Raw genomic sequence first — 42339 nt, 5'->3', positions numbered from 1 at the left:
CCGCACTCCGCTAATTTACGCCGCGACCTGTGCCAAATGTTCTGACGACGGACAGCTCCTTGCTTACGCCCGTGATCGAGGAGCCTGGTTCATGGCTCGCCACGATCGCCCAGACCGGCCTACTTGGGAGGCCAATCGACCACCTGACCATATCATACGAATCTAGCCAAACAATCGCCGGGCGCGAGCTGTCAGGGAGCTCAATTTCGATCTGCCCGCCAGCGACATCATTCTCATACGTACCGAAATAGTAGATATCGTAGTTCGAAAGATCCAACTCCGACATTTGACTGGTAATGTCTGCACGAGATCGAACAGGAAACGGCTCGTCCAAGGTAACCGCAAAGTTGGTCGTGTGCCACCTGTTGATATAATCCACTTCAATCAAGTGGAACCCTGCCGAGAACCGATAGTCGATGCTTTTGCTTTCGCTCCCCTCGTAAATCAGCATACCATTGATAAACAGACGGGCGGAGGCTCTCGAGAGGGATAGATTTATCCTTCGTAGCGTGTCCTTTTCGAATTTCACCCTCCCAACCCAGTACGCGCCTAGGCGATTCGAATCGATACCCTGTAGTTCGTCGTAACTGTACGACAGAGCAGCGAAATCGACTTGGCGTTCAATTGGCTTGAATGATGGATCGGTCCGATCAAAATAGAACGCCCTGAAACCGGAGTCGAAGACGGTCCCTGCTGGATTGAGCCGTCCGCTCCAACTACTCCCCGGTGAAAAGGGCGCGACGTGCGTCGCCGGCAGCGCTGTGTGTTTTTGATTCCAAATCGGAGGCTCCGGTTTCGGAGCCATGTCCGTCGCTCCCTCGCCGTCGGCCAGCGCGATTATTGTGAGGCAGACTGCTGCCAGCGCTAGAAGGAGGAAGCGATACATTAAACCAAGCCCTGATAATCAAGCCTGATTCTACTTGGGACAACCTACTACTTGCTTAATTGCCTACTTCCGAATGGCAGAACACCACCCATTCCCGGTCATAAGGCGGGCCCGCTCCGAGATCCCGAAAGTTGCCCTTTTGCCTTTGCGTGCCTGAGGCGGCGGAGCCCGCTTTCACGCTGCCTTGGCACGGCAAGGGCGATGTTGCCGGGCGACACCCGTTCTTTCCTCTTGGCCAATCAAGGCCATGGAGAAAGAAGATGACCTACTCACACCTCGACCCAGCCATGCAAAATCGGGTTTCGTGGAATGCCGGCAAGACCGTCGGCACCAAACGGCCGCTCACCCAGAAGCAGATTTGGGCGATCCGGTTCTTCCTTGATCGCGAGGAACGGCTCCGAGACCGCGCTCTGTTCGACCTAGCGATCGACAGCAAGCTGCGGGGCTGCGATCTTGTGAAGCTCAAGATCGGCGACCTCGTGGCCGGATCGGAGGTCCGCGACCGCGCAATGATCATTCAGCGGAAGACCGGCCGACCAGTGCAATTCGAAATCACCGCAGACGCCCGCTCGAGCCTGGCGACATGGCTTCTGCGACGTGGCGGCACCATCGATGATTTTGTGTTCCCAAGCAGGATCCATTCCGGTCAACCGATGAGCACGCGGCAGTATGCCCGGCTCGTCGATGAATGGGTCACCGCAGTCGGGTTGCGGCGTGAAGACTACGGCACGCATTCCATGCGGCGAACCAAGGCGGCCATGATCTACCGGACAACGGGGAATCTACGTGCGGTCCAGATTCTTCTGGGACATTCCAAGATCGAGAACACGGTCCGCTATCTCGGTGTCGACGTGGAGGATGCACTTGTCCTCGCTGAGCGTATCGAAATCTGACCAACGTGGCGGCCGTCGGGCAAGCTCCGATGGCCGCTTTTGTCGATGTCCGACGCTCCTCAAATCGGCAACAAGTGGGTGATGGGGTGGACGCCCCCCGACGGCATCGATGTGCCATAGTGGAGGTGTTGATCACCACTAGAAGGAGGCGTCCATGGCAGATGTTAGCACGATTGGTCTCGATATTGCGAAGGCTGTTTTTCATGCCCACGGCGCGGATGCGCGGGGGCAGATGGTGTTCAGCCGTCGGCTGACCCGGGCGAAGCTGCTGGAGTTCTTTGCCGCACAGCCGCGGTGTGTTGTTGCGCTCGAGGCTTGCGGGGGAGCGCATCACTGGGCGCGCGAGATCGCGTCGCTCGGCCATGAGGTGAAGCTGATCCCGCCAGCTTACGTGAAGCCGTTCGTGAAGCGGAACAAGAACGATGCGGTCGATGCCGAGGCGATCTGCGAAGCAGCCCAGCGCCCAAGCATGCGCTATGCCGCGATCAAGACCGAGGAGCAGCAGGCGGCGGGCATGGTGTTCCGCACCCGCGATCTGCTGGTGCGCCAGCGCACGCAGCTGATCAATGCGATCAGGGGGCATCTGACCGAGTTCGGATGGGTAGCGCCTAAGGGCCCCTCGCATGTGAGCGTGCTCGCAAGCCTGCTCGAGGAAGGCGAGGAGATCGGCGCATCGCTGCCTGAAGCGGCACGATCGATGTTCCTGGTGATGACCGGGCAGCTCGAGCAACTGAACGAGCAGGTCGCGTTGCTCGACAAGGAGATCGCAAGGCGTGCCCGCGAGGATGAAGCAGCCCGGCGGCTGATGACAATCCCCGGCATCGGGCCGATCACCGCAACCGCGCTGCTGGCGCTGGCCCCGCCCGTAGAAGGCTTTGCGAGGGGCCGCGACTTTGCAGCTTGGCTCGGGCTCACACCAAGGCAGCACTCGACCGGCGGCAAGGAGCGGCTCGGGGCGATCTCGAAGATGGGCGAGCGCACGCTGCGAAGGTTGTTGATCATCGGCAGCAGCGCCGTCGTTCTGCAAGCCAGCAGGCGTGGTGCTCCGCGCGGCTCTTGGTTCGAGCAGATGCTGGCCAGAAAGCCCCGCATGCTGGTCACGGTCGCACTGGCGAACAAGACCGCACGGATCATCTGGGCGGTCCTGATGAAGGGTGAGGATTACAGGGCTCCGGTCGCGGCAGCAGCGTAAGCTGAGGCGGACCAGAGGTCGTCGGTAGAGGTAAGAGACCGAAGGAGGGTATGGCACCACAGTCGGCGAGACGGGACCGGATAACCAGTGAAATCCACAGTGCCTCAGAACACGCCTGGGTGATGTGGATCCGGTTCGCGAACTCCCATACGGGCCAGCGGCACTACGCCCGCGCAAACAGGCCGGACAGATGGCAGCATCCGACTACCGCCAAGACCCGATTTTACTCTTGCATCTTCTGGGGCGTCCACAGATGGATTTCGGAACGGCAGGTATCAGGTTCACCGCTGGATTTGTAACTCCGCTGATCCGCCGGACGCTTACGTGATCTGAAGCTGAAACAGCTCCTCGACCGACACTTCGAGAGCATCGGCAAACTTAAGCGCAATGACGACTGAAGGAGCGAAAACGCCGTTCTCCACGGTGTTCACGGTCTTCCGGCTCACACCCATACGCGCGGCCAATTCCATCTGGGTCAGGTTGGCGGATTCGCGATGGAGTTTAATGGTGTTTGCCAATTCCTCAACCATTGGAAGAAAGCTCTCCCATTCCGAGCGCCACAAAGGCGGTGCCTAAGCCCATGCTGGCTACAATATGGGCAGCTCGCTGTGCAGGGAGCGGATCGAAAGGACTGACAGCCACCACGAGGAAGCAAGTGATGATGGCAACGACAAAACCAATTCTTACTGCTCTGTCGCGATTGGCCCTTGTCGGTTCATCATTCGCGAGCGCCCGGGCCTTTCGGGGCAGGAACCAACCTCCGCCCGAGAGGAGAAGCAGCAGCATCATGACGGCGAAGAACAGCCACGCGGCGACTTGAAACAGCGCTCCCGATGACGTCGAGCCCCAGTCCCATACGAACACCACACCCTGCTGGAGCGTCAATATGAAGGCGCCGATGAAGGGCGCGGCGAGCGCTCTGGTTTTGCCAAACTGCTCAGCTGTTTCAAAATCGTCGACCATTACATCGCTCCTGTAACCTAGGGGTTACAAGTAACCTTTAGGTGACAGAAGTCAAGAAGCACGCGCAATGTGCGATGTGGGAAGGGCGTGTCTTATTCCCTCAGCTTGGCTCGGCTTCAAACGCCCGCGCAGAATTTGCGCTACGACCGCTGTGGGGTCGGTTGCTGAAGGGCGGAAATTTTTCAGAAGCGTGGCAAAGCCGCAAGACAGCTTTCAGGATCGAGCATTGGCCCCGCTCATGGCCGGTCGTGGGTGGAATTCGGAATGGCAGCTTTGCATCCGCCAAATCCTGGGGAAGCGTATCGGAAACCGGGGGCAAGGATTTGCGGCCCTGTAGGCCTGCCTCGGTTGCATCGGGGCAGGCCGCAAGATCGCCAAAGGCGGCAAGGCAATCCTCTACCGCACTAAAGGCTTGCCATCACTCCATGCTGCATTGCACACAAGCGCCATGCGGATTGCGATTGTCGATGAAAGCGCCCCCCGGGCCTCGATTATCGAGGAAGGGCTGTCCGCGCTCGAGGGATGCGAGATCTTCACCCTCACCTCGCGCACCGGGCTGGTCGCACGCATCGCTGAGATCGCACCCGATGTCATCTTCATGGATCTCGGGAACCCCTCTCGCGATGTGCTTGAGGAATACTTCGCCGTCAGCCGTGCGCTCGATCATCCGATCGCCATGTTCGTCGATCGCAGCGATGACGACCAGATTGCCGCTTCGATCGACGCAGGCGTATCGACCTATGTGGTGGACGGGCTGTCGGCCCACCGGATCGCGCCCCTGCTCAAGATGACGATCCAGCGGTTTCATGCCTTCGCGCGGCTTCAGCATGAATTGGCCGAAGCGCAAGGCAAGCTCGCCGAGCGCGATACGATCGACAAGGCGAAGCGCATCCTGATGAAAACCAGGAACATCGGTGAGCCGGCGGCCTATGCCGAACTGCGCAAGAAGGCGATGTCGACCAACCGGCGCATCATCGACATCGCTGAAGCCGTCGTGACCGCGCATGAGCTGATGGGAGACGGGCAATGACCGAGCGGCTGACAATCGGGTTTCTGCCGCTGATCGATGCGTGCCTACCGATCCTGGCGCAGGAACATGGCTTTGCCGCAGAAGAGGGCCTTGAGCTGAGCTTCGTGCGCGATGTTTCGTGGGCGACGGTGTTGGACCGGCTGCTCTACGGGCACAGCGATGCGGCGCACATGCTGGCTCCTTTGGCGATCGCCACGACGCTGGGCCGCGGCCGGCCGGCGCAAAGCATTGCCGCGCCGTTTGTGCTGGGGCTCAATGGCAATGCCATTACGGTCTCGAACCGGCTTGCGCAGGAACTTGGGTGCGATGGCACGCTGTCCGATCCCACCGAACTTGGTGGGCGGCTGAGGGCGCTTGCGGCCCGGCGGCGCGATGCGGGGGAGCGGCTGCGCTTCGGGGTCGTCCATCGCTATTCCAGCCACAATTACATGCTGCGGTATTGGCTGGCCGGATGCGGCATCCGGCCCGATGTCGATATCGAGATCGTCACCGTCGCCCCGCCCTTCAGCGCCGACGCGCTGGCGGCGGGCGAGATCGATGGGTCGTGCGTGGGCGAGCCGTGGAATTCGATCGCAGTGGACAAGGGCGTGGGGCAAATCGTGCTCGCCACGGCGCAAATCTGGCGGCGCGGGGTGGAGAAGGTGCTGGCGCTGCGGACCGAGCGGCTGGAGGAAATCCGCCCGTCGGTCGAAGGGCTGATCCGCGCCATGCACCGGGCGGGCGAGCATTTTGTCGATCCGGCCAACTGGGAAACCAATGCCGCGATCCTCGCCCGGCCAGAATATTGCGATGCCTCCGCCACGCTGCTGCTTCGCGCGATCTCCGATCGGCTTGTGCTTAAGCAGGGCGAGGCGGCGCGGCACTATCCCGATTTCATGTTCCAGCACCGGGAAGCAGCGAATTTCCCATGGGTCAGCCAATCGGAATGGCTCTACAGCCAGCTGGTGCGCTGGGACGGGCTGGAATATGATGCCGGGCAGGCGAACGCCGCCGCGCGGGTGTTCCGCCCGGATGTTTATCGCAGCGCTCTGCGCGACATGCCGGGACAATTGCCGACGTCGAGCTCGAAGGTCGAAGGGAGCCTGTCGCAGGCGCTCGAAGCCCACACCCACGCGGGCACGATGCTTATGGAAAACAACACCTTTTTCGACGGCATCAGTTTCGATCCCGACCGCCTCCCGGAATATATTGCATCGCAAAAATGATGCTGCGGCGCAAAAGGGGGTTTGCGATTTCCATCAACTTGGGTTATTCGATTCGTACGCGAGACACGGCTCCGACGTAGGAATCGTACTCTCCCTCGCGTGATGCGAAAAATTTGTGGCAACGACGCCGCCCGTTTTGTCCCTGTCCGGGGATGCGACGAGGCGGCTTTTTTGCGTTCGATTTCGGGGCGAAAGGACCAATGACAATGACACCCACCCGGCACATCAAGGGGCACTTCTCATTCGACCGGCGCGGGCTGATCGCTGCGGTCCTAGCCAGTGTGGCGCTCGCCGGATGCGGGGCATCGGCGGATGGTTCGGGCGAGAATGTCGTGGCCGCAACGGTCGATGGCGCAATCGAGAAGCCCAACCTCAAGCTCGGCTTCATCAAGCTCACCGACATGGCGCCGCTCGCCATCGCCAAGGAGAAAGGCTTCTTTGCCGAGGAAGGCCTCAACGTCACGCTTGAGCCGCAGGCGAACTGGAAGGTGCTGCTCGATGGGGTGATCGCGGGACAGTTGGACGGGGCGCACATGCTCGCCGGGCAGCCGATTGCCGCGACCATTGGTTACGGGACCAAGGCCGATCTGATCGCGCCGCTCAGCCTCGATCTCAACGGCAATGCCATCACGGTGTCGAACAAGGTCTGGGGCATGATCGAACCGGGCCTGCCCAAGGATGCGGGCGGCAAGCCCACCCACCCGATCCCGGCCAGCGTGCTCAAGCCGGTCGTCGCCAAGTTTAAGGCCGAGGGCAAGCCCTTCAACATGGGCATGGTCTTCCCGGTCAGCACCCACAATTACGAAATCCGCTACTGGCTCGCCGCCGGGGGCCTCAACCCCGGCTACTACACCGAAGGTGATGTGCAGGGCGTGGTCGGGGCGGACGTCAAGCTGTCGGTCACCCCGCCGCCGCAGATGCCAGCAACCCTCGAAGCGGGCACGATCGAGGGTTACAGCGTGGGCGAGCCGTGGAACCAGGCGGCGGTCGCCAAGAAGATCGGCGTGCCGATTATCACCGATAACGAAATCTGGAACAACAACCCGGAGAAGGTGCTGGGTCTGCGCAAGGACTTTGCCGAAAAGAACCCCGCGACCACTGCTGCGCTGTTGCGCGCGATCATCAAGGCGCAAGCTTGGCTTGATGCTGACGGGGGCAAGAACCGCAAGGAAGCGGTCGAAATCCTCAGCCGCCCGAACTACGTGGGCGCCGATGCAGCGGTGATCGCGGCATCGATGACCGGGGTATTCACCTTCGCGCCGGGCGATACCCGCGAAGCCAAGGGCTTCAACATCTTCTTCGACAAGTATGCGGGCTACCCGTTCTATTCGGACGCGGTCTGGTATCTCACTCAGATGCGCCGCTGGGGGCAGATCGCCAGCGACAAGGACGACCAGTGGTATTTCGATACCGCCAAGGCGGTCTATCGCCCTGACCTTTACCTTGCCGCTGCCAAGAAACTGGTGGCCGATGGCAAGATCCCTGCGGACAGCGTCCCCGAAACCAACGGCTTTCGCGGCGAACAGGGCGGCTTCATTGATGGCGTCACCTTCGATGGCTCCAAGCCCAATGCCTATCTCGCCAAGTTCCCGATCGGCCTGAAGCAGGGCCAGAAGGTCACCGCAGCCGGTGTCACCGGCGGCTGATTTTGCCCGACATCCTTCCCTCTCGAGGATCCCCATCATGGCCACCGCATATGCACAACCCCTGTCCGATGCCTCAGAACCCGCGGACAAGACCGGCGCGGCATCAATGACCGCTCCGACCGATGACGAAGCTGCCGGAATGCCTGCGGAAAAGGCACCCGCTGGCAACCCGCTTGCGGCCAAGGTCAAGGAGCAGGCACTTGCCCTGCTGTGGCCGGTGATCGGGATTCTGGCGTTCCTCGGCGCATGGGCGCTGCTCGCTCCGCAGGTCGATACCTCGCTCGGCACGCTTCCCGGGCCGTTCGAGGTCGCCAAGGCAGGCGCGGGCCTCTACGGCGAATATGCCGCAGCCAACGATGCCGAAGCGGCCTTCTATGCCCAGCAGGAAGCCAGCAATGCCGCAGCAAGAGCATCGGGCAATGTCGCGGCGATCAGCGATTTCGAATATTCGGGATCGCCGACCTTCCTCGACCAGATCCTGACCTCGCTGAAGACCGTTGCCCTTGGCTTTGCGCTGGCAACGCTGCTGGCGGTGCCGATCGGGTTGATGGCGGGGCTGAGCAAGCGGTTCAACGCGGCGATCAACCCGCTGGTGCAGATCATGAAACCGGTCAGCCCGCTCGCCTGGCTGCCGATTGTCACGATGGTGATTTCGGCGATGATCACCAGCGCCGATCCGCTGCTGCCCAAGGCGTTTGTGATCTCGGCGCTGGTGGTGATGCTGTGTTCGCTGTGGCCGACACTGATCAACACGGCGGTCGGCACCAGTTCGATCGACAAGGACCTGCTCAATGTCGGCAAGGTGCTGCGGCTGGGCTGGTTCGACAAGCTGACCAAGCTCGTTCTGCCGGCATCGCTGCCCTATATCTTCACCGGTATGCGCCTGTCGCTGGGCGTGGGCTGGATGGTGCTGATCGCGGCGGAAATGCTCGCGCAGAACCCGGGCCTTGGCAAGTTCGTGTGGGACGAGTTCCAGAACGGTTCTTCGCAGAGCCTCGCGCGGATCATGTTCGCGGTGATCGTGATCGGGCTGATCGGCTTCCTGCTCGACCGGGTGATGATGGCGCTGCAAGGCCTCGTCTCCAAGAACCGCACGGTCTGAGGAGGCGGGCATGAGCGACACTCCATTCCTTTCCCTGCGCGGCCTTACCAAGTCCTATGTCGGCAAGACCGGCGGCGTCACCGAGGTGCTGGGCGGCATCGACCTTGATGTGGCCGAGGGCGAGTTCGTGGCGATCCTCGGCTTTTCCGGGGCAGGCAAAACCACGCTGATCAGCGCGCTCGCCGGGCTGGTGGAGCCGGACGGCGGCACCATGACCTTGCGGGGCAAGCCGATTGACGGGCCTGACCGGGAACGGGGCCTCGTCTTCCAGTCCTATTCGCTGTTCCCTTGGCTTACGGTCGAAGGCAACGTGACACTCGCGGTCGATGCGGTCCACAAGACCCGCAGCAAGGCCGAACGCCGCGCGCTGGTGCGCCAGAAGGTCGAGCTGGTCGGGCTCGGCCACGCAATGGACCGCAAGCCCGCGCAGCTTTCGGGCGGGATGCGTCAACGGGTCGCGGTGGCGCGCGCACTGGCGATGGAGCCCGAAATCCTGCTGCTGGACGAGCCGCTCTCGGCGCTCGACGCGCTCACCCGCGCAAAACTGCAGGACGAGATCGAGCGTATTCGCAAGGAGGAGGGCCGCACCATCCTGCTTGTCACCAATGATGTGGACGAGGCCTTGTTGCTGGCAGACAGGGTGGCGGTGCTGACTCCGGCACCGGCCGCGCGGATCGGTCAGATCTGGCAAGTCGATGTGGCGCGCCCGCGCGACCGCGAAGGGGTCAACGCCGATGCCACCTACCAGCGGCTGCGCAAGGAGATCGTCGACTATCTCGGCGCGCTGAATGAGCAGAGCGGCAGCGTGGGCGAAAGCACGGTTGCCCTGCCCAATGTCACCCCGCTCGACCTTGCGCCCCCGCCGCAGGCCTATCGCGATGCGGCCCGCAGTGCGGTCGACAAGCGCTATCTGGAGTTTTTCCGGCTCGACAAGGTCTACCCCACCCCCAAGGGCCCGCTGAAGGTGGTCGAGGATTTCAACCTGCTGATGGACCGGGGCGAGTTCATCTCGCTGATCGGCCATTCGGGCTGCGGCAAATCGACTGTGCTGTCGATGGCGGCAGGCCTCAATGCGATCAGCGGCGGCGGGATCGTGCTCGACAACCGCGAGATCACCGCCGCAGGGCCCGACAAGGCGGTGGTGTTCCAGGCCCCCAGCCTGATGCCCTGGCTGACCGCGCGCGAGAATGTCGCGCTGGGGGTGGAGCGGGTTTACCCCCACGCCGCCAAGGCCGAGCGGGCCGACATCATCGATTACTATCTCGACCGGGTCGGCCTTGGCGATGCCACGGACAAGATGGCCGCCGAAATGTCGAACGGGATGCGCCAGCGGGTTGGCATCGCGCGCGCCTTCGCGCTTTCACCGCGGCTGCTGCTGCTTGATGAGCCCTTCGGGATGCTCGACAGCCTTACGCGCTGGGATTTGCAGGACGTGCTGGTCGAAACCTGGAACCGCACCAAGGTGACCGCGATCATGGTGACCCATGACGTGGACGAGGCGATTCTGCTGGCTGACCGGGTGGTGATGATGACCAACGGGCCGCGCGCCACGATCGGCAAGATCCTGACGGTCGACCTGCCTCGCCCGCGCAATCGCAAGGAGCTGCTCGAACACCCGCAGTTCTACCAATACCGGCAGGAGGTGCTGCAATTCCTTGCCGAATATGACCACGGCCCGGCGACCAAAGCTGCCTGACCGGGCCCACCGCTTCCACGTGGTGAGTTGCGGCAATGGCGCCGCGCTCTGTCAGCCACGCCTCTCCGGCGGCCCGCATGGGTCACCACTGTTCGGGCAACGATGCTCGGCTTCCCGTTAGCACGATGCGACCGCTCAACGGCGGCGCAAAGGGGGTCTTGATGCGTTCGAAATTTCTCGCCTGTGCCGCTGTCCTTGCCGTCACTTCCACGCCCGCGCTGGCCGGGCCACTTGCCCCGCAGAAGATCGGCGAGGATGTTACTCTGGACCCGATTGTCGATGCGCGGCTGCGGCTGGAAACCAATGACCAGTCGAACTTCCCGGACACCGCCACCTCGATCACGGTCCACACCCGCCTGGGGGCGGAGCTGAAGGCAAAAGGCTTCTCGCTGATTGCCGAGGGCGAGTTCACCCGCGCACTGGAGGATGATTTCAACGACACCATCCCCGGCAACGGGGTGGAGCCCTTCCCCGTCATCGCCGATCCCGACACGACCGAGCTCAACCGGCTCAGCATCGGCTATGCCGCCAAGGATTTCTCCGCCACCGTGGGCCGCCAGCGGATCATCCACGAGAACGCGCGCTTCATCGGCAACGTCATCTGGCGGCAGAACGAGCAGACCTTCGATGCAGTGCGCGCGATCGGCAAGCTCGGCCCGGTCGAGATCGACCAGACCTATGCCATCAGCCAGCGCACGATCTTCGGATCGAAGAGCCCGAACCAGGAATTCGAAGGCGATTTCCTGTTAACCAAGGTCGCCGCCGTGTTCGATCCGGTGCGCATCGTCGCCTTCCGCTACGAGTATGATTACGACACCCGCCTTGCCTTTTCGAGCCAGACCTATGGCGCGACCGTCACCGCGACGATCCCGGCCGGCAAGGCCAAGATCGGCCTGAAGGGCGGCTACGCCAACGAGCGCGATACCGGGCGTAACCCGGTCAATTTCAGCGCGGATTACTTCCTCGCCGAAGGCAGCGTGGCCTACGCGGGCTTCACCTTGCGCGCCCAGTATGAAGAGCTGGGCAGCGATGGCGGGCGCGCCGCGTTCCAGACCCCGCTCGCCACGGCCCACGCCTTCCAAGGCTATGCCGACCTGTTCCTCATCACCCCGGCGGGTGGCGTGCGCGACAGCAACGTCCGCCTTTCGAAGAAGTTCGCGATCAAGGGCTTGCCCAGCGGCTTGACCGTAGAGGCGACCTATCACGAATTCGACAGCGACTTCGGCGGGCTGGATTACGGCACCGAAGTCGACGGTGTGGTGAGCTTCAAGATCGGCGATGTCGGCCTGCTGGCGAAATACGGCAACTACCAGACCCAAGGCTTCGGCCCCGACACCACCCGCTTCACCCTCCAGGCCGAAGTCAGCTTCTGAGCCCGGCGCTCTGCCCCGCATCAACGGAGAACCCAAGTGAACCTGCAAACCAGCATCCCGGCACCCCGCCACGCTGACGCCAAGGAACGGCTTGTCGTGATCGGCAACGGCATGGCCGGGTGCCGCGCGGTGGAGGAAATCCTCGCGCTCGAACCGGACCGCTGGGCGATCACGATCTTCGGGGCAGAGCCAAGGGTCAATTACAATCGCATCATGCTCTCCCCCGTGCTGGCGGGAGAGAAGAGCTTCGATGAGATCGTGATCAACACCGCCGAATGGTATGCCGACAATGGCATCACTCTCGTCAGCGGCGATCCGGTGGTGCATATTGATCGCGCCGCACAGCAGGTGGTCTCGCGCGGCGGGCGGATCGAAAGCTATGATCGGCTGCTGATCGCCACGGGGTCTGATCCGTTTGTGATCCCGGTGCCGGGCAAGGATCTGCCCGGCGTCGTCACCTTCCGCGATCTTGACGATGTCGAGACGATGCTCGCCGCGGCCGAGACCAGCAGCAGGGCGGTGGTGATCGGCGGCGGATTGCTCGGGCTCGAAGCGGCGCACGGTCTCAGCTTGCGCGGCATGGCAGTGACGGTCGTTCACCTGATGCCCACCCTGATGGAACGCCAGCTCGACGAGGCGGCGGGCTATCTCCTCAAGTCCGAGCTGGAAGGCCGGGGGATGACGATCCTGACCGGTGCGGACACCGCCGAAATCATCGAACAGGACGGGCGCGTGGGCGGCGTCCGATTGAAGGACGGCACCGAAATCCCCGCCGATCTGGTGGTCATGGCGGTCGGCATCCGGCCCAACGGCACTCTCGCCAAGGCCAGCGGGCTGGCGGTCGAGCGCGGGATCATCGTCGATGACGACATGGTCACCAGCGATCCGGCGATCCTTGCCGTGGGCGAATGCGTGCAGCATCGCGGGGCGTGCTACGGCCTTGTCGCGCCGATCTGGGAGATGTGCCGCGCGCTCGCCGCAGGGCTGGCCGCCAGCCCCAAGGGCTATGAAGGCTCGGTCACCTCGACCAAGCTCAAGGTCTCGGGCGTCGATGTCTTCTCCGCCGGCGACTTCAGCGGTGGCGAGGGATGCGAGGACATTGTCCTGCGCGATGCAGCGCGTGGGATTTACAAGCGCGTGGTGGTGAAGGACGACCGCGTCGTCGGCGCGGTGCTGTATGGCGATACGCAGGACGGCAACTGGTATTTCGATCTGCTCCGGCAGCAGCAGGACGTCTCCGACATCCGCGAGGCGCTGATCTTCGGGCAGGCCTTCGCCGCCGGGGGCGCGCTCGCGGACCCTAACGCCGCCGTTGCAGCACTTTCGGACGACGCAGAAATCTGCGGCTGCAACGGCGTGTCCAAGGGCAAGGTGGTCGCCTGCATCACCGGCGGCGCGGCGAGCCTCGATGCGGTGCGCGCCGGGTGCAAGGCGTCAGCCAGCTGCGGATCGTGCACGGACCTCGTCGAACGCCTGCTCGCGCTGACGCTGGGCGACGGGGTCGAGGAAAGCGCCAAGACGCTGTGCGGCTGCACCAGCTTCGGCCACGATGACGTGCGCCCCGCGATCGTGGAGCGCGGATTCCGGTCGATCCCGCAGGTCATGCAGGAACTCCACTGGTCGACCCCGGATGGCTGCTCCAAGTGCCGCCCAGCGCTCAATTACTACCTGCTGTGCGCGTGGCCCGGCGAATATGTCGACGATCAGAAAAGCCGCTTCGTCAACGAGCGGATGCACGCCAACATCCAGAAGGATGGCACCTATTCGGTCGTCCCGCGCATGTGGGGCGGGATCACCAATCCGCGCGAGCTGCGCGCGATTGCCGACGTGGTCGAGAAATACGACGCGCGCATGGTCAAGGTCACGGGCGGCCAGCGGCTCGACATTTTCGGGATCAAAAAGGAAGATCTGCCCGCCGTCTGGGCTGACCTGAACGCCGCCGGGATGGTCTCGGGCCACGCCTATGGCAAGAGCCTGCGCACGGTGAAGACCTGCGTCGGCAGCGAATGGTGCCGGTTCGGCACGCAGGATTCGACCGGGCTCGGGGTCAAGCTCGAACAGATGAGCTGGGGCAGCTGGATGCCGCACAAGTTCAAGATGGCAGTGAGCGGCTGCCCGAGGAATTGCGCCGAGGCGACGATCAAGGATTTCGGCGTGGTCTGCGTCGACAGCGGCTATGAACTCCACATCGGCGGCAATGGCGGGATCAAGGTGCGCGCCACCGATCTGCTCACCCGGGTCGCGACGGAGGAAGAAGCGCTCGAACACTGTGCCGCCTTCGTCCAGCTTTACCGCGAGGATGCCTGGTATCTGGAACGCACCGCGCCGTGGTTGGAGCGCAAGGGTCTCGAATGGATCAAGGCGCAGCTTTACGATGATCCGGGGGCAGTGAAGGCGCTCGCTGCGCGGTTCCACTATTCGCAGCAGTTCATGCAGGACGACCCCTGGGCGCAGCGCGCGGCTGGCGACAGGGCGGACCTGCACAGCCATGTCGGGCGGATCACCGCCGGGCCGCCCGCTGACGGCATCCTTAAGGCGATGGAGCCGGCGAAATGAGCGCGGACTGGGTGAGCGTGTGCGCGGTTGGTGCGATTGAGCCGGGCATGGCGGGAACCGTGCCGGTCGAGGGCGCGGAGGAAATCGCGATCTTCCACACCATCGGCGGGGCGTTCTATGCGCTGGTCAACAAGTGCCCGCACAAGGGCGGCCCGCTGTCGCAAGGCATCGTCCACGGCGACAGCGTCTCGTGCCCGCTGCACAACTGGCGCATTTCGCTGCAATCGGGCGAGGCATTGGGCGGGGACAAAGGCTGCACGCCGACCATCCCGCTCAAGGTCGAAGACGGGATGATCTGGCTCGACCGGGCGGCGATCATGGCGCGGGCCGGGGCCTGAGGGGCAAGGCGGTGGCTCCGATCAAGACCACCTGTGCCTATTGCGGCGTCGGCTGCGGGATCGCGGCCGAGGTGACCGGCCCGCGCGCCGTTACCATCCGGGGCGATACCGACCACCCCGCCAATCGCGGTGCTCTATGTTCCAAGGGCACGCATCTGGGCGAGACAGTCGCGCTGGAGGGGCGGCTGCTCCACCCAATGATCGGCAACCAGCGCGTCAGCTGGGACCATGCCACTGCCGAAGTCGCAGCGCGCCTCAAGGCCTGCATTGCCGAACATGGGCCGGACAGCGTTGCCTTCTATGTCTCGGGCCAGCTTTTGACCGAGGATTACTACGTCGCCAACAAGCTGATGAAGGGCTTCATCGGTTCGGGGAATATCGACACCAATTCGCGCCTTTGCATGGCGAGCGCGGTGGCCGCGCACAGCCGCGCCTTCGGCGAGGATGTGGTGCCCTGCACCTATGACGATCTCGATGCTGCCGATCTGATCCTGCTGGTGGGCTCCAACACCGCATGGTGCCACCCGGTCATCTGGCAGCGGATCGAGCGCGCGCGTGAGGCGCATGGCACCCGGTTGGTGGTGATCGACCCGCGCCGCACCGAAACCGCCGAGCGCGCCGATCTCCACATCCCGATCGCCCCCGATGGCGATGTCGCGCTGTTCGATGCGCTGCTCGCCAGCCTTGCGGTTGATCGCGCTGGCGTGGAGGCGCGCTGCGAGGTGCCCGATGGCTTCTGGGACAACCGCTCGGCCGAGCACGGGATCGACCCGCAGCTGATTGCCGATCTGCTGGCGATGGTCGCTGCCTCTGATCGCATGATCACCCTGTTCAGCCAGGGCGCGAACCAATCGCGCAGCGGGACTGACAAGGGCAATGCGATCATCAACCTCCACCTTGCCACCGGGCACATCAACCGGCCCGGCGCGGGGCCGTTCAGCATCACCGGCCAGCCCAATGCCATGGGCGGGCGCGAGGTCGGGGGGCTGGCCAATATGCTCGCCTGCCATCTGGGCTTTTCGGATGAGGAGCGCGCGGCGGTCAGCGCTTTCTGGCAGACTGACCGGCTCGCCAAGGGGCCCGGCCTCAAGGCGGTTGATCTGTTCGAGGCCGTGCACCGGGGCGAGGTCAAATTCATCTGGATCATGGCCACCAACCCGGCGGTGTCCATGCCCGATGCGGGCCGGGTTCGCGAGGCGCTTGCCGGTTGCGAGACGGTGGTGGTCTCCGATGTGCTGGAGGATACCGACACCGCGCGCTTCGCGCATATCCGCCTGCCCGCGCTGGGCTGGGGGGAGAAGGATGGCACCGTCACCAATTCGGAACGCGTGATCAGCCGCCAGCGCGCATTGTTCGAAGCGCCGGGTGAAGCGCGCGCCGACTGGCGGATCATCGCCGATGTCGCCGCTGCGATGGGCCACGGCGCGGCCTTCGATTACCCGAACGCAGCCAGCGTGTTCCGCGAATATGCCGCCATGACCGCCCTCGCCGCCGCGCGCGGGCGCAAGCTTGATCTGAGCGCGCAGGCCGATCTCTCTGACGCCGCCTATGAGGCCATGCAGCCCTTGCGCTGGGGCGGCGCGCATCCCCTGGCCGATGGCTACCCGACGCCCACCGGCAAGCCCCGGCTGATCGCCCTCACCCCGCCCGCGCCGCGCGTGCCTGATGCCGCCTTTCCTCTCCGCCTCAACACCGGGCGGTATCGCGATCAGTGGCACACCATGACCCGCACCGGACTCAGCGCGAAGCTCGCCCATCACCGGCGTGAGCCGCTGGTCGAAATCAACCCTGCCGATGCCGCCGCTGCCGGGATTGCCGAGGGCGATCTGTGCAAGGTCACGACCCCGGCGGGCACCAGCCTCTACCGTGCCACGTTGAGCGCAGGGCAGGGGCGCGGCGGGCTGTTTGTGCCGATGCACTGGACCGACCTGACCGCCGCACCGCACACCGGACGCACCGGCAGGCTCGCCAGCGCCGACACTGATCCGCTCTCGGGCCAGCCCGGCTTCAAGGATACACCGGCTCGCATCGCGCGCGCTGACCTCGCCTGGCGCGGCTTCCTGGTGGAGCGCGCGCCGCTTGCCACCCCCGATTGCGACTACTGGGTGCGCTCGCGGGTGGAGCATGGCTGGCTCTATGAACTCGGCGGCATCGAAGAGGCTGACCCTGATGCCCTCCTCCCCCAAGGCACCCGCAGCGAAGTGGCCTACGCCGCCAAGGGCATGCGGCGCTTTGCCGTGTGCGATGATGCCGGGATGCTCACCGCCGCGCTGTTCATCACCCGCAAGGGAGCGCTGCCGCCGCGCGAATGGATCGCCGCCCAGCTCGGCGCGCCGGTGGCAGACCCTGTTGCCATGCTTGCCGGTCGCCCGCGTGAGGCGGGGCCGGATCGCGGCGCCATCATCTGCGTGTGTCACGATGTCGGTGAAGGCGAAATCACCGCCGCCATGGCGGGCGGCGCTGCGACCGTCGCTTGCATCGGCAATGCCACTCGTGCGGGCACCAATTGCGGATCATGCCGCCCGCACATCGCGCGGATGATCGCGGACGCGCAGCTTGATCTGAAGGAGGCCGCAGAATGACGATGCACGCCGATTTTCCGGCAGGATCGGTCTGGCTGGTGGGTGCAGGGCCGGGCGATCCAGAGCTTTTGACCCGCAAGGCCGAACGTCTGATCAGGGCCGCTGACATCGTCTTCCACGATGCCTTGGTGAGCGAGGCGGTGCTGGCACTGGTGCCGCCCGATGTCGAACGCATCAGCGTCGGCAAGCGGGCGGGCAGGCATTCGGCCCCGCAGCCGCTGATCTGCGCTTCTGTCGTGAAGGCCGCCCTGTCAGGTCAGCGAGTCGTCCGGTTGAAGGGGGGCGATCCGTCAATCTTCGGCCGCGCGACCGAGGAGATCGAAGCCTGCCGCGATGCCGGCGTCACAGTTCAGGTTTGTGCCGGTGTCACCACCGCCAGTGCAGCGGCCGCTTCGCTGGTAGCCTCGCTAACCTTGCGCGGGCTCGCCCGGCGGCTGGTGTTCGTCACTGCCCACACCCAGCGCGGCGCGGTGCCCGATCTCGATTGGCAGGCGCTCGCCGATCCCGAAGCGACACTGGCGGTCTATATGGGCAAGGATGCCGCCCCGCATATCGCCAGGGGCTTGCGCGATGCGGGCCTTGCCGCCGACACACCCGTCATCCTGATCGAGAACGTCAGCCTGCCTCATGAGCGACAGTTTGCCACCGACCTCGCCATGTTGCCACTGGCGGCCCGCACCGTTCTCGGCGATGGCCCGGCGATGATCCTGATCGGCAAGGCCATGCAAGCCGTGCACCCGGTCGCCCAAGGCAAGGAATCTGGTTCTACGCTGGCCGCCAAGGTACAGGACATGTTGCAAGTGCATGGGTCGGTGGGTGGGCAGGATCTCTGAAGTCGGTGTCTGCATTCTTGCCGGAGGAGCCTCGCGCAGGTTCGGGGCCAACAAGGCTTTCGCCGATCTGCACGGCAAGCCGTTGCTGGAACATGTCATCGACCGGATCCGCGCTCAGACGACCGGGCCGATGATCATCAACGCCAACGATCTTGATCAGTACGCGCGATTTGGTCTGAAGGTCATCGCCGACGATCAATGGCCCGAAGCAGGTCCGCTCGCCGGAGTGTATGCGGCGATGTCTTGGGCGAGAGATGTCGGGCTTGATCAGGTCGTCACGGTGGCCGTCGATCAGCCGCATCTGCCAATGGACTTCGTCGCCACTCTTTTGCGAACCGGCGCCCCGGCCATTGCCGCGTCCCTTGGGCGGCCGCACCCTGTCAACGCCTTGTGGCCCGCCAATGATCTTGGCGCGCTTCATGACTATTTGGCCTCGGGAAAACGTTCGGTGTTCGGTTGGGCCGAAAGCTGCCAAGCACGGGTCGCAGAATTTCAGGCATCGCCGGATGCGATTGACCCATTTCTGAATGTGAACACCCCCGATGACCTTCGCGCTGCCGAGCAGGCTTCTGTCGCGCACAGAACCGCAATCGGACCGCCATAAGCTGAGACATGCCCCAACATCCGAGCGCTTTAGTGACCGATATGGGGTCGATTGCAGAATGGCAACTTCTAGCGAGAATCCCGTTAGATCTGCCTGTCCGGTATGGGAAGATCTACGATCATCTGGACCGGCTGCAAGACCCCCGTCGCGGTGAGAACCTCTCGCCCCTCGCCATCAGTCTCAAGCGTCGTAATCCATAAAGGCGATCGCGCTTGCTACCGGCGGATGTCCCGCAGCATCTGCGCGGTGGCGTTGCTGGCGGGGGCCAGTTCGCGCCCGTAACGCAGTGCTGTCGCGGTGGATGTCCAGCGCAAAGCCTGTGCAACCGGCCCGGCATCGGCGCCGCTGGCGAACAGGTCCTGCGTGAGGCCCACCCGGAGGCTGTGGGTGCTCAATTGTGCAATGGCCGCCTCAAGCGCATTTCCATAGAGCTCGACCAGGCCCAGATCAGCGGCGCGGAACGCGGTTCGCTTGAGGATAAGCCGCACCGCTGCCGCGGTGATAGCCTGCTCGCCGACGACATAAGCGATCTGTGCCGCTTCGGCCTTGCGCCCATAGAGGCGCTCCTCGGTGAGTTGTGCATTGGGGCTGAGGGTGCCGATCGCGACCGGCTTCAGGGCCCCGCGCGCCTTGCGGCGCTGGACACCTACGCGCCGGAACACCGCGCCCGACCGGATATCGGCAACTTTGAGCCAGGTTGCGATGCGCCGCATGCTTTCCGCAGAAATCCAGGCGTGTGCGCCTTGTCCGGTCTGATCGGTCTTAGATGTGGGGATGAACAGAGTGCCGGCACCGCTGCCATCTTCCGCCTGCTTGATATGCTCGACCGTTACCCGGACCAGTTCGGCAACGCGCAGGCCAGTGTCGTAGCCGAGCGATAGCAGCGCTGCGTCACGCAGACCCGGCGGATCCGTGTCGCAGGCGGCCAGCAGAGCAGTGAGAGTGAAGGCGGCCCGGCCAGTGTGCCCCCCCTTTCCTGCTGCCTCATCCTCGCCACGCAGCGCCAGCGCGGCTTCGATGCCCAGGCCAAATCGCAGAGCCCCCGCCTGCCGCTGGCGTGTACCCTGACGGCGCCGATAGCCTGCCATGGTGTCGCGCACCACAGGCTCGCGCACCGGTGAGGCCACACCGAGGAAGCCATGGATCACCGATAAGCTGGTAAGTCGCCGGGCTGCTGTGGCGGGCTTGATGCCCAGCGCCTCGAGGTGCTCGCAATAGGCGACCACCATGGACGCGCTAGCCGGCAAGCCGGGCCCCGCTTGGCTGCGGCAGAAGGAGGCAAAGCAGGCAAGGTCATTGGCCAGCGCTTTGACCGTGTTTGCGCTGCGCGCCTCGAGCGCTTTGCGATAGCTCAGGGTATCGATGCCATGCCGAGGGGCGGTGAGCGCTGAAAGGAGCTCGGTAAGCTGGCCGATGCGGTCGATTGCGCGGCCGGCCTGGCGCTGCGGCAAGGCAGCCTTTCCCGGGGAGATGATGGTGACCGCCGCTGGCGTATCGAGCGAGGCCATTTGGTTGGCGAAAGGGAGGTTTTGTCGGCTCACGTGACGAACATAGCCGCAAAAATGGCAATGTCACTATCGATACTATGCAATTATCGATAGTTGATCTTCAGCCAGACCACCACGTGTTGTAACACTATTTGCATTTCAGTATACATCGGCCGTGCGCTTCGACGACCCGATCCTGGAAAAGTTCGCCGCTGGATATTATTCGGCAGGTTACGAACGTGCAGCCCTGGCGCTCGGCCGCCTCGCCGGCATGCTTACCCTCGCCCCTGCCCCGGTTCTTTCGCAGTTCGCCCATCGCCTCGTTGACGTGATGGTTCGCCATGCGCTGCGCAGCGAACACCACGCCTTCACCCCGACGCGCTATGCGCAGTGGCGCGCAGGCCTCGACACACTCGCGCTTGAAGCGCCAATGGGAGCGCGCTCACCGCGCATGCTGGCGCAAGCGATCCTCATGGCGCTCGCGGACAATCCCCTCGCGCCGATCGCTGCCGCCGCACGCGCTGCACAGGCGGCGCTGCGCGCGGCTCCTGACGGCGTTTCGGACGATGAGCGCGCCGCGACCGAAGCCACCGTTGCGGCGGGCCGGGCGCTGGCATCGAGCGTATGCGCCAGACACCCGAGCGATCTTGCACGGCTTGCGGTCGCGGCGGCGAATGATCCGCACTTTGCTCCGCGCGAGCGGCTGCGAACCCGCCTCGAGCTTGGTGCCTTCGCCCGGGTCGTTGAACGCACGGCCGAACCCAGCCCCATCTGGGCAATTGATCTCGCCTTGGGCGGAGCCTTGACCGATGATCTTGGGGCCTTACGGTTCCTGCCCTTACCCGGCGCCTTACCGCTCGCCGCGTTGCGAAGGGACCTTGAGCCCGAAGAACGTCACGAAGCGCTTGCCAGCGCGATCGAAACGGCAGCGCAGGCGCTTACGAAGCTGCTCGACGAAACCTTGGTGCAGCTTCGTACGCTCGAGGACCACCTCCCTAAGCTGCGCAGCACTTCGCGGGTTCCAGAACTGGCGGCGCTGCTGCTGGCAGTAGGGCCGCTCAGTTCGCGCCAGATCGAGCGCGTTCTTGGCGCCTCGAGGCTCGGGGCGCGTGACATGCTGGGCAAGCTCGCCAAGGCCAAGCTTTTGTCGAAAGAGCGCATTAATGGCACGTATCTTCACAGCATCGCGCTCGATGCCCCCTGTCCTACGGTGCCCCAAACTCAGGCAAGCCCGTCGCCATTCAGCCAAGAGGCGCTCGATGAATTCGATGCAGCCATGGCCGCTGCTGACGCGGTGCTTGCCCGCTCGGGACGAACTGGGCCGTCCGATAGCGATGCGGAGTGACGCGCCTCCCGGCGCCGCGAGACATGCCCGAAAGCCTGAAGCAGGTTCCAGATATCAGACGTCCATGCGCCTCGGCGCACAGCGGTTCTTGGTGCCCGGGGTGCAGATTGGCGCGGCGGCAAGCGCCGCCAGTCGAGAGCGCCTTGCCCTTTCTCGCGCAGTTCCCCGCGCGTGAGCGCAACAAATTGCTCAAAGCACCGCGCAGGCCGATCTATCCGCCCATGCGCGTGCATGAGGAGCCCGATCCGGTCAGAAGCCAAATGGTACTGATTGTCCGCAAATCGTGCGAAATAGTCCGGCGCAGGGAGGCTCTGGCGACCGCCCCTGCGTTCAGGCATCAGGTGATTGATAAGGCGCTGATTGTTCGAAGTCATCATTTTGAGAAGGCGGATCCCGTGCTGCTTCACGCGCGTTCGATCGGCTGCGTCCTGCAAGACCGCGACGATTTCATCATGGGTCCGCGGCCGGCCGAGAGTGGCGCTGTCGCACAAAGCCAGGCTGTGCCTGTTGCACCGCCAGCTGGCGCGCAGCTCCCAGTCTCGTTTCACAACCATCGGGCCTGCGTGACGAGGCTCCTCCATCCAACATTCCGGGCACCCGTATCGCCGTGAACTTGGCGGCAACAAGTAGGCCGGGTTCACATCGACGAAGGTCGCCGCGATCTCATCGGAGGATACGTCGATCGCATATGCGAGCTCGTTGATCATCCGCTCGAATGGATCTTTGAGGCCAATCGGGACCGCTCGAACGCCAAGCGTCAGATCCAGGCGTGCCAGTGCCGTGTTGCATCCCAGATGCCTGAGCATGGCCGGCCAGGTCAGCTCGTGACGAGCGCATAACCGCCGGGCCCACGACCCGAAGCTTTCCTCCTCTGCCGGCTGCACAAGAAAGGCCAGGCGCTCGCGATCGTCTCTTGCCATGCCTCAGACCGCGAAGTTGCGAAGCAGGCGCTGCGCGGCACGCTCGAGATCCCGAAATTCCACTCGCGCGCGTCCCTCATTGGCTGCAACCTTCGAACCGAAATGCAACAACCGCTTGAATTCTCCTGTGATCCCTCCGCTGTGGCGGTACAGAAATTCCGCATAACGGGGTTCTGCGAAGCGCTCTGGTTCAGCGAGGCGCATGCCTGTGGCCAGCTCGCGAATTATGCGCTGCGAAGACGCGCCGGGCTCCCATGGATTAAGCCGGACAATGATGGAGCGCTGCGCCAGCTCTTCATCCTCGCTGAACACGTCGGCAGCCCTGTCGAGTCCGGCGAGCACCATGGGCGTCGTCCCCTCGCTCATCAGGAAGCGCATCGCGTTCAAGGTGTCGTTGCGCGCGCGTCCACTCGCCGTCAGCGTGGCATGGATGTTATCGATCGCGACCATGCGCGTTCCTTGCTCGCGCAGCAAATCGACAACCTTGAAGTCAGCGGTGCGGTGGATCGCATTGGTAATCGGCCAGCCCTGCTTCCACAGCAGAGCGAGGTTGATCTTGATCGACGTCGGGTTGGAGGGGATCACGACCCGCAGCATCGGGATATGCCGTGCGTCAGCAGCAAGTTTAGCGCGATCGCCCGAGAACTCATGGCTGATGCGCCGCTGTGCCTCGCGCAAGATCGAGGTTTTGCCCATCCCGGATCTCCCGACCAGAATAATGCAGGTTGGCCGTTCTTCTGGACCGTCACGAGCAATATCAACAATCGTCTCAACGGCTTGCCGCGCCTCATCGAATCCAATCCAGAACGGCGATGGCGGTAGCAAGCTCATTCGTCCACAACTTCCCAGCCAGATGGACCAAGCACGCCGGGATCAACCCACTCGATGACCTGACCTGTTGGGGCAGGCGTTGTGGCACTGCCATGCCCCCTACCCTCGCCTTCGATCCGCTTCAGTCCATTACGCACCTGCCGTGTACGCTTCGCTGCTTGGAGGACCTCCTGCCGGCCCCGATGGACCAGTCGTGCAGTCTCTGCCTGGATCCCGTCGTTCTGAAAATAGTCCTCCAGCTGCCGTCGCTGTTTTCGCGCCGCCTCCCACTCTTGCTCGCTTACGTTCGGATAGCTGAAGGTCGCATTGAGAGGGATGAAATCGCCGTCCCACTCGAGATAAACGACGTTGAGATCGCGCTCATCGATGCGGACAACGACCTTGAGGCCAATCTTATCGTTGAGAAAAGATGCGAAATATTTGCGGCGGCGGATTACGACGCCGAAGGAATGAACCTGCACGTCCAAACCCGGGAGAAACTGCCTCATTAACCGTTCGGGGTTCAGGGTAGTTTGAAGGGCATGCGGTCGCCCTTCCAATGCAAGCGCCCAAGCATGAGCAGGAGACAAGCCGTCGAGACCTGCGTGCGGTCGGTTATGATATGCAGCGATCTGGAAAATGAGCCACCGCTCGAATTCTGGCAACGTCATGACAGCCGCGTCGCGGGGGTCGTAGCCATCGCGCTGGCTGACGTTCGAACCGGTTGCACCCGGTATCAGCTTCATTTTACCGACGAAAGTGCCAATCAGACGCTCGATATGACCTCCTAAATGAGAAGGGCCGAGCGGCCTCACATCGGGGTCGATCCCATTGGCAATGCAAGCGGACCGGAAGGCTTGCGATCGGTGCGGCTTGGCATAATCACAGTGGAGCCGAGCGAAAATGCCGTGCATCGGATAGCAAATCTCGAGTCCCATTTCCGCGAGCAACGGTTCCTTGGGCAAGATAGCATTCACAACAGCGCGCCCGCAGCGGTAGATTGATGGATCATCAAACGAGACGTAAAATCCGATGATGCAGCGGGTGAACACGTCAATCAGGAAAGTCAGCCAGGGTCGATCAAGCGGAGCTCGCAACTGCCGGTCTACCAGCATTAAATCGGCCCGCGTGCTGTCCATCTGCACAAGATCGAGGACCCCCTTGCTGTCGTAGTGATACGGGTGCGGCTCGGCTGCGCTGCGTGACTTGGACCCCTTGCTCGCCCTTGCTTTTCGCGTTTCAGTGATCTCACTGATCAGCCGCTCGATAACCCGCTCGGAAGGAACGCTTTCTTCCGGGAAACAGTAGTCCCCGTTGTCCGCGATAAGAAGATTACGCACCTGATACGCGACCAGCGCCTTGGCTGGCGGCGTCTTTGTGAGATAGAGTTCTTCGATAAGGCCGTCGATGGCCTCAGCGACATCCGGGCGTATCCGGTGAGTTCCCATTTTCGGACCAGGACGCGCCGGCGCCAAAGCTTCTGGAACAGGGTTCTCGCGAAAAATAGGTACCAAGCGGCTGACCTGACGGCTGCTGAGCCCCAATTCGTCGCTCACCTTGCGGATTGCCTCAACAGACACGGCACCCTCAAGCGGAATGTGTCTGCGAAAGCTTGCACAACGAAGGCGACCGATGCGCAGCGCCTCCATTGACGCCGATCTCTGCTGCACTGGCTTGCGATCGATCATGCCGCGACCCTTTGTGCGCGACATTATTTTTGGCGGGAGCTTAAACGAACCCCACCGGACTCGACAGAGTCTATGACGCTGCTGCGCACTTTACCTGACTGTATTGATTACCACAATCACGTTTTGTCATGAACTTTGTCGGTTCACAGCGGCTCGACGCTCTGCTCCCCAGCAGGGATCCCGACGGCACGCTGATCGAGTGGCTTGAGGAACTGCGAACCGAGGAATTCGACTTTTTCGAAGGCGGCAGCGAAATGGTCCAGGTCGGCGGGTTCGCAATCACGCGTTCGGCGCCGCGTGGCGCGGCCTGGGCTGCCTCATTGGCTGCGGCCATCAGGCCCCACCTTTTTGGGTTGGGCTCGGCCCCGCTGGCGCTTGCAGGCATCATGCCGCGGGCCTTGTTCCGCGAATTCCACGAAGAACCCCTGCCCGCCCTTCTCCGTTCAGCGCTTCAGACGGCCACTGACAATGCCGCGGCCGATTTGCGGGTGATGCGAGAGGCTGTCACTTTGGCCGACAAGCAGCTGGCCGGTCGGCTGTATGCCTCCTCAACCGCTCCGCAGGCGTGGCGCATGATCGTCAGCCTTGGTCCCCTTACCAGAGCGGAGCTTGCCAGATGCCTAGGCGTGACAAAGCGAACCGCTTCGCAATCGGTGTCCTCATTGCAGGAGGCAGGCATGGTGCGCTTGCGCGAGACCGATAGTGCTATTGTACCGGCCAATGCTGATCTAGTACCGCGCGAATAGCCTCTTCGGCTTCCTGCCGCGTCGCACCACCCTTGTTCAGCAAGGTAATGCGGACACCCTTGCGATCAGCACCCTCAATCCGAAGTACAGGCTGGCCAACCGCATTCGCGACGGTCTCGGCCTTTCCTGACTTCTTGGGGGTTCCTGACTTCTTGGGGGGATCAGCCGCGAGTGAAAGCGCCTTGATCACCTCGAGGACTGATGGCGAATGGTTCGTCCGTTCCCGTTCTGCGGCAAGCCGCGCTGCCTCCCGGAAGGCCCTCTCCTTCCGATCTTCTGGCTTCATGAGCGCCTTGAGTGCGATCGCATTGCGAATTCCGAGCTCATGCGGATTAGCAAAGGCTCTGGTCAACTCCTCGGGCAGGCGGGCCAGATCGAGATAGCGTGTGAGCCAGCTTTCGGACACTTTGAGCCGTTCGGCCATCGTCTTCTGACGACCCTCGTAGTAGGCCGACAATGCCCGGAGATAGTCCTTCGCGCGCTCGAAATCGGTTAGGTCGTCCCGTGCGCGGTTCTCGAGATCTGCGAGCCTGAAAGCCTCCTCATCGCCAATCTCGCGCACGTCGACGAGGAACTTGAAGTCTGGGTAGTTGTGCGTCCGCAGCCAGCTGACCGACCAGTGTCGCCTCGCCCCGCAGATGACCTCGAAATCATAGCCATCTTCGCCCGACAGGCGACGGACAATAGCCGGGATCTCTTGCCGCCCTTGGGCCTTGATGCTCTCGATCAAGTCTGCGCAGCGTTCCTCATTGAGGAGCGCGTAGTCGCGATTGTGGCCAGCCCACATCCGGCACCTTGCTGGATCAACGAGCTCATGCGTGCGCGAGACAATCGCACCGGAAGCGAGATCGGCCAAACGGTTTGATCGCCCGGTAAGCACATTCGACGCGATGCTCGATCGACGCGGCGCGGCGGAATCCTCGGTCAGATCGATCCCGGCTGCCAAGTCGGCGGCAAAACCGCTGTTCTTCCTACTCATGCAAGCCTCCCATTAGCAGAATTGCACGCGTGCAATTTTCCCAGCGGCTCATACCAAGGCCTCCTGCCGGAGGCGCTTTTGATGGCTTGGCCACATCGATCGAATGTCGACTTCGATTTCTGAGTTCACGCCATCAAGATAATTAAGGCAGCGATTGCGTACCGCCGAGCTCGTAGCAGGCCCGTCGAGTTCATAAACTGTCATTAGCCGCGCAGTCGCATTGTCGATCTCGGCAGAGTCCTTGAGCGGCGTTCGAACCATGGCGTGGCCAAACAGCGTCCGCATCAACTGCAGAAGCTCCTTCTGCATCGACTTGTTCTCATCGACCTTTGAGGCAACGAAGCGCAGAAACGTTAGTTCTGGGGCAAGACCTCGGTCGGCCAGCTGCTCAATCGTCTCATCAAGCATTGAGAGGAATGCCGCAGTCGACGAGAAGTCCATCACGGTCGGAGGAACCGGAACCACCAACGCATTCGCAGCTCGCAACACGGACAAAGAGATAGCCCCGAGGGCGGGCGGTGGGTCCATGACGATGACATCGAACCGATCCGAGATGCTCTCAATCCCTTCCTTGAGGCGGTCAAGTAAGGCTCCGTTCCCCTGCGCCATTCTGGCGGCCAGTTCGTACTCGGAATTAAACAGGCGAAGATTGGCAGGGATCAGCTCAAGGCCGTCGAAATGGGTCTTGCGGAGGGCGTAGTCGAGCGATGACCGCTCACCCTCACGAAGGAATGGGTAGAGGGTATCGTCCTCTGTCAGATCGAGATCTGGCACATAGCCAAACAGCGTCGTCGCAGAGGCCTGGCTGTCGCAGTCGATCAATGCAACACGATAGCCCTTGATCGCGAGATATTGCGCCAGGTGAACAGACAGCGTCGATTTGCCGACGCCGCCTTTGAAATTCTGAACCGCAACCACGCAACACGGATCGGTCGGAGCACGATACGGCCTGGTGCCGAACACGCCGCGCATGTCGTTAAGCTGGGCAAGAGTGTACCTCTCGCGTCGATTGCTATCTGTCCTCGCCGGCTCGGGCAGCCTTCCATCTTTCTCGGCGTCACGGATAGCCGCCGGCGTCCGCCCGACGAGCTCTGCCGCCTTCCCGATCGTAAAGGTAGGCTCGCGGCGCGCATCTGCCCGAGCGCTTCGTGCGGAGTCGCGCAGCTTTTCGAGCACCGACGATGTTCGACTGGCGAGCGTTGCAACCGAGACTAAACGCTCGGCTTCTTCGATCTGAAGTCCGTTAGACACATGCCGTCCTTTCGCAATTGAGGGTATGCTACACCCACTTGCGCTTTTCGGTCAAGAAATTCGGAAATTTCGAAAGTCGGGCCGCATTGTCGCGCCGATTCTAGAGCCGGATCAGGCAATCCTGACTCGGTGGGGGCATGGCGAATTGCACGCGTGCAATTCTTGAGCGTCAGGGCCGCCCGCGCCGGTTTACCCAGCCCTCACAAAAGCCCTTCCAAGCAGCGATGAGCTTGGCGCCACGAAGCTTCTCCAACCGATTGCCCATGTGTTCGCGAAAGCCGCTCGCGATAAGATCGACATCCCATCCACCGCCATGCTTTCGGGCGACTTCAAGCAAATCGGCGTGCCCGAAGCGGATCGAGCCAGACGACGGGAAGGTGGACTCTGACTGCTTGATCGCAGGCGCCGCGCTGGGCGGTGCTGCTATTGCCCCCTGCCCCGCAGTTACTGTTTCGACCGAACCTGTCCGCCTCGCTTGGCGCCCCGCCGAGTGCCGGTCGAGCTCGTCTACGGTTTCGAGAACCTCGGGCGCACCTTTGGGTTCAAACCGAAACTCGAGTTCAGTGACCGTTCGTCCCTGCCGGATCTCGCGCCATTCGACACGGAAGTGAGCGAGCTGGTCAATTTCAGACTTCGCCTTTTCAAGCACCTTGCGCCGAAGCTGAGCGAAGTCCGTGTAGACATCAGGCGGGATGCCAAGCGCTGCACGCAGTGCCTGCATATCTCCTCGCCAGGTTGCTTGGCGGCGATGGAGGCGAAGGGCTCCAAGCTCGTAAAGTTTGAGCGCATAATTCGAGCGGAAACCCAAGACCGCTTGCCGGTTAAGCACGGCATAGGTCTCAGAAGCCTGGATCAGCTTACGCGCATCGGGCGTGAACTCCCATTCGATCCAGCCCGTCTCTCCGCCATCCTCGTCGGTTTCCTCTTTAGACCGAGAGATCAGGGAGAACAGGAGAGTCGCCTTCTTTCCGCGCCACGATTTATCATCCACAGCAAACAGGGTGCGATGGAGCTCCTGAAGCATGTCGCTGATCCGCTCGTTACCCTTGTGGCCTCGGCGTATATCGGCTTTGCGAATGCGATGAGGACGATCTTCCCATGCGTCTCCACCTGCGGTCAGGATCATGAGCGCCAACAGCCGCGATGCCGTCAGACTAAGCGACTCACCTTTGACGAATTTGATCTCAATGATGTTGCCCGGTTTGGCGAACTCGTCGCCACCCTTTGCCTTCAATGCAGCAGCAACGCGCATCGCACGTCCGGGGGAACCTTCTTCAGGCTTCTCCTCGGAAGCTTCTACTATTGGGCCGTCATCAGTTTCCATGCCATAGTGCGATCAGAGCTTGATTCTTTGAAGGATTGATTGCTGCCTGACCTGACCTCTTGCGTCAAGTCAGGTCAGGTCAGGAATCAATGTGCAGCCCCCAAGAGGTCAGGATTGAAGGGCAAGGGAGGGGTTACGGAATCGTCGGAATTCCTGCGAGTCGGCAAGCGTCATGAACGAACGCAAGCTAGGGTTCAGTTTTTACAAAACCAGGCAGGAGAAAACGCTCGAAAGGCCCGCTACATCTACTGGAACAGGCTCTCCCCCCATTTGGTCAGGAATGCCCCAGAAGGTCAGGGGAAAGCCCCCGCTCGGTCAGGATGTAGCCCCCAGAAGGTCAGCCTAACACCCCCATCGGGTCAGGAAAAACGGCATAGTCCTCTGAATTCAGGCCATAAATCGGACCTGAATCTGAATCTCTAGAATCAGAAATCCTTCCGCTGCAAGCAGCGGCGTTTTTATGATGATGTTTTTGAAGGTGATCGGCCAGCAACCCCCTCCCATCGGATCAGTGAATCACTGACGCAGCTGTGATTCATATTCCCGGTTGGACCATTGGTCCGTGTCTCTGCCACCAGGCTACTATGGAAACACCAACCAGTCAGTCGTGGCATTGGCAAGCCGTCGACAATTCGCGCAACGTCGCGCGAGAATACCACCTCTGGATCCAAACCGACTTGTTCGGGTGGACAACTGTTGAACGCCGCTGGGGGCGGATAGGCTCAAAAGGGCAGGGCCTCATTCTTAGCTTCGAGGCGACGGCACAAGCCGAAGCGACCGCTCAGCTGATCCGTCAAAGACGAGCAAGCGCATTCAAGCGAATTGGAGTTCGCTACAGCCAACTTCGATGACTGCAGGCCCTATGGGGACGATTGAAAGCACCCGGCGCTCCTCAAGTGCACGGCAGGAAGGGGAGGGGGAAAGCTTTAGGGACGCTTATGACCCTATCAGCACTCCGACCAACTCAAGACACGATCAACCTTGTCACAGCTCTGCGCGGCACATGGCACGGCTCCTACGCTATGTGCCGATGCCCTGCTCATGACGACAGGACGCCCTCATTATCGATCCGCCAAGGATTATCAGGGGTCCTCGTGCATTGCTTTGCCGGCTGCAATCCAAGGGACATCATACGTGCCCTGCGGAATACAGATCGAGTTCGAGGCGTAGAACCCCGCCCAACGCAAAGTCTGCATTCCAGTCAACTCGCTCAGCGTCTGTGGAGTGATGCGGTCGGCGTTTATGGTACGCTGGGAGAACGCTACCTCATTGGGAGATGTCTACCCCTCGATCTGCCTGACGTGCGCTTCCACCCGAAGTGCCCTCTCGGCCGAAAGCCAAACACTGCATTTCATCAAGCATTGCTCGTCGCTGTGCGAGACGGTGGTCACCTTGTCGCCGTCCAGCGCATCATTCTCGACCCGAGAACGAACCAGCATCAGGGTAAATTCTTGCTCGGGCGCTGCGGGCAAGGGGCATGGCAACCGACGCCGAGTGGACGAGTTCTGGCAGTAGCGGAGGGCTTCGAAGATGCTGCTGCCTTCACCCGTCTGTCTGGCGTAACCTGTTGGGCGGCGATGGGCGCTTCCCGACTGCCAAACCTTAAGCTGCCGCTGGAACTCGACACATTGATCATAGCCGAGGACAACAATTCGCCAGGGCGAAGGGCAGCACACCGAGCGACGATGGCTTACGCTAGACCTGGCCTTCAGATCATTCGAAGTGCTCCGGGCAATGGCGATGATTGGGCCGCAAACAACGAGTTATTTCACCGATGGGATCCCTACTCCGAAGATTGATGAGGACTAATTTTTCCTGGTTATCCTTTTGGCACCAGATGACGGTTCCCGTGGTGCGAACTCCAATCGATCCTCGCGAAAATAGCATAAATGCCTGTTTTACTTCCCAATAGGCCCGCCTTGCGCCATCTTGCGCAGGTTCAGGGAGGTCGAAGAAAGAAATGCGAGTTCATTCGTTATCGGTGACAAACTTTCGCGGCATCAAGTCCGCCACCATCTGTCTGCCTGCGCATGCAGTGCTTATCGGTGACAACAACACTGGCAAGTCTTCGGTTCTAGAGGCCATCGATCTGGTACTTGGCCCCGATCGACTCTCCCGTCGACCACCGGTCGACGAGCACGACTTCTTCGAGGGTCGTTATCTCGCTCCCGCTACCGCCGTGGCAGAGGCTGACCACGATGGGCAGCCTCCCGTCGAGGCCGCAGGCAACCCATTGGCGGACTCAGTGCCGCCGCGCATCGAGATCGAAGTGACGATCACGGACCTATCGGAGGAACAGCTGGCTCGTTTCGGCGGTAGAATCGAGTGGCTCAACACGGCTGATGGAACCCTGTTCGTTGAGGCGAACCCCGCCGGCATAGATGCAGCCGCCGTCGTCGCAGCGCTACGCGTCACCTTTATCGGCCAATATGACCCGGACGACGACGATTTCACTGGTGCCACTTACTTCACCCGCAGCTTGACGGAAGACGATACTCCGACTCCGTTCCGCAAGACTGACAAGCAGCATTGCGGCTTCTTGTTTCTCCGCTCGCTTAGGACCGGATCCCGCGCCCTCAGCCTTGAGCATGGCAGCCTGCTCGACATCATCCTCCGCTTAAAGGAAATCCGCCCCCGGCTTTGGGAAGGCACACTGGATGCGCTTTCCACACTGGACGTGGCTGGTGACCCCCAGATGGGCATCAGCGGAGTCCTTGAGAGCGTGAACGCCTCGCTTAAGAAATACGTGCCTCGAGAATGGGGTGCAAAGCCGCACCTTCGCGTTTCCAGCCTGACACGCGAGCATCTCCGCAAAGTGATAACGGCCTTCATCGCCACCGGCAGTGGCGACCATGCCGCCCCCTTTTACCGGCAGGGTACCGGCACAATCAACATGCTCGTCCTCGCGCTTCTTTCTCAAATCGCCGAGGACAAGCAGAATGTGATCTTCGCCATGGAAGAGGTCGAAACTGCTATTCCTCCCTATGCGCAGAAGCGCATCGTCCATGAGCTACGCAAGCTCTCCGCCCAATCGATAATCACCTCTCATTCGCCCTACGTCCTTGAAGAATTTGGTCTAGACGAGACCGTCATCCTTTCCCGGAGCAGCCAAGGCATACTCAGCCAAGCTTCTATCGCCCTTCCTGAAAGCGTGAAGCACAAGCGCTACCGACAAGACTTCCGCACCAAATTCTGCGAAGGGCTGCTGGCGCGCCGGGTGCTCATTGCGGAAGGCGATACCGAAGCCGCGGCGCTTCCGGTCGTCGCGCGTCGGCTCTCTGATCTCAATCCGGCGACCTACAGCTCAATCGAAGGCTTGGGAATCACCGTCATTAACGCGAAGACCGAGACTCAGATCGCCGATCTCGGTAGGCTCTATGCGGGGTTGGGCAAGCGGGTGTTTGCGCTGTGTGATTTGCAGACCGCGGAGGCGCAGCAAGCCATCGAGGCCGAGGTCGAACAGCTGTTCATGCATCCCGAAAAAGGCATTGAGGACCTTGTCCTCAAGAACACCACCTTGGAGGCCATGAACCGCTTCTCGCAGTCGCTGGCTTGGCCGCCGCATCTGGCAGCCAAGCATGCGGGCGCCGACGTGAACATGATCGATGCGCTGATGGACTATTTCCAGTGGTCCAAGGGTAATTGGGGCATCGCCGACTTCCTGGCCCAGTGCTCAGAAGCCGAGATACCGTTGTGGTTTCGGCAAACCTGCGCGCGGTTGCGCCAGCTGTGCGATCCGCCTCCACCTCCGCCTGTTGCAGATCCTGCACCTGGCGGAGGTGGCGACGACTTCGACGCGCTTTTCAGGTAACAGCGGTAATCATGGTCGACCTGACGCCGAAGCAGCAGATCGTGCTCGCGACCGCCGGCCACCAGCTGGTTACCGGTGGCCCCGGTTCCGGCAAGACGACCGTCTCGATCCTGAAGGCAGCGAAAATCGCCCGCGAAATGCTCAAGCCAGGGCAGCGTGTCCTCTTTCTCAGCTTCGCGCGTGCGACGGTCTCCCGTGTCCTCGAAGCCATCGACGAAGAAAAAGACGTCTCGTCCGACGAGCGGAGCCGGATCGAGGTTGACACCTATCACAGCTTCTTCTGGCGGCTTCTCAAGACGCACGGCTATCTGGTCGGCCTGCCGCGTAGGATCTCGATCCTCACACCGCCAGGTGAAGCGATCGCCCTAGCTGCGATCCGCCGGGAATATGGCCCCGACAAGAAGCTCGACGAAGCCCAGCTGGCCGAAAAGAGAGCGCGCGAGAAGGCTGAGCGCGACCGACTTGCGTTTGCAGAGGGGAAAGTCTGCTTCGATCTGTTCGCTGATCTCGTGGCACGGCTGCTCGAGGGTTCCGCCAAACTGCGAGCAATGACTGCTATAGCTTGGCCCTGCATCATCTTCGATGAATTCCAGGATACGAGCGCGGATCAGTGGCGTGTCGTGAAGGCGCTTGGCGACCGTTGCACCTTGATTGCGCTGGCCGACCCGGAGCAACGCATTTTCGAATTCATTGGCGCCGATCCGGCCCGCCTTGATCATTTCAAGGCTGCGTTCGCTCCGACCTTCACCGAGCTCGGCTCGGACAATCACCGCAGCAAGGGCACGGACATACTACTCTTCGGCAACGAGCTGCTGACCGCCAAATTCAGCAAGGCCGAATACTCTGGCATCAGCTTTTGCTTGTTTCCGTCCAACCGGAACCAGGCCTATGCCGCGCTGGTCACGCAGGTCCTTCAGGCGCGAGCCCGGCTGATCGCCACCGGACGGCGCGACTGGTCGCTCGCAATCCTCGTTCCAACCAAGCGGAAGATGCGGCTCGTTTCCGATATCCTGCGCGATCCGTTCGGTAACGTTCCGACTATCTCACATGCCGCCTCGATCGATATGGAAGGACCGATCCTGGGAGCCGAAGTCATTGCGCAACTGATGCAGCAAGAGCGTGCTTCGGATGACCTCGACCAGTTGGTGCATTTGATATGCCAATATCTTCGCGGCCGTGGGGGATCCGACCCAGGCAAGGGAGATCTGGGCGATGCGGTCAAGCTGGAGAGCGCGCTGGCGAAATGGAACGAGCGGATCGCCGGGGGACAGGCGCCGCACGCGAACAGTGTCATCCATCCTATCGCTGCCGTCCTTTCCGCAACCCGGCAGGTCGTTATGGTCGGCGATCCAGACAAGGACTGGATCGCCATCCGCGCCACGCTCGCTGATGGAGCGTGTACCCGGTTGCGGGCTATTGCGAACGACGCCCGCAACGTGCGTCTGCTCGAACGCGGCAATCTGATGCGCAATACGCTGGAACAGAACTGGCGAGAGCGGGGTCGCTATTCCGATGCGCTTGACATCACTCGATTGGCGTTTGTTCAGGATCACTTCGCCACAGCTCAGCGCCCCGAGACGGGCGTCATTGTGATGAACATGCATAAGGCGAAGGGGAAGCAGTTTGACGAAGTGATCGTGTTCGAAGGCTGGCCACTCAGGGTGGGTAAGGAGATTAAGGCGAACCCGGATCGGATCGTTCGCGAAAACAAGCTAGAAGGCGACCTATCCCAGGCACGTCAGAATTTTCGCGTGAGCGTGACTAGGGCTAAATCGCGCACCACGGTCATGACGCCAAAGGACGACGTCTGCGTCCTTCTGAAATCTGACTGAAAGATGGACCCAGTAAGTTAGCGGCAAACTAGAGAAAGCAATGAAATATTGCTGGTGGCCAACCCGGAGACGAGTGAGCTGCCTCTTGGTGTCTTCAAAGACTTGGGAAAACGGACCCCAAAGCCTTCCTTAGCCAAATGTTCGGGCCACGGATTCCAAGCCCTCTGATACTTTTGCCATTGAGACCCGGACCCCAGTATCCCGAGCGTGCGACGGCCAATCGGCGAGTGATGCACGAACATCGTCGATCACTGCGAACACGCGCTTGGGAGAGATACCGTGGGTCTTCGCGAGTTTCTCTATATGTTGGCGGGTAATGGTGCGCCCTTCGCCCAGAACAGCCATGTAATGCTCGCCGCCGGGGCCATTCGAGAACGTCAGGTCGAAGGCCGGCGCAAGCCGCCAATCTCCCCGAGCGTCCATCAGGTAAGCATGTTGGCGAACATGATCGTCGCGGTTTCGCGCGAGCACGTTGAAGACCATGCGGCGGAAGGCTTGCTCGACGTCCGCCATGCTGTGGGTGATCGCCAATGTCGCCTTCAGGAACCCGTCGTAGTCGACACTCGGCATATGCGGCGAGGCCTCAAGCACTCCGCCCAGACTGACCATATGAAGCCTTTTTCCGGGCACGGGCCGGTCGAAACGCCTTGTCGCGAAATGGCCTGGCCCCTTCGCAGAGGAGATCAATCGCGTTTCAGCCATTTCAATTCCCGCAGCGCGGGCCATCCGGGCGTAGGCCTCCTCCAGCGGCCCGATATCTGCGGGGTCGTTGGTCGCTGCAAACTTGACGATCCATTCCTCACCGGCGCTCCTGGTTCCCGCTGCAGCCAACTCGTCTCCTGCGGACAGCGTGCCGCCCGCGTCGATCGCCACATGAACTTTCGGCCGCGCGCCGCCCGAGCCGCCGCCCAGGCGAGTGAGCAGCGCCTCCAGCTCTGTCTCCTCGCCGAGCAGAACGTGGCGGGATTCATCGGCCAAAGCATCGAGGTCGATAGTACTTGAAGTTTCACCATCAAGCGTTTCAGGCTGGAATACGAGCGCGCCCCGACCTTTCGTGCCAACAAGGGCGAGCCGGTCGACTGCGTTTAGGTCTTCGAACCGGTGACCCATTTTCTGAAGCCGCCGCTTCAACAAGAGCATGCCCCAGGCATCGGGCAGACAGTCCGACAGGAAACCGTGGAGGCCTTCAAAGGTCCGGCTGCGGGCAGGGTGCAGGCCCGGTTCAGCCGGATAGTGCAGCGGAGAAATTGGCATCCCTTCCGCTATGATCTCTGCAGACCATTCGAGCTGCGCAAGGCCCCTGGCCATTGCCAGCCTGCCGACCGAAAGCGGCGCGGCAGTCTCATCGGTCAGCAATCCAACCACCAAGGGCGTTCCCGGAGCCAGCTTCATGGCCTTGCACCGCTAGCACGCTTGCGCTGCGGCTTTGCTGCTTGGCGCTGCTGCGCGAGCAGCTCATCCATGCTGGTTGCCGGAACTTGCGGAAACAGCGCGACAATGCCTTCATCGCAGCGCAGTGCGATGGCGGCGCGCACAAGATCTTCGATCGAAGCCCTGCCTTCGGCCTCCATCCTTCGCCACGTCCTGTGAGACACGCCAGCTTTGGCAGCTGCCGCTTGCTGGGTAAGGTCGAGGGCCAGGCGGCGTACCTTGATCCGCTTGCCGAGGCCCGTCAGCTGATCCGGGAGGGTGAGATACATAGGCCATATATGGCCTTTATCCGCAAAAACGTCAACTTATAGGCCTTATTTGGCCGATGAACTCTCCCTAGTGCAATGCTGCGGGCCAAAACAGGCATTCCAAGAGTGGCGCTGCTCAACGCCTCTGGCGCAATTCCAAGCTCCGCGCTGCCGAACCGGAAGGGGAGGGGGAGGCTGTGGTGCGCATCAGCATCAGGAGCAGCGCATGACCGATCTTTTCACCCCGTTCGACTCCCGCCTTGATCAGGTCATCGACGAAGTCGCGCTCGAGATCGCCGGTGGATCGCTTACGAAGATGACGCTCTTCGACGCAATGAAGCGCCTCCATGGAGGAAGCTCGGCTGAGGGCCGCTGGGCACAGCGCGATGCGTATGACCTCCTCGAAGCAGGGGTGACCCGTCACCTCCTAAGATTACCCCGTCCGGTGCGCCTGGACGACATCACCGCTTTGAGTCTTCTGGTTGAGCAGCTGCCAACCCATACGGTCAGGAGCGAAGACCAGATTCGGTTTCAACAGTTCTCCACGCCTGCCGATCTTGCGGCACTTGCGACTGTCCTTGCGCAGCCCCGGCCAGACGACATCGTGCTGGAGCCGAGTGCGGGACATGGTGCGCTCGTGGCCAGCCTGCCGACAGTAAGGCAGCTGCACCTCAATGAGCTTGATCCCAAACGCCGTGAGAAACTCGCTCTGCTGTTCAAACATGCCAAGCTTACCGGGATCGACGGTGCGATGCTGGCTTCCGCGCTGGATCCTTCGCTGCGCCCCAGCCTGATTCTCATGAACCCCCCGTTCTCCCGTTCGGAGGGAAGGGGCGTCGATCAATTCGCTGCTGTCCGCCATCTGCGCGCCGCGCTCGGTCGATTGGCTCCTGGCGGCAGACTTGTCGCTATCATGCCGGACTGGTTCACCACCAGCGCTAGGCTCTCGAAAATCTATGACCAGACATTCGAGAACTGCACGGTGCAAACAGCTTGCCGCCTTGCCAGGTGCTACCACAAGCAGGGGACCAGCGTGCCGGTTCGCCTCTACGTGATCGACAAGGTTCCCGGAAACATCCGTCCTGCGATCCTCGCTAGATCGAATGTCGCCGAGATTGCCGCGGCGGTTGCAGTGGTAAAGCGGGCAGTCGGTCCTTGCGAGGCTTCACCAATTTACGCACGGCAGCAGACCAAGCCCGGCACGCTTTTCAAGGCGATGCGCACAAGTGCAAAGCCGCCTGCGGCTAAGCCGCGCGTAATCGAAGCGCCATCGATATCGCCGCTTGTTTTTCGCAGCCTGGCAACGCCGCGCCCTCTGGGCGAGCAGGCCGGTGTCTATCTGCCTTACCGCCCGAGCCGGATCGACATCGATGGTGCAAAGGCGCACCCGACCCCGCTGGTGGAAAGTGTGGCCATGGGCTCCATACCAGCGCCGGTGCCGGAGTATTGCCCCAGCCTGCAGGGCCGCATCCTCAAAGAAAGCCTGCTTTCGGAAGCGCAGCTCGAGACGGTGATCTATGCCGGCAATGCCTGGCAGCAGTATCTGCCGGGCCTGTTCGTCCCGGCTGACGAAGGTGTCGCTCTCACTCTGGCCGAAGACGGACACAGCTACCGCAAGGGCTACTTCCTCGGTGATGGCACTGGCGCGGGCAAAGGCCGACAGATTGCCGCCTGCATTCTAGACAACTGGCTAGCCGGACGCCGCAAGGCGATCTGGGTATCCAAGAACGAGAGCCTGCTCGAAGATGCGCGCCGGGATTGGAGCGCGATCGGCGGGATGACTGCCGACATTCAACCGCTCTCCAGCTGGAAAATCGATCAGCCAGTGCCGTTCCGCGAGGGGATCCTCTTCGTCACGTACCCGACGCTGCGCAGTCAGAGGCAGGATGCGACCCGTCTGAAGCAATTGCTGGACTGGGCCGGGGCGGATTTCGAAGGTGTCATCGCCTTTGATGAGAGCCACGAAATGGGCGGGGTGGCAGGAGGCGAGGGCGCCCGCGGGAGCAAATCAGGTTCCCAGCAGGGCATCGCCGGCGTCATGCTCCAGAACCATCTGCCCAAGGCCCGCGTGCTCTATGCCTCGGCGACCGGGGCCTCTGAAGTCAACAATCTCGCCTATGCGGTTCGGCTCGGCCTTTGGGGACCAGGAACGGCGTTTGCCAACCGCGAGGATTTCATCAGCCAGATCAGGGCAGGTGGCATCGCTGCGATGGAGCTGGTGTCGCGCGACCTTAAGGCCCTTGGGCTTTACCAGGCACGGGCGCTGAGCTTTGCCGGGGTCGAGTACGAAATCCTCAAGCACGGCCTGACGGCCCAGCAGATCGCTGTCTACGACACCTATGCGGATGCTTGGGCGATTATTCACCAGAACATGGAGGAGTCGCTCGCGCTGACCGGTGTGGTCGACGAGATCGACGGCACCACGCTGAACGGCGGCGCGAAGGCCGCAGCCCGCAGCCGCTTCGAAAGCACCAAGCAGCGCTTCTTCAACCAGCTGCTGCTTTCGATGAAGCTCCCGACTCTGATCAGCGCCATCAATAAGCACCTGGACCAGGATGACGTGGTCGTGGTTCAGCTGGTCTCGACCGCCGAAAGCATCCTCGACCGAAGGCTCGACAGCCTTTCACCCGAAGAGCGGGCCGAACTCGACCTTGATCTCAGCCCGCTTGATGCGGTCATCGAATACCTCGAGCGAGCTTTTCCCACCCAGCAGATGACGTTCTACACCGACGACACCGGTGCTACCCGTTCGACGCCGATGTTCGACGAGGACGGCCGCCCCGTGCACAACCAGGCTGCGATCGCCCGGCGCGCCGAGCTGATCGAGCATCTTTGCGCGATGCCGCCAATCAAGCCAGCCCTCGACGGGATCATCGAACACTACGGGACGGATAAGGTCGCAGAAGTCACCGGGCGCACAAAGCGCCTCATTTCTCAGGCCGATGGTAGCCAGCGCCTCGAAACTCGCTCCCCCCGCACGAACCAGTCGGAAACCGACCAGTTCATGGATGGCCGCAAACCCATTCTCGTCTTCAGCGATGCAGGCGGAACGGGGCGTTCCTACCATGCCAGCCTTGACGCACCCTGCCAGAAGCGCCGGGTGCATTTCCTTCTAGAGCCGGGCTGGCGCGCTGACCGGGCCATCCAGGGCCTCGGCCGCACCCACCGCACTCATCAGGCGAACACCCCCCTATTCAGGCCGGTCACGACCAACTGCAAAGGTGAGCTGCGCTTCACCAGCACGATCGCGCGGCGCCTCGACAGCCTTGGGGCATTGACGCGTGGCCAGCGCCAAACCGGCGGCCAGAATCTGTTCGATCCGGCGGACAATCTCGAAAGCCCTTATGCCAAGGCGGCGCTCACCAGCTGGTTCGGCCTCCTCGCAGAGGGAACGCTGAAGAGCGTGACCTTGTCCGACTTCGAGCAACGCAGCGGATTGACGATCGTCTCCCAGGATGGCGTGCTCGAAGAAGACCTTCCCCCGATCCAGCGGTGGCTCAACCGCATTCTTGCCCTGCCGATCGGCATGCAGAACGCAATTTTCGATGAGTTTCTCGGGCTCCTCGAAGCCCGGGTTTCCGCGGCGCGTGAGGCCGGTTCTCTCGATGTGGGCGTCGAAACGATCCAGGTCGAAAGTGCCGACGTCATCGAAGATATTGTGCTGCGGACGGATGCACGGACCGGGGCGACCTCGCACCTCCTCCAGCTGGCGCTCAGGACGCGTACCCGGCCAATCACGCTGGAAAGGGTGAAGCAGCGCCTCGAGCTGTCGGACGGGTGCATGCTGATGCACAATACCAAGAGCGGCAGGGCGGCGCTGGCTGAGCCGTCCCGGCATTTCATGACCGATCGGGGCGAACTGATCCGCCGCGTCATTCTCCACCGACCGCTGCGCCGCGAATACCATCAGCGAGGCGACAAAGCGCGTGTCGCGATGCTCCTTCATCGGCGCATTGGGGAGCAGCATCAGGCACATCGCAGGGGTCACCACCAGCGCGACCAGCAACGATGCGGCAATCGCCAGCACATAGGCAATCGCCAATGGCCGGAAGAATGTCCCCGCCACCCCGCCGAGGAAGAAGATCGGCAAGAATACCAGCATCACGATCAGCGAGGCGAAGACCACCGCCGTGCGCACTTCGAGCGAAGCCGACAGAACTACGGCAAAGGCCGAGCGCGGTTTGCCCGCCTCGCGGTTCAGGCGAAGACGGCGGGCGATGTTCTCGACATCGATGATAGCATCGTCGACCACCTCGCCGAGCGCGATCACCAGTCCGGCGATCACCATTGTGTTGATCGTCGCCCCGCTCCACAGCAGCACGAGCCCGGCTGCGAGCAGCGACAGCGGGATCGCCACAAGGCTGATCGTCGCCTGCCGCCAGTCACGGGTAAAGGCGAACAGCACAATTGCGACCAGCACGCAGCCGATCATCAGCGCACGGGTCAGATTGTCGATCGACTTCTCGATGAAGGTTGCCGGGCGGAAGATCGTGGTATCGATCTTCACATCCTTGAGGCCCGGGCGCAGCTCTGCGACCGCCGCCTCGACATCGCGGGTCAGCTGGAGCGTATTGCCGGTCGGCTGCTTCTCGACGATCAGCATGAGGCCGGGGCCATCGTCGATGATCGCATTGCCGATGGGAGCGGCAAAGCCATCGGTCACCCGCGCGACATCGCCGACCCGAACTGGCGCATCGCCTGCAATCTTGATAACCGTGTTGGCGAGATCCTCGGAGGTTTGGATGGCGCTGGCCTGTTGCACCGGCAGCCGCTGGTTGGGCGTATCGACAAAGCCGCCGCCGCCGACCAGCACGGCATCCCCGGTTGCTGCGCGCAGCTCGGCGAGCGTCACGCCCGAGGCTTGCAGCCGGTCGGGGTCGGCAAGAACCTGAAGCTGGCGATCACGATAGCCCCACACCGCGACGTTGGCGACGCCCGGCACCGACATAAGCTTGGGCCGGATCGTCCAGCGCACCAGCTCAGACAGCTGCATCTGATCGAGCTTCTTGGAGGAGATGCCTATCTTCATGGCCCGGCTCGTGGACGATAGCGGCGGCAGCATAACAGGCGGGCGAGCAGCGGCAGGCAGTCGCGCCTGCACCTGTGCCACGCGCTCCTGCACCAGTTGGCGGGCGCGGATCACATCGGTGCCGCGCTCGAACAGGATCGTCACCGACGACAGCCCCAGCACCGACTTCGACCGCAGGGTTGCCAGATCAGGCACGCCATTGACCGCGGTTTCGATCGGCACCGTGATCAGACTTTCGACCTCCTCGGTCGACAGGCCCGGCGCCTCGGTCTGGATCTCGACAATGGGCGGAGCGAACTCCGGGAAAACATCAAGCGGCACATCGGCCGACGCGCGCAGGCCGAGCACCACCAGCAGCGCCGCCATGGCGAGCACCAGCACGCGCTGCTTCAGCGCGGAGCGAACCAGCCAGGCCAGCATCAGTGCGCGACCCCGAACTCGGTGCCGAACAGCTCGGCAGCGCCTGCGGTGACCACCAGCGTGCCAGTGTCCGTCGTCAGAACATTTGGCACAGGTCGCGGCGTAAATTAGCGGAGTGC

Annotated in this window: 30 protein-coding genes and 3 pseudogenes; 20 read left to right on the top strand and 13 right to left on the bottom strand. The window is 62.2% G+C overall.

What is annotated here, in order from left to right:
• Window positions 1-10: 10 nt before the first annotated feature.
• A complete protein-coding gene (locus AX672_RS07380) occupies window positions 11-886 on the bottom strand; it encodes a hypothetical protein (RefSeq protein ID WP_066650450.1) in 876 nt (291 codons plus the stop codon).
• Window positions 887-1146: 260 nt separating this feature from the next.
• Here AX672_RS07380 and AX672_RS07375 point away from each other — a divergent pair, with 260 nt between their 5' ends.
• Together AX672_RS07375 and AX672_RS07370 are read left to right on the top strand one after the other, a co-directional pair.
• Complete coding sequence (locus AX672_RS07375) at window positions 1147-1779, top strand: tyrosine-type recombinase/integrase (RefSeq protein ID WP_066650447.1); 633 nt, start codon at window positions 1147-1149, stop codon at window positions 1777-1779.
• A 154-nt stretch (window positions 1780-1933) separates the two neighbouring features.
• Window positions 1934-2971 (top strand): IS110 family transposase, encoded by a 1038-nt coding sequence (locus AX672_RS07370; RefSeq protein ID WP_066650446.1) that lies wholly within the window; start codon window positions 1934-1936, stop codon window positions 2969-2971.
• A gap of 320 nt (window positions 2972-3291) precedes the next feature.
• On the opposite strand, the gene AX672_RS07365 is transcribed toward AX672_RS07370, so the two are convergent.
• A complete protein-coding gene (locus AX672_RS07365; protein ID WP_066650438.1) occupies window positions 3292-3501 on the bottom strand; it encodes a helix-turn-helix transcriptional regulator in 210 nt (69 codons plus the stop codon).
• Window positions 3494-3934, bottom strand: coding sequence for a hypothetical protein (locus AX672_RS07360; RefSeq protein WP_066650436.1), 441 nt, complete (start codon window positions 3932-3934; stop codon window positions 3494-3496). The genes AX672_RS07365 and AX672_RS07360 overlap by 8 nt, the downstream gene beginning before the upstream one ends.
• Window positions 3935-4382: 448 nt before the next feature.
• Between AX672_RS07360 and AX672_RS07355 the strand changes: the two genes are divergently transcribed.
• The 11 genes from AX672_RS07355 to mobA all read left to right on the top strand — a co-directional run bounded on the left by AX672_RS07355 (window position 4383) and on the right by mobA (window position 18899).
• Window positions 4383-4964, top strand: a complete 582-nt coding sequence (locus AX672_RS07355) for an ANTAR domain-containing response regulator (RefSeq protein WP_066529975.1) — start codon at window positions 4383-4385, stop codon at window positions 4962-4964.
• The gene (locus AX672_RS07350) at window positions 4961-6169 is read left to right on the top strand and encodes an ABC transporter substrate-binding protein (protein ID WP_066529973.1); all 1209 of its coding nucleotides are present in this window, start codon (window positions 4961-4963) and stop codon (window positions 6167-6169) included. Before AX672_RS07355 ends, AX672_RS07350 begins: the two co-directional genes overlap by 4 nt.
• Window positions 6170-6369: 200 nt before the next feature.
• Complete coding sequence (locus AX672_RS07345) at window positions 6370-7815, top strand: CmpA/NrtA family ABC transporter substrate-binding protein (RefSeq protein WP_231731197.1); 1446 nt, start codon at window positions 6370-6372, stop codon at window positions 7813-7815.
• Window positions 7816-7852: 37 nt separating this feature from the next.
• Window positions 7853-8917: an ABC transporter permease gene (locus AX672_RS07340; protein WP_066529970.1), complete on the top strand. Its 1065-nt coding sequence runs from the start codon at window positions 7853-7855 to the stop codon at window positions 8915-8917.
• Window positions 8918-8927: 10 nt separating this feature from the next.
• Entirely contained in the window at window positions 8928-10613 is a 1686-nt protein-coding gene (locus AX672_RS07335; protein WP_066650434.1) for an ABC transporter ATP-binding protein, read from the top strand.
• 161 nt (window positions 10614-10774) lie between these two features.
• Window positions 10775-11986 carry a hypothetical protein gene (locus AX672_RS07330; protein ID WP_066530003.1) on the top strand — a complete coding sequence of 404 codons (1212 nt, stop codon included), beginning with the start codon at window positions 10775-10777 and terminating at the stop codon, window positions 11984-11986.
• A 36-nt stretch (window positions 11987-12022) separates the two neighbouring features.
• Window positions 12023-14542 (top strand): nitrite reductase large subunit NirB, encoded by a 2520-nt coding sequence (nirB, locus tag AX672_RS07325; RefSeq protein ID WP_066650432.1) that lies wholly within the window; start codon window positions 12023-12025, stop codon window positions 14540-14542.
• On the top strand, window positions 14539-14880 hold the full coding sequence (gene nirD / locus AX672_RS07320) for a nitrite reductase small subunit NirD (protein WP_066529964.1): 342 nt from the start codon (window positions 14539-14541) through the stop codon (window positions 14878-14880). Before nirB ends, nirD begins: the two co-directional genes overlap by 4 nt.
• An 11-nt stretch (window positions 14881-14891) precedes the next feature.
• The gene (locus tag AX672_RS07315) at window positions 14892-17462 is read left to right on the top strand and encodes a nitrate reductase (RefSeq protein WP_066529961.1); all 2571 of its coding nucleotides are present in this window, start codon (window positions 14892-14894) and stop codon (window positions 17460-17462) included.
• Window positions 17459-18295, top strand: a complete 837-nt coding sequence (gene cobA, locus AX672_RS07310; RefSeq protein ID WP_081095201.1) for a uroporphyrinogen-III C-methyltransferase — start codon at window positions 17459-17461, stop codon at window positions 18293-18295. The genes AX672_RS07315 and cobA overlap by 4 nt, the downstream gene beginning before the upstream one ends.
• Window positions 18279-18899: a molybdenum cofactor guanylyltransferase gene (mobA, locus tag AX672_RS07305; RefSeq protein ID WP_066529959.1), complete on the top strand. Its 621-nt coding sequence runs from the start codon at window positions 18279-18281 to the stop codon at window positions 18897-18899. Before cobA ends, mobA begins: the two co-directional genes overlap by 17 nt.
• A gap of 215 nt (window positions 18900-19114) precedes the next feature.
• Here the strand turns inward: mobA and AX672_RS07300 are convergent, their stop codons facing one another.
• A complete protein-coding gene (locus tag AX672_RS07300; RefSeq protein WP_066650431.1) occupies window positions 19115-20407 on the bottom strand; it encodes a tyrosine-type recombinase/integrase in 1293 nt (430 codons plus the stop codon).
• Window positions 20408-20858: 451 nt separating this feature from the next.
• Here AX672_RS07300 and AX672_RS19020 point away from each other — a divergent pair, with 451 nt between their 5' ends.
• Window positions 20859-21731 (top strand): hypothetical protein, encoded by an 873-nt coding sequence (locus AX672_RS19020; RefSeq protein WP_231731196.1) that lies wholly within the window; start codon window positions 20859-20861, stop codon window positions 21729-21731.
• Window positions 21732-22231: 500 nt separating this feature from the next.
• On the opposite strand, the pseudogene AX672_RS19260 reads toward AX672_RS19020, so the two are convergent.
• From AX672_RS19260 to AX672_RS07280, 3 genes and pseudogenes are all read right to left on the bottom strand, one after another.
• Window positions 22232-22651: pseudogene (locus tag AX672_RS19260) on the bottom strand (TniQ family protein); the annotation flags it as partial.
• Between the two features lie 3 nt (window positions 22652-22654).
• The gene (locus AX672_RS07285; protein WP_066650423.1) at window positions 22655-23482 is read right to left on the bottom strand and encodes a TniB family NTP-binding protein; all 828 of its coding nucleotides are present in this window, start codon (window positions 23480-23482) and stop codon (window positions 22655-22657) included.
• Window positions 23479-25149, bottom strand: a complete 1671-nt coding sequence (locus tag AX672_RS07280) for a Mu transposase C-terminal domain-containing protein (protein ID WP_202189271.1) — start codon at window positions 25147-25149, stop codon at window positions 23479-23481. The genes AX672_RS07285 and AX672_RS07280 overlap by 4 nt, the downstream gene beginning before the upstream one ends.
• A 128-nt stretch (window positions 25150-25277) precedes the next feature.
• On the opposite strand from AX672_RS07280, the gene AX672_RS07275 reads away from it, so the two are divergent.
• Entirely contained in the window at window positions 25278-25895 is a 618-nt protein-coding gene (locus tag AX672_RS07275; RefSeq protein WP_066650420.1) for a MarR family transcriptional regulator, read from the top strand.
• Here the strand turns inward: AX672_RS07275 and AX672_RS07270 are convergent.
• From AX672_RS07270 to AX672_RS07260, 3 genes are all read right to left on the bottom strand, one after another.
• Window positions 25855-26874, bottom strand: coding sequence for a ParB/RepB/Spo0J family partition protein (locus AX672_RS07270; protein ID WP_039330674.1), 1020 nt, complete (start codon window positions 26872-26874; stop codon window positions 25855-25857). The two genes, AX672_RS07275 and AX672_RS07270, sit on opposite strands and share 41 nt — an antisense overlap.
• A 48-nt stretch (window positions 26875-26922) precedes the next feature.
• Window positions 26923-28125 carry an AAA family ATPase gene (locus AX672_RS07265; RefSeq protein ID WP_039330676.1) on the bottom strand — a complete coding sequence of 401 codons (1203 nt, stop codon included), beginning with the start codon at window positions 28123-28125 and terminating at the stop codon, window positions 26923-26925.
• Window positions 28126-28294: 169 nt separating this feature from the next.
• Complete coding sequence (locus AX672_RS07260) at window positions 28295-29377, bottom strand: replication initiation protein (protein WP_039330893.1); 1083 nt, start codon at window positions 29375-29377, stop codon at window positions 28295-28297.
• 656 nt (window positions 29378-30033) lie between these two features.
• Between AX672_RS07260 and AX672_RS18195 the strand changes: the two genes are divergently transcribed.
• The 4 genes from AX672_RS18195 to AX672_RS07250 all read left to right on the top strand — a co-directional run bounded on the left by AX672_RS18195 (window position 30034) and on the right by AX672_RS07250 (window position 35092).
• On the top strand, window positions 30034-30300 hold the full coding sequence (locus tag AX672_RS18195; protein ID WP_082013209.1) for a WGR domain-containing protein: 267 nt from the start codon (window positions 30034-30036) through the stop codon (window positions 30298-30300).
• Window positions 30301-30387: 87 nt separating this feature from the next.
• Window positions 30388-31248, top strand: a complete 861-nt coding sequence (locus tag AX672_RS18190) for a DUF7146 domain-containing protein (RefSeq protein ID WP_082013221.1) — start codon at window positions 30388-30390, stop codon at window positions 31246-31248.
• 161 nt (window positions 31249-31409) lie between these two features.
• Window positions 31410-33260, top strand: a complete 1851-nt coding sequence (locus AX672_RS07255) for an ATP-dependent nuclease (protein ID WP_039330678.1) — start codon at window positions 31410-31412, stop codon at window positions 33258-33260.
• Between the two features lie 11 nt (window positions 33261-33271).
• Window positions 33272-35092 (top strand): UvrD-helicase domain-containing protein, encoded by a 1821-nt coding sequence (locus AX672_RS07250; protein WP_039330679.1) that lies wholly within the window; start codon window positions 33272-33274, stop codon window positions 35090-35092.
• A 129-nt stretch (window positions 35093-35221) separates the two neighbouring features.
• Here AX672_RS07250 and AX672_RS07245 read toward each other — a convergent pair whose 3' ends face one another.
• Both AX672_RS07245 and AX672_RS07240 read right to left on the bottom strand, forming a co-directional pair.
• On the bottom strand, window positions 35222-36484 hold the full coding sequence (locus tag AX672_RS07245) for a type II toxin-antitoxin system HipA family toxin (protein WP_039330680.1): 1263 nt from the start codon (window positions 36482-36484) through the stop codon (window positions 35222-35224).
• Window positions 36481-36792 (bottom strand): helix-turn-helix transcriptional regulator, encoded by a 312-nt coding sequence (locus AX672_RS07240; RefSeq protein WP_039330681.1) that lies wholly within the window; start codon window positions 36790-36792, stop codon window positions 36481-36483. The genes AX672_RS07245 and AX672_RS07240 overlap by 4 nt, the downstream gene beginning before the upstream one ends.
• Before the next feature lie 205 nt (window positions 36793-36997).
• Here AX672_RS07240 and AX672_RS18185 point away from each other — a divergent pair.
• A pseudogene (locus tag AX672_RS18185) lies at window positions 36998-40690 on the top strand (strawberry notch-like NTP hydrolase domain-containing protein); the annotation flags it as partial.
• A gap of 39 nt (window positions 40691-40729) precedes the next feature.
• Here the strand turns inward: AX672_RS18185 and AX672_RS19015 are convergent.
• Window positions 40730-42166: pseudogene (locus AX672_RS19015) on the bottom strand (efflux RND transporter permease subunit); the annotation flags it as partial.
• Window positions 42167-42339: the final 173 nt, after the last annotated feature.

This window comes from Sphingomonas sp. CCH10-B3, from assembly GCF_001556185.1.
In the GTDB taxonomy this organism is placed as follows: Bacteria; Pseudomonadota; Alphaproteobacteria; order Sphingomonadales; family Sphingomonadaceae; genus Sphingomonas; species Sphingomonas aquatica.
The sequence above is the reverse complement of the archived record's forward strand: the minus strand, read 5'-3'. Positions and strand labels throughout refer to the sequence as shown.

Bases quoted from the DNA above. Each gene is read 5' to 3' on its own strand.
- AX672_RS07380 (WP_066650450.1), bottom strand. From the start codon at position 886: ATGTATCGCTTCCTCCTTCTAGCGCTGGCAGCAGTCTGCCTCACAATA.
- AX672_RS07375 (WP_066650447.1), top strand. From the start codon at position 1,147: ATGACCTACTCACACCTCGACCCAGCCATGCAAAATCGGGTTTCGTGG.
- AX672_RS07370 (WP_066650446.1), top strand. From the start codon at position 1,934: ATGGCAGATGTTAGCACGATTGGTCTCGATATTGCGAAGGCTGTTTTT.
- AX672_RS07365 (WP_066650438.1), bottom strand. From the start codon at position 3,501: ATGGTTGAGGAATTGGCAAACACCATTAAACTCCATCGCGAATCCGCC.
- AX672_RS07360 (WP_066650436.1), bottom strand. From the start codon at position 3,934: ATGGTCGACGATTTTGAAACAGCTGAGCAGTTTGGCAAAACCAGAGCG.
- AX672_RS07355 (WP_066529975.1), top strand. From the start codon at position 4,383: ATGCGGATTGCGATTGTCGATGAAAGCGCCCCCCGGGCCTCGATTATC.
- AX672_RS07350 (WP_066529973.1), top strand. From the start codon at position 4,961: ATGACCGAGCGGCTGACAATCGGGTTTCTGCCGCTGATCGATGCGTGC.
- AX672_RS07345 (WP_231731197.1), top strand. From the start codon at position 6,370: ATGACAATGACACCCACCCGGCACATCAAGGGGCACTTCTCATTCGAC.
- AX672_RS07340 (WP_066529970.1), top strand. From the start codon at position 7,853: ATGGCCACCGCATATGCACAACCCCTGTCCGATGCCTCAGAACCCGCG.
- AX672_RS07335 (WP_066650434.1), top strand. From the start codon at position 8,928: ATGAGCGACACTCCATTCCTTTCCCTGCGCGGCCTTACCAAGTCCTAT.
- AX672_RS07330 (WP_066530003.1), top strand. From the start codon at position 10,775: ATGCGTTCGAAATTTCTCGCCTGTGCCGCTGTCCTTGCCGTCACTTCC.
- nirD (WP_066529964.1), top strand. From the start codon at position 14,539: ATGAGCGCGGACTGGGTGAGCGTGTGCGCGGTTGGTGCGATTGAGCCG.
- cobA (WP_081095201.1), top strand. From the start codon at position 17,459: ATGACGATGCACGCCGATTTTCCGGCAGGATCGGTCTGGCTGGTGGGT.
- AX672_RS07300 (WP_066650431.1), bottom strand. From the start codon at position 20,407: ATGGCCTCGCTCGATACGCCAGCGGCGGTCACCATCATCTCCCCGGGA.
- AX672_RS19020 (WP_231731196.1), top strand. From the start codon at position 20,859: ATGGCGCTCGCGGACAATCCCCTCGCGCCGATCGCTGCCGCCGCACGC.
- AX672_RS07285 (WP_066650423.1), bottom strand. From the start codon at position 23,482: ATGAGCTTGCTACCGCCATCGCCGTTCTGGATTGGATTCGATGAGGCG.
- AX672_RS07280 (WP_202189271.1), bottom strand. From the start codon at position 25,149: ATGATCGATCGCAAGCCAGTGCAGCAGAGATCGGCGTCAATGGAGGCG.
- AX672_RS07275 (WP_066650420.1), top strand. From the start codon at position 25,278: ATGAACTTTGTCGGTTCACAGCGGCTCGACGCTCTGCTCCCCAGCAGG.
- AX672_RS07270 (WP_039330674.1), bottom strand. From the start codon at position 26,874: ATGAGTAGGAAGAACAGCGGTTTTGCCGCCGACTTGGCAGCCGGGATC.
- AX672_RS07260 (WP_039330893.1), bottom strand. From the start codon at position 29,377: ATGCGCGTTGCTGCTGCATTGAAGGCAAAGGGTGGCGACGAGTTCGCC.
- AX672_RS18195 (WP_082013209.1), top strand. From the start codon at position 30,034: ATGGAAACACCAACCAGTCAGTCGTGGCATTGGCAAGCCGTCGACAAT.
- AX672_RS18190 (WP_082013221.1), top strand. From the start codon at position 30,388: ATGACCCTATCAGCACTCCGACCAACTCAAGACACGATCAACCTTGTC.
- AX672_RS07255 (WP_039330678.1), top strand. From the start codon at position 31,410: ATGCGAGTTCATTCGTTATCGGTGACAAACTTTCGCGGCATCAAGTCC.
- AX672_RS07250 (WP_039330679.1), top strand. From the start codon at position 33,272: ATGGTCGACCTGACGCCGAAGCAGCAGATCGTGCTCGCGACCGCCGGC.
- AX672_RS07245 (WP_039330680.1), bottom strand. From the start codon at position 36,484: ATGAAGCTGGCTCCGGGAACGCCCTTGGTGGTTGGATTGCTGACCGAT.
- AX672_RS07240 (WP_039330681.1), bottom strand. From the start codon at position 36,792: ATGTATCTCACCCTCCCGGATCAGCTGACGGGCCTCGGCAAGCGGATC.